The following is a 57,671-nucleotide window of genomic DNA, read 5'->3' on the forward strand; positions in this document are numbered from 1 at the left end:
ACTCGATTCCAAGCACCGCGATTCCAACAGGCCGGCGCATTTGTCGCCGACTACAGCCGAATCGGACCGGACATCAAGCAGAACTTGGTTGTCGATAACAGTATCAACGGTCTATTCATTCGTACGATCGCGGAAAACGGCCAGACAGCTCGACCGGTAACCGTGGCGGCACACATCGATGACGTCGACATCGTGCACTTCATCGCCGAGAACGTCGTCTTGGCTGGCCAGCCCGGCGGACCGATCGAAGATGGGTTCAAGCCCGAGGTTTCGTCAGCGACATTGAACACGACCGGTGGTGGTCGTTTGGCTGATGGCACCTACGACTATCGAATGACCTTTGTTGATCGATCTGGCTTTGAATCATTGCCAAGCGATCCGACGGCTTCGATTACCGCATCGACCGGTGCACGAACCGTTCAGATTCTGAACCTGCCGTTGATCGGTGACGGTTCTGAATACCTAACGCGACGTTTGTATCGTTTGGATCCAGGATCCGGTGAGTATCGCCTGATTGCCGAGCTAAACCGTTCGGAGGCAAACTTCATTGATGACGGATCCAACGCGGGCGGCGCCGTGCTTGATCTGACCCGTCAAGGCGTTCGCGGGCGTTTGAATGCGTCACTGGTGATTGATCCGAACACCGTGATCAAAGTTCGTGGTGCTCGACTCGAGTTGGGACAAGGCACGAACTTGATCGCCGAAGGTGACCAAGGCCAACGCGTCGTCTTTACCAGTGCACTGGATGACCGATTCGGCGCAGGCGGATCGTTTGACACCAACGAAGACGCCGGAACACCTGGTGGTGGTGCCGAACCGAGTCGCGGCGATTGGTCAGGTATCTACGCATCTCCGACTGCAAACGTCAGCATCGATTACGGTATCGTTGCCTATGGTGGTGGCGTCAGCCTGATCGAAGGTGGTCAGACCCGCGGATTCGCGGCACTGGAGCTACAACAAGCGAGTGCTCGCGTGACCAACTCGCGATTTGAGTATAACGATCACGGACAAGATGGCTCGGGCCCGATCGGACGAAACGGTCGTTTGGCAATCACCCCGGCAACAATCTTCGGTCGCTTTACACAACCGATCATTGCTGACAACCAGTTCATCGATAACTACGGCGCGATCATTGATCTCGATTTGGCGTCGATGACCGATGAAATGATCGCTGATACCGGACGGCAGACTGGTTCGATCGACAAAATCGTCGGATATGACGACAACGTCGGTCCCCTGTTGCGTGGTAACACGACCGATAGCGAGCCCGGTAATTCGTTCGGACGTCGACAGCTAAATGGTTTGCGTATCCGCGGTGGCGAGTTGTCCGGCGGAAGTATCTGGGACGACACCGATATCGCACACGTTCTGTTCGAATCCGTTGTTGTCGGAAATTCAATCTCCGGAAGCGGCTTGACTTTGAAAAGCCGTCCCGATGAAAGCTTGGTCGTGAAGATGACCGGCGAGGGAACTCCCAATAGTGCGACTGCGGGAACCGGGATCACAGCAACGGGATCGACCGGTGACATCGCTGACCGAATCGGCGGAACGGTTCATATCTTGGGTCTGCCCGGCGTTCCGGTTGTCTTGACGAGTTTGAAAGACGATTCCGTGGGAGCAGGTCGCAAGACCGACGGCACGGCGCAGCAAGACACCAATGGCGACGGTGTTGGCAGCCGGCCTTCGGCAAACGATTGGCGAAGCCTGTACCTCGATGGACTGAGCAACGATCGCAACCTTGGCGTTGTGCTGGAACAGGAGTTGGCAACCGCGGCACCTCCCGGACGCAACGCGTCGGCAAACAACGCCCAGGTTCTTGGCGAATTGGCTGAGCGTCTGACCGCCAGTGACGATGTTGCCCGTTTGGGTTACGAAGTCCGTGGCTACATCAGTGCTGCTGGCGACATCGATACATACACCTTCAGTGCGGTCTCGGGAACTCAGGTTTGGATCGACATCGACCGAACCTCGTTGGGTCTGGACAGTGTGATCGAGATCTTAGACGACGCGGGTAACGTGTTGGCGCGTTCTGACGACAGCTTCTCGGAGCTGAATAACCTTGGCGAAATCGACGTGCTGCAGCCAGGTGTTTTGGTGCAGTCGTTGGGCGATGCCGAAGATCCCGGAACGGAACGCTGGGTCAATGGCGAGTACTACGACTTCGGCTCAACCAACCTGCGTGACTCGGGAATGCGAGTGACGTTGCCTGGTGGTGTAGGCACACAGAACGATTACTACGTCCGAGTCCGAGCGGCATCCGTCGATCCAGACGATATTGCCGGTGGTGCGACAACTGGTGCGTACACGTTCCAAGTTCGACTCCGCGAGGAACAAGAGTTCCCAGGTAGCGTTGTCCGCTACGCCGACATTCGGTACTCCAACCACGGTGTGCACGTCCAGGGTCTGCCCGGCAGTTCACCACTGATCGGTGAAGCTCAGGAAAACGAATCGGCCGACGTGATTTCCGCGACAGGTCAAGAAATCGTTGATCAATTGCCCTACCTACCGACCGGCGGATTGGGAATCGAAGGCGAGCCGAACTACCCGACCGATTTGTACGCTGACAACGGCGAACTGACCGGTGGCTACTTCGGTGGATTCGACGTCTTCGATCCTTCGGTATTGAACTCGCGTCCTCAGAACCTTGGTGACCTGGTCGATTCCAAGACTGGTACCATCAGCGTTGGTGGCCAGCTATCGAGCATCAACGATGTCGACTTCTATCAAATCGACATCGATCGCGAAGGAATGATGGGAGCGTCACGACGTTCAACCGTCTTTGACATCGACTTCGCAGCCGGTTTCGACCGCCCTGACACCAATATCAGCGTCTTCTACTCGCCGACCGGAAATCCGAACCAAGCCCGTTTGGTTCTGTTTGGCGAAAACAGCAACGTATTGGACGACCAATCCAGCCCATTGGCGACTGAGCTGCTGGGTGAACTGCTGGAACGCGGTTCGATCTCGCCACAGGATCCGTTGATCGGACCTGTGTCGCTGCCTGCCGGTAGCTACTTCGTCGCGATTACCGAAAGCACTCGAATTCCGACCGAGTTGAATAACAACTTGGTTCGTCGAGTTCCAATCGATTCGACCGTGCGTATCTTCGATGACCAAGTCGAGGTGAGCGGCGGAAACACTGCTGAGACTCCGATCTACCAAGACTTCGTTGATGTTGCCTCGTCAGGTTGGTCGGTAACGACGAATCGCGATATTGACTTGGGACACAGTCCAGTATCGACGTTCTCGAGCATTGATGCTGTTTCGCCAGCCTCGCAAGTGTCGACTTTCAATAGCGACCTCAGCTTGGCTCAGGCCCGCGCGTCTTTGATTCAGGACGCTGCACAGGGAGGAATCGGCGGCTACAACGGCGACCCGAACTACATGCCAGAGGCCGGAACTGATTTCCGGCCTGACACAATCATTTTGGCATTCAATGAAAACGTGTCTGCCGGATCGAAGGCCACAATCTTGTCAGCCAATGGCTTGCAAGTTAAACGCGAGTTCCAGACCTTCAACGGGATGGTCGTCACGACCCAGTCTGGTGCAGATGTCTTGGACATCGTTTCCGGTCTACTGCAAGAAGACGACATTCTGTACGCAGAACCCGATTACGTCCGCGAATTCGCACTGACTCCGAACGACACTCGCTACGGTGAGCAGTGGCACTACAACAACACCGGGCAAACGTTCGGTACGCCGGATGCGGATATCGATCTTCCCGAAGCTTGGGATGTCACGACCGGTTCGGACCAAGTTGTGATCGCGGTCATCGATTCGGGACTCCAGTTGGATCACCCGGATATCGTCGACAACCTGTGGGTCAACCCAGGTGAAATTCCTGGCGACGGAATCGATAACGACAACAACGGTTACGTTGACGATATCAACGGGATCGATGCCTTTGGTGGCGATGTTGATCCTTCCGATACAGTCGGCCACGGTACGCACGTTGCAGGTACGATTTCCGCTACCGGAAACAATAACCTGGGTGTCACCGGGGTTAACTGGAACGCGAAGATTATGCCGCTGCAAGTCGGCGACACAACTGGCCTTTCGTCTGCTGCGATCATCGAAGCGATCGACTACGCGACGATGATGCGTCGTGACCATGGCATCAACATCAAGGTCAGTAACAACAGCTATGGCGGATACTTCCCAAGTTTCGCTGAACAGCTGGCAGTCCAGGCTCACACCAATGCGGGCATCTTGTTTGTCGCTGCGGCGGGTAATGATGGCTTGAACATCGACCAACTGCCGTCATACCCAGCTTCCTATCCGGCAGCTGGTGTGGTCTCGGTGGCCGCGACCGATGATGACGACCAGTTGGCGTTCTTCAGTAACTACGGCGTGGGCAATGTCGACTTGGCTGCACCAGGCGTCAACATTTTGAGCTTGGGGCTTAATAGCACCTACGTCTACAACAGCGGTACCTCGATGGCATCGCCGCACGTCGCCGGTGTTGCCGCATTGTTGGCGGGATACAGCCCAACGGCGTCTGTTCAAGACCTGAAAGACGCATTGATGTTGGGTGCCGATCCGCTGCAGAATTTGCAAGGTTCATCGATCACCGGCGCTCGTTTGAATGCCGCTGGTGCCCTCGCAGCTCTACCTTCGGGATTGGTCGGAAACGAGTCTTACTACTTCGACCGTAGCGAAGATGTCGGAAGGTTGAGTGCGACAGCATTTAACTTGACCGGCTACTCGGCCGAAGACATGCCGCGGTTCTACTTCGATTACTTCGTTGCTAAGGCTGGGACGGACACGATCACCGTTCAAGCAACCAGCAATGAGCAATCAACTCCGGTTGAATTGGATATCGATCTTAACGACCAAACATTGGGCGGAGTCTGGCGTCAGGCGATCATCGATCTCGGAGACTTTGCCGGAAACACCGGCATTGTTATCGAGTTCGTTTATGAAACTGACATCAACGCCACCGCAGAGGGTCTGTACCTCGATAACTTTATCGTCGGCTTTGCCGAGCGAGGTGAATTGGTTGATGGGGCGACCTTCGGTGAAGGCAACTTTACCGCTGCCACGGGCGGACTGACCGGCCAATACCAGTTGGAAGTTCGACCCGGTACGGACTACACGGAATTGCTTGACGGTGGGTTCTTCATCGACCTGGCTCGTGAATCGGCACCACGCACAGTAGAAACCATCTACCTGCAACTGAAAGCCGGTCGCAGCATCATGCCGTATGACACGCTAGACGTCACCGTGATGAACACAATGACCGGTTTGGACGAAGTCGTACGATTCCAATTCCAGCCATCGAATCCGTCGATTCAGAATCCTGCGAAAGTTGATCCGACAGCAGTCGCAATCTCGTTCGACCGTTTGGATACCGAATCGGACATCGCAAACCGATTGGACTTGGCGATCTCGACCTTGACGGACTACGCGTTCTTTGATTCCGGACGTACCGAAGTCCAACTGACCGATTCCTTCGATACGAACGATCGCCACTCTGAGTCTGTCACGATTGTTGCACCATCGTCGTCGCAAATCAGTGAAGGCAGTACATTCCGATTGGGAGACGGTCGCCGTACGCGAACGTTCGAATTTACTACGGACGCGGCAGTCACCTTCGGCAATATCCCAGTTCCATACACACCGGGTGCGAGCAACGTTGAAATCGCGCGAAGTATCATCGATGTGATCAACTCGGGCGTCGTCCAAGCAACATTGCGTCTGCGTGCTTCTACCGTTTCGGGCAACTGGGACTTTAGCAACGCAGCCGCCCCAGACATGCTTCCGACGGACGCGCGAATCGCGATTCACGGTACGGCCGTTGGAAACTTCCAGTCGGTTGAACGTGTTGCGGATGCGAACACCGGAATGTTGCCAATCGCTGACGACGGAAGCTTGGTTCTTTCGGCGATCTACCACAACGGAATCGGCGATCCGAATACCGTGCGAACGCAAGGTCAGGTGATCATCGAAAACAATACGATCACCGAAGTCCGCGCGATTGGTATTTGGAGCGATCCAGGGTTCCGCGGAACTGATCCTGAAGACGCCCGCAGCGAACTGACGGATCCAGCGGGAACCAACTACATCCGAATGGCACCCGTCGGCAATTCACCTCTTGGCGGTGCGATCAACTTCCCAGAACTGAACGACAGTGTTACCGGTGGGCTAATGCCCGGGTTGGTCGCTCAGAACAATATCATCGACCGCGCCGGTTACACCGGAATTAAAGCGGACGGCGATACTCGGCCATTCGTTCTGGAATGGAACGATTTGTTGGGCATCTATGCCAGCGGAACGACACAGGTGAACTCGCCTGCCGACATCATGATTCCTGACGGGTTCACGTTCGCTCTTGATGCCAGCGGAACACGAGTCGTATTCGAGTTTGAAGAGGTCGGTGGTGTTCCAACCAACCTCGGTGGTAGTGGCGTCGTCGGCGGTGACGGATTTGTCGACGGACACGTACCTGTTTACTACCGATTGGGTGCGGGTGCTTCGACATACAACCCAAGTGCACCAGACCCGGTTCGGAACATCGGTTCGACCGTTCACGAGATCATGTTGTCGATCTACGAATCGGTCCAAGGCAGCATTCTGGTTTCCAATGGCTTGGTCGAACTCGTTCGCCCGACGCTTGGTCCATCATTGACCTACACCGGGATTCCGCAGCAACAGGCCATTGATGCCGCTCCGATCACTCCGCGTCCCGCAGTGCTCGATCCGAACTACCTGGATTACGCGACACCAGCGTTGTATCTGGAAGGTGTGACCGCCATCTATGCGTCACAAGCATTCCAAAAACAAACCGGGTCCGGGCGTACGTCACAGCTGAACTTGAACCGTTTGTTCTACTTCACTCCCGAAACGGAAATTGAAACGGTTTACGACATCAACACGGGGATTGTTACCAACGCCCCAGCACCGATGATGCCGATTGCGGAATCACCGCAACCGTTGGTCAAGTTGGTCAACAATACTGTTCGCGGTAGCGACGGAACCGAAGGTGCTGTCCTTGCGGATGGTTCGTTGTCACGAGCGATCGAGTTAGCTTCGGATGAACCTAACGATACGATCTTCGACGCGGTTGATACCAAACTGGAAGTCAGCCACCGAGGTGCGTACACCTCGACCGGAACGATTGGTGACAATCAAAACTTCTTGACTGCGGACCAAGACGTTGACTTCTTCAAAGTCGAACTTGATGTCGGTGACCGTTTGATCGTTGACATCGACACCGCGGCCGCGACCGATCCGTCGACTCACGTTCGTGTCTTTGATTCCTCCGGTATCGAAGTCTTCGTCGGAAGCACCGGTCAATTGGCCGACTACCTGAATCCGGGTTACTCCAGCTACAATGCGACGACTCCAGATGTGGCCAATGGGCGTGATCAATTCGTCGACTACACCGCGCTGAAGAAGGATACCTACTACGTCGGCGTCAGCAGTGTTGGGAACGAATCCTACGAAGCGAAAAGCCTGACCGAACGCAATGCCGGTACTGGCGGGTTGGGTGACTATCAGATCAATATTGAAGTCCTCGCACCCCGGTCATTTGTCTTCTCGCTTGATAGCCATCCGCTGGATCCATTCGGTGCTGAACAACTAAGCGGCAACATCAACGGTACGTACACCTCCGGTGGTCCTGCCGGTGCCGGATCATTGATCGGAACGACGTTCACGATTTCGCAGATTCCGGACTACCTGATTCCAACCCGTCCAGGCGATGCCTACGCCGGCGTCAACGCTGACGGCAACCGAGTGACCTTTGAGTTCACCGGTGGGCAAAACGTTGTCGTTCTTGGCAACGGCAACATCAACGTTCCGATTCTGAACGGACTGTTGGATGGCAATGGATATCGTGTTCCGGACATCATGCGTGCGATTTCAAACGCGATCAACGGATTCTTGAACAACGCGGCGTTGCCAAACCACAGTGTGGGCAATGGACCGAACGGTGAGGATGGTCCGATCGGCCGTGTTGTCGCTCATGCCCTTGGTGGTAGCGACGGCGACAATGTCGGAATTCGCAACATGACACGCGAAAACGGTGCTTACACCGATCCGACTCAGTTGCCGTTCGGAATCTTCGGCTCAGTGGATTTTCCAATCGGATTCGGCCACGACCGTCGCGAGAGCGGTGGAACGGCGAACGTGGTTCCAAACGGCACGCTCACCGATTCACGTGGAACGACCGAGTTGTATGTGTTGGTCGAGAACGCCGCACATATCGAACTGAGCCCTGAAGCTCGCGCGGCTGGACTGAAACTCGGCCCAGACAACACCGGTTTGGTGACTGATCGACTGGGCAACACCTCGTTTGCTTCGGAATCGGATCAACTGTTGGCCGAGCAAGGCATCTATGTTGGCAGTGGTGTCAGTGCGACAATCCTGAACAACGTGGTCGTCAATGCACATCAAAGCATCGTGCAAGAAGAGTCAAGCGTGTTCGGATTCGGCGGTCGTATCGACGCGAAGAATCCTGACTTGGCCGTCAAGAAAGGCAGCGTCGTCTCCACCGGCAATACCTTCCAATACGACGACTATCGAAACACCCAGATCCGATCGGACATCTCATGGTGGGTCGGGTTCGGTGGATTTGTGAACAACAACTTCGCATTGGATACTGGTCTGTCGACGGATCTTCGTACCGGCCCAAGCAATGTTGCTGGTGGTAATTCCGATTTCAACTTTGTTGTTCGGCAGCCCGGTACGCCTGGCCAATCGCCTGGTAACTTTGTGACCTTCTTCGGTGATGACTTGCTCGAAGACGGGGCGGCTGGACGTTTCCGTCCTGCTGCGAACTCCGGAATCATTGACAGTGCTGTTGATGCGATCGAGCCGCTGGTTGATCTGGTGATCTTGAACGACCAGCTGGACATCCCGACGCGAGTGATCGCGGCACCAGAACGAGATAACTCGGGACAATTGCGTGCTGATGAGCCAACGATGGCTCCACCACCAGGCATCGGGGCGGACGTCTTTAAAGATCGCGGTGCGTTGGATCGTGCTGACTTCGTCGGTCCCGTTGCGAGCTTGCAGACTCCACTCGATAACGACTTTGCCAAGTCAGATAAAGATCCTGCGTTGACCTTTGTCGCTCGCGAAGACGGAACGTTCACCGAGTTCCGAGTCTTGGTTCAGGATTTGGGTGATGAGTCCAACCCGTTTGTCGGAAACGGTATCGACCCGACCACCATCCTCGTTCCACCGATCGCCGGTTTGCGTTCACGTGGTGCAAACATCACGTTGTTTGAGAACGAGCGATTGCTAACCGAAGGTGTCGACTACTCGTTCAGCTATGACGAAACCAGCGGTGTGATTTCACTGCGAGCATTGGCCGGTGTATGGCGAGACGACCGAGCTTACCGCATCGAACTGAACAATCGTGATCGTTCGGTCTTGGTTGCACCAGAGTCGCGCAACCTTGCCGATGGTGACCAAATTTCGGTCATCGATTCTAACGGCGGAACGGTCATCTTCGAATTCGAGACCGGCTACCTGTTGAATCTTCCTGAAATCTTGACTTTGGAAGTCCCACGTCAGGGAACCAATCAAGGTGGACTGATCGACGGCGGTGTATTCACGCTCGATGGCTTGGTATTCGAACTTGATTCCAACGGCACGACAGTACCGGGAAGCATTCCTGTCAGTCTGCCAACAACTCCGACCCCGATCGACAATGCAGATCGTGAAGTTTACTTGAATGCGATTGCCGAAAACATTCGCGCCGCGATTCAAGGTGCGGTGGACAATCCGAACTTGACGCTGGACGTCGATGTTCGAGTTGTCGGACGTGAGGTCTTGATCGGCTCCGAGCCTGGAACGACTGTCGACTCCGGAACGAGCGGTCTGCTGATCGACACGCGAACCTTGTCACTAGAAGTTCCTCCGGCGGGTGCCGATATCGGCGGTGTTATCGTTGGCGAAACGTTTACGATCAACGATGGAAACACGACCGAGACGTTCGAGTTCATCGACGCCAACACCCAGCCAGCGGGCGGGAACATCGGTGTCGACATCTCGGCAGTCGGCGGAACAGCACTGGATGCTCAAGCGACTGCGGCAGCCATCATCAATGCGATTGCCGGCACCGGCTTGCGTCTGTCTCCGGAATTGATCGGTCGTCAGATCTTCTTAGGACTGCCCGAAAGCGGATCTGCAAGTGTTTCGAGCGGTCGCCTACGAGCGGTCGGACTGAGCCGAACTCCGGATGACGGCGACTTGATCACCGTCACTCCGAACGATGGTGGTACGCCTGTCGAGTTCGAAATCAATCGTACCGACGAGCCTGATGGTAATGGCGGCACGATGGACGATGGTGTAGCCGCTGGCCGCATCGCCATCAACATCACCCGCGAAACCACCGCGGATCAGATGAGTGAGCTTGTCGGAGCCGCGATTCGTAGTCAAGCGATTGCCGGATTGTCAGCAGACCAAATCGTGTCTGTAGGCGGCGGTGTCCTTCAACTTGGTGGTGAAGAGAACTTGCTGATCGATGTCAGCGGCACCACATTCCGCGTTGACGGTTCGCCAGGAGTGACCGGGGTTTCGACCTTGGAAATCTTCGGGCCACTGTTGATGGAAGTTCTTTCGACCGCACCTGCCGAAGCAGAGTCGTTCGTAATCTTTGATCCGAACGGCAACCCCATCAACTTTGAATTCGATTCCGATGGATTGCTGGGCGATCCTTCAGCACGAGTCATCGTCTTCAATCGATTCGATGACCAGGCCACGATCGCAAGTGCAATTGTTGGTGCGATCAATGGATCCGCAGCTGGCGTCACCGCTACGGTCGTCGGAACGGGATTGATCTCCTTGGGCCGTATTCAATCGAATCGAGTGATCGACACGAATACCTCGCTAACGACTCGTCGAGGTATCGTCAGCGATGGCGAATCGATCACGATCAGCCAAGGTGGCATTTCTGTTACCTACGAATTCGAATCCGTAGTTAACGGCGGCGGTGTTGGACAAGGCCACATTCCAGTGCCATTCCAACCAGGTTCGACCCCAATCGATGTTGCCAACAGCTTGGCCGCTGCGATCAGCAGTAACTCTGGCGGACTGGTCGTCGATCCACAGGTCACACCTGAGGGACTGGTCGAACTGAACGATGTTGCCGGTACTACCGTCGATGTTACCAGCGCCGCATCTGTCATCCTGACTGGGGTTCCTGGTGGAGCCAACGCGGTGAACCTATCACCTGCTGATTCACCCGAAGTCATCAATCGGGCGATCTTGAACGCGATCAACAGCTTGGCCGGAACCTCACCATTGACTGCGGTCAATCGCGGTGGTGCGACACTGTTCATCGAAAATGCTCGCCGTATCGATGGCCCGATCGCCAGCTTCTACTTGCCAGCGATCAAAGACTTGGCAGGCAACAACTTGGCTGCGAACCGCGACGACACCACAACGCAGTTCACACTGTTGATGGCTGACATTCCGTTGGACTTCGGTGATGCACCTGATCCACGCGGATTGATCGCCGGTCGCTACCCAAGCTTGCTCGGCAACGACGGTGCACGGCATGTCATCACCGGCGACCTTTCGCTCGGTTCACGGGTGGATGCGGAACCTGACGCACAGGTAACGACAGCCGCAGATGGTGACGACCTGATCGCAACGATCTCCTCAAACGGTCAATTGTTCGCGACCGCATTGGGCGATGGCTTCGCATCCATCGAAGTCCTGCAAACGGTCGACGGTGCGACTCGAGATGGTGACACCGTTACGCTCGGTATCGCTGACCGCGAAGTCACACTCGAGTTTGACTTGGATGGAATCTTTGCCGAAGAGAACTTCGCGATCGCAGTTGATCCGGTCGACGCAAACTCTGTCGCAGCAATTACCGAAGCGATTCGGGCTGCAGTAATGGAGTCAGGGCTGGCAGCCGCAGAAGTTGTTGTCAGCGGAGATCGTGTCCTGGTTTACTCCGATGACGAAGACGGTGTCTCGTTTGCCAGCGATATCAATCCGAACGGCAACTTGAGCAAGTCAATTGTCACTCCGATTACGGTCACCGTTTCGGGCACCGGTATCCTGCAAGCTTGGATTGACTTCAATGCCGACGGAGACTGGGATGATACTGGCGAGCAGATCATCACCGGAATGGAATCCAACGCGGTCTTCACTGACACCGGAGCACCGGTTCAGCGAACATTCAACGTGACGGTTCCTTCGTTCGCGACGCCACCACTGGCGCCAACGGCAACCTACGCTCGCTTCCGAGTTTCGCGTGAAGGCGGACTGGGGCCAGACGGTTTGGCACAAAGTGGTGAAGTCGAAGATTACCGAGTCTTGCTGGTATCCGATGCACCACCAACGCTGTTGGATGCACAGTCAACTCGTACCTTCAATGTTCAAGAAGATGGAGCATTGCTCGCTCTTGACCGCGATGGAGGCTCGACATCGAGCACCGCAGATGACGGCCTTCTCAAAGGCATTGTTGATCCCAATGGCGATCAGGTTGCGATCTACTCTGAGGATACTGGCGTTCGTACGCTGATGTCTGGTGATGAAGTCGCTGGTCAGCTGAACATCTCCGAAGACGGCACGTTTACCTTCGTTCCTGAGGCAGAGTTCAACGGACAGGCGGTCTTCACCGTGCGACTGACGGATGTCAAACCGACGATTCCTGAATCGAACTTGGTAAGCCAGACTCCGCTGACCGTGACGATCAACGTGACGCCGGTTAACGATCAGCCATTCGCCACGACAACTGACGTCACCGAATCTGTGCAGATCGACGAAGACCAGTCGGTGATCTTCACCGCAGAGGATCTAATCGATCCTTACTACGTCGCAGGACCTGCGAACGAAATCAATCAGACGTTGATCTTCCAGTCAGTGTCGAGCGTTGCGGGCGGTGAAGCGGTCTCTTCACTTGGCGGTATTCTCGAAATTCTGCCTGGTGGACGCTCCGTTCGGTATACGCCTCCGGTTGACTACAACGGAAGCACGCCGGACACGTTCAACTTCTCGGTCGCTGACGTTCCCGGAACCTTGCAAACTGCTCGTACTGCAGACAAGCAAGGTACCGTGTCGATCTCGATCCTACCGGTCAACGATGCACCGATCGCTCGAACGGACTTCTACAACGCGGTGGAAGACACCAGTCTGACGATCGCAGTCATTGGCGACGGACAATCGATCGTCGGTATTCTGGATAACGACCGTCCAGGACCACAGAACGAAATCGATCCACCGGTCAGCCAGACTCTGAACCTGCCAACCGATCAGTTCGACACTCCAATTTCAACGGAACGTGGTGGTACGGTTCGCTTCGTCAACGGAGCTCTGCTTTACACCCCACCGGGTCTGTACAGTGGACCGGATTCGTTTACCTATCGCGTTGCCGATAACGAAGGTGCCGAATCGATCGGAACCGTGACGATCGACGTCGGTGGTGAGAACGATGCACCGCGATTCGAAGGTATCGCTGGCGAGAAAGATTCGTCGAATCAACCGATCAGTGAGATCACGCTCCCTGAAGCGAAGCCGAACAATGTCTCCACACCGTACTCGCTGGATACATGGTTCTCCGATCCAGAGAACGATCCATTGACCTACAGCGTTGTCAGCAGCGACGAATCTGTCGTGTCGGTCAGCCTGGACGGCAGTGCATTGACATTGACGCAGCAAAAGTATGCGTTCGGCGAAGTCACATTGACGGTTGTCGCAACCGACACCAGTGATGTCAGTACGACCCAAGAAATCACGATCAACATCGTCAACGAGAATGATTCGCCAGAAGTTGATCCAAACGGTTTCGGTACCATCACCATCAATGAAGACGAAATGGTGATCCGCCAGCTGAGCGATGTGTTCACTGACCCGGACAACGACGTCTTGCAGTACACGATCACCAAGCTCGGGTCGATCGTTCAACCAACCGTCAACGACATTGCGAACCATCCGTTGATCGAATCGATCAGCACCAGTGGTGGTGAGCTTAAGATCACTCCAAAGCCCGATCAGTTTGGAACGGTTGACATTGAAATTGAGGCGACCGACGGGAACTTCCGTGTCAACGACCGGTTCACGCTAGAAGTATTGGGTGTGGCGGACGCACCGCGGGCCGCTGATGACAACTACAACCTGCCAATTGGCTCGACCTTGCGTCGACTCAATCCTTCGCAGGGTGTGTTGGCGAACGACTTCGATCCCGATGGGGATTCGATCCAAGTTCAGTTGCCGATTATCAGCCAACCGACCAAGGGAACGCTGGAAATCAACGCGGACGGAACGTTCATCTACAACAACGAAACCGGAATTGTTGGCGACGTCGATTCGTTCACGTACCGGGTTGTCGACTCCACCGGTAAGGTCAGTGCGGTTCGGACCGTGACGCTGACATTGAACCGATCGGAATATCAGAACCCAATCGGCGGAATGGAAGCGGATGTGACGGCGGACGGATTCGTCTCGCCGATCGACGCACTACGGATCGTGAACCTGATCGGACGCCTGGGAGCAGAAACCGGGGCAGTGCCAGTTTCCGAGATTGGCACTCCTCCGCCAGACTTCTACGACGTCAACGGTGACGGTGTGGTCAGTGCCAGTGACGCGTTGATCGTCATCAACACGCTGGCCCTACGTCAAGCAAACGGTGAAGGCGAGTTGGTGACCTCAGGCGAATCGGCCCTGTCGACTTCGACAAGCTTCGCCGCCGCGTCGAGTGACTTCCTGCCGCCGGCGTCTGCGACTTTCGTTCAGTCGACGGACGATTCCGAGTCGGAAGTCCTTACCTCGACAGATGTTGCGGACAGCCTGTTGGCCGCCGGCTTGGAGATCGATTCGAGAGTTTCGGTTGATGTCGACCGTCTGACCGGTGATTCGGATGGTGTCAACGAAAGTTCAATTGATGAACTTCTCGGCGACCTTTCCGAAGATTGGGATGAACTCCTGGGACTGTAGTTCCGGCAGCTTTGATTGAGCCAAGACGTGCGACGGACCGCACAGTCATCACGACCGATGGAGCCGCCAAGGGCAGTCAGATAAACGCTGGCCTTCCTGTTTGTTGCGGATGTCAACCTTACTATATTTAGTGTTCATACCTTTCCCGCGGATCGTCCCAACGGCTCGTGGGGTCAGCTCCCCAAAGGATGGGGCGAGGATTTTATCGATGAATGATTTCAGAACAAACCAACAACACGCCCGTTGTGCCAAAACACGGATTTGCTGTTTAGGAACGGTTTTCGTGCAATCAGAAAGCCGGTCGCTGCAGACGTTCTGAAATTCATTTATTCGTTGCTGTCTATTCCGCCGGTCTACCAAGCCGGCAATCCTCGTCCTGAATGCGGCGAGCCACCTTCTTTTATCAATTTGATTTTTGGGATTCCCCGATGAGCTTTCGACGTCTTGGTTCTCGTGTCAAGAAATCATCCAGTCGTCAACGTGACAACAAACGTCAACAGTCACGTCAGAACCTGCTTCAACAGCTGGAAGATCGCCGGATGTTGGCCGGCCCCGAACTGATTGCGATTCGTCCCGATTCGGGTGCTCTGCTGTTCGACGGAAACACGCTGAACGTCGCACCTCGTGAGTTCAATCTGCTATTCAAAGGTGGGTCGGATATCAATGAAGCCACAATCACTAGCGACAGTGTCAAATTGGTTCGCAGTGGTGGTGACGGGACGTTCAACGACGGCAACGAAGTCGATGTCGCTTTAGGCTATTTGGGATTGGTAAACCCAGGCAGCACTGACGCGTCGGACCTGCAGCAGATTGTGTTCCGTACTGCCAGCCAGGCGACACACAACCCTAAAGATCCTTCATTCGCATTCCCCGATGACACCTATCAAATCCAAGTCTTCGGAACCGGTGCGGCTCCCCTTTCTAATCGTGGTGGCGAGGCATTTGCCGACGGAACCGATTTCACTCGGACATTCCGACTGAACTTGGGCGCCCAAGTTGTTTCGGTAATCCCACAACCGATCAGCGACCGCCCTTACACACAGGCCTCCGACCAGATCGATGTCTACTTTGACAACCAAGAGCTGAACCCTGCTCAGGTTAACGACCCAAGCTACTACCGCTTGGTCAACACCGCAAACTCAGCGGCTGACACCGACGACACAACGATGCTGCCCGAATCGGTCACCTACGACCAGGCTAGCAATCGTGTGACGCTGAAGTTTGCCACCAATATCCCTGAGGGCACTTATCGGCTTGATATTGGGAACAACGGTGGCGATGACTCCACATTGGCAACGGCTGTTCAGCTGGGCTCGATCACCGATGGCAACCCATACGTCGGCAACGGCTTTATGGGCGATGCCAACGGAATTTCTGATGATGCGACCGACGTCGATTTGTATTCGATGCAGCTAAATGCTGGGTCGATGCTGGACGTATCGACCAGTTCAAGCTCCATCGTTACGCAAGTTCGCGCTCGGCTGCTAGACGGTGCTGGTGTTGAACTGGCTGACGTAACGGTGCCAGCCGGTGCGGCAATCTTCTCAGGATTCGGCATTGCTAACAGCGGCGAGTACTTCTTGGAGCTTAGCAGCCCCGACGGTTCGACCGGTGCATATGGACTGAATGTCAGCGTTAGCGCTTCGCCGCTAGTGATCAACGATGACAACTCGACATTTGGTGACGCAACCACGATCGGCTTCATCGGCGCATCAACCGTTCGGATCACTTCGGATATCAGCCCGCAGAATGTGTTGATTCCGCCAAGAGCCGGTAGCGAAGATGAGCCTGGACACCGCACGATTCAGCGTGAAGTCCACACCGGTCTGACCGGAACGACTCCTCAGGCACCAGCGCCGATTCGAAGGGTCGCGTACTATTTCCCAGAAGTACTTGGCTTCAACAGTTCGGGCAGTCCCTATGACAACCTGATCACTGAAAAAGAGAAGCAGATCGTCCGCGAAATTTTTGAAATCTATGCGGAGCAATCCGGTTACGAATTTATCGAGGCAACCGGTGTTGGCGATTTGATGATCGGTAAAGGGGACATGCGAGCGGTTGATCCGACGCTTGGCCCAGGCAACGTTGCCGGTTTGGCGAGCGGTGCCTTTGCCGTTCTCGATGGATCCGTCTTTAATGATTCGAATCGTTTCTTCGGGGACGGATTCACCGGAGTCATGTTCCACGAAATCGCCCACTCCTTAGGAATCGTTCACTCCTACGATATTCCTTCGAACCAAGGAAACGGCGTTCCTAACGATGTACTTCCCGGCGACCACGATATCGTTCACTTGCAGCGCATCGCGCCGCCGAATTCGACCGACATCGATATGTATGAGTTCACGCTCGACGAAGCGGGAACATTCAAAGCAGAAACAATTGCGGAACGGCTTGCCACACCAAGTTTGCTTGATACGGCTCTGCGTCTCTACCGTGAAGTCAACGGCGAGTACGAGCTGATTTCACAAAACGATCAGTACTTCGGTGCCGACTCGTACATGGAAGTCCACCTGGAGCCGGGAACTTACTTTGTCGGTGTAAGCAGCACCGGAAATACGAATTACGATCCCAATGTTCCCGATTCAGGGTTCGACGGAACGACCGACGGCGTTTACGAATTGCAGCTGGATTTCAAGGCCGATCGTGCCGGTGAGCTTGCCGATTCGACAGGCGTCCCGATCGACGGCGATGGCGATGGAACCCCGGGCGGCGTCTATTCGTTCTGGTTCCAGGCATCTGATGTCGATACGAACATCTACGTTAGCAAGACAACCGACAGCACTGTCGGTCCCGAAGGATCTGGAACTCTTTCGAATCCTTATGACGAGATCGACTATGCGTTCGAAAAGGCTGGTCAACGGATCGTCATCCCCGTTGATGGCATGAATTCGATCGCCGATGGCGAGTCCTTCACGATTGATGACGGAACTGGCAAAACCACATTCCAGTTCGGAACGGTCGGCCCGAACGCCATCGACATCGGACCGGCAACGTCGGCGGTCGAAGTCGCTGAAATTATCGAAGACGCGATCAACCTCGCCAAAATCGGGCCCAGCCCTGCTCTTGAGCCGACCGTATCGGTTTCGGTCGTCGGTCGGACTGTTCAATTCTCTGGAATCAATGGCCTGGATATTGGTGGTTCGGCAACGCTTCTTGCCACACCAAACATCGTTCATGTCTTGGCACACTCCGGATTGGATCAGGACGTCGATACACTTGGCGACAATCGTCCGTACCTTGTCGGATTTGACACGTCAGGAAATCCGCTCGCCGATGGTGGCGAGTTCCTAGTACCACAAGGCGTGACCGCGATGGTTCAAGCTGGTGCTTTGTTCAAAATGCGCAAAGCCAACTTGGATGCCGGTACAGCCGATACGCAGAGCGTGAACCGAAGCCACGGTGCAATCCAGATCCTGGGTATGCCCGATCGTTCTGTTTATATGCGGTCGTTGCACAATGATTCTGTTGGCGGTGATTCTGATGGAGTCGGTCCTGGTGCCAACTCGGGTGACTTTGGCGGTATCGTCTTCCGCGACGATTCCGATCTAGAGGACATCGGAGTCTTTTTGAACTATGTCAACCACGTCGACATCAACAACGGTGGTGGCAAAGTCTTTGTCGAAGCAAACGAGCTGCTGTTTACACCAATTTATATTGACGACGCTCGACCGACGCTGACGTTCAACTTTGTCTCCAACAGTTTGGGAGCTGCGATTTCGGCGAGTCCCGACTCGTTTGATGATTCGCTTGATCGCATTGGCCCTGATGTTTCGGGGAACTTCCTGCAAGAGAATACGATCGATGGGATGTTCATCCGGGTGATCACGCCATTGGGCGGAACCATCGACAAGCTGGATGTGAACGGACGATTTGATGATACCGACATCCCACACGTGTTTACGGAAAACTTGATCATCAACGGAGCCGCGGGCGGCCCAGTTCTCGATGGCGGAACACTTAAAGCTCGTGCTGCCGGTCGACTGATGGTTGATCCGGGCGTCGTAATCAAGCTCGATGATGCACGTATCGAAGTCGAACGCGGAGCCGGCACGCTGATTGCCGAAGGCACACGCAATCGTCCGGTTATCTTCACCTCGATCGCTGACGATCGATTCGGCGGAAGCGGATCCTTTGACACACAAAGTGCAGGATTTGCGACACCTTCAGCGGGTGATTGGAGCGGAATCTATTTCGGACAGGCAACGTCCGGAAGCATTGATAATGCTTACATCGCCTACGCCGGTGGGTCTTCGCCAATCGAAGGTGGTTCGGCCAGCTTTAACACTGTCGAAATCCATCAGGCGGATGTCCGGATCGCCAATAGCTTCTTCCAAAATAACGCTGATGGCGCTGGCGGCGGCCGAAACGCGAATGGTCGTGGGGCGAATGGCCCAGCCGTGATCTATGTGCGTGGCGCTCAGCCGATTCTGCTGGCCAATGACATCATGGATACCGTTGATGCAAATAACACTGCAGCAGCGATCTCGATTAACGCGAACTCACTGAACTTTGAAACGGTTCTCGATCGCGGCCGCTCGACCGGCATGGCGAACGCATTTGACCAAATCGTTGTTAACCAAGGTCCACTGGTTCGAATGAACCGCTTGGAAAACAACGGAACCAACGGGATGGTTGTCCGTGGTGAATTGCTCACCACCGAATCCGTGTGGGATGACACCGACATGGTGCACGTCCTCAGTGGCGAAGTCATTGTCGATAACTTCCACACCTATGGTGGACTCAAGCTGCTTAGCAGCCAATCTGAAAGCTTGGTGATCAAGTTCGCCAATGCCAACAGTGGCTTTACGGCGACGGGCCATGGCACCGAAACGGAAGATCGGATCGGTGGCACCGTGCGTGTCCTTGGGATGCCTGGCAAGCCGGTGGTCATGACCAGTATCGCCGATGATACGATCGGTGTTGGTTACACACCGAGCGGCAAAATCAATTCGAATACCAACAACTCGGCCACTCCGACGACTGGTTCTGCAGGCGATTGGCGCGGATTGTTGTTTGAGGAATTTAGCAACGATCGGAATGTCGCGAGCGTCCGCGAAGCGGAACCGCCAGCGACCAACGGTATCGATATTAACCGCCGGCCGTTGGCTGCCCAAGATTTAGGGACCCTAGCTCCCGACGAACAGAGTGGTGACGAAAACCGCCGTTTAGGCTTCGAAATCGAAGGCTATATCAGCCCCAATGCTCCTGATGATGTCGATGTCTATCAGTTTGAAGGGACCGCCGGCACCGAAGTCTGGATCGATATCGATCGTACCGATTCGACCTTGGATGCAATCGTTGAAATCGTCAACACGGCTGGAACTGTGCTCGCTCGATCGATCCAGTCACAGACGGAAGTTCCAAACGAAATCAATGAATTCGATTTGGACAAAAGTCTATTCGATGGTGGCGATCACTACACACAAAACTTCCGCGACCCCGGGCTGCGATACATCCTGCCCGGTGCGGTTGGACAGACTGGCGTGTACTTCGTACGTGTGCGCAGTAATCCGCGCACCTCGCCAGACATTCGGTCACTTGCTGGTGAAAGCTCCGGCAAATACCAATTGCAAATTCGCCTGCGGCAGATCCAGGAGTTTCCAGGATCAACCGTTCGCTATTCCGATATCCGTTTCGCATCCACAGCGATCGATGTCCGTGGGCTTCCAAGCCATAGCCCATTGGTGATGGAGTCCGGTGAAGTCGAAGCGATCGGAACTTCCGGGTCAAACGACAATGCGGGATCGGCCGAACAGTTAGTCAATCTGTTGGCGACTGATATGGCAGCGATCGGTCTGTCTGGTTCAATCGCTAACTCGACCGATGCCGATTGGTATCAGTTCGAATTGACGCAAACCGGAATTCAGTTGATCCCTGGAGTCAATGATGGTGCCGGAACAATCGCCGTAGCCTTTGATATCGACTATGCAGACGGTGCGGTCCGAGCCGATACGACGCTGGCGGTCTACGACGAAAACCTGAACTTGGTCTACGTCGGCCGTGAAGGAAACATCGAAGACGATCAGCAAGATAGTACGCAGCAAGATGACCTGAGTCGTGGGTCGCTTGGTGATCGTGATCCGTTCATCGGACCGGTTCACCTTACACCTGGTACAGAATCCTCACCACGTCGATTCTATGTCGCAGTGATGAGTGACTATCAACAGCCTTCAGCGCTCAATGGCGTGTTCCAAGCTGCTGCTGGTGCGAATCAGTTGGTCCGGTTGGAGCCGATTAACTCGGTTGAACGCATCATCGAAGACCACATCGGTTTCCAAGGGTACTCCTCGCGTGGATTTGAAATCGGTCCAAAGCAGGCTGAGGGACTGTTCGATATCACGACCGATACGACGGTATCAAACTATGTGAAGCCCTTCACGCTTCAGGACGTTCCGTTGTATGTCATGACGGATCAACCTGAAGACAACAACAACTTCGGCGATGATGACTACCTCTTCACTGTCGATCCGTTCGAGTCCTCACGTTGGTTGACCCGCGTAACCGAAGACGGTACAGCCACCAGCAATTTGTTTGATGGTGTCAACGACTTGCAAGACGTCGTGGTCCGGTCGGACGGACGTATGTATGGATACCAGCGTCTAAACGGCGATGCAGCCAACGTCGGTGCTTTGGTCGAAATCGATCCTGGTACCGGCGCAACAACCGTCGTCGGAACCGACAATATCAATGGGCAAACGCCAACACCGAACACTTCGGTCTACAGCAACCAAACGCTCAATGATTTTGACCGAACGATTGGGGCTGACCAATTCACAACCTCGGACGAAGTTGATGCGTTGACGTTCCGCCGTATCGGTCAAACCGGACCGGCCAGTGCACCTGTTCCCGAATACGATATTTTCTATTCGGTCCGTGAATCCGATGCCGCTTCGAAACTGTATCGAGCGACTTCAGATGGTGACGCGACTCTACGACGTGCGACAACGCCAACTCCGGGCGGAGCAACGTCTGAAAACTATGGTATTGTCGGCGATATCCAGCCTGCAGGTGTGACTTACAACACCAAATTCCTGCAAGCGGTGAACCCGACCAATAACGGGCCGCAGATCACCAACATTCGCGTCAAGTCGAAGATCGCTGGTGTTGCCGGCCAGTTTACGATCTCGATCAATCGCCCAGGCAACAATACCAATGCCACCGTTCAAGGTGTCAATTTCGGCAGCAACACGATCTTTATTGATATCGGGGCGAACAACAACTCTGGCCCGACTGCACAAGCAATTGTTGACGCGATCAACAATCACGCCGATGCTAGTCAACTTGTGACTGCTGTTATCTTCAACGGCAACGCGAACAACCGTCCGGCCGGAGGTGATGGCAATGGTGGAACTCCGGCCGCGCGGATTTCACAGTTTAATTCCGTGATTGGCTCCGATGGTGTCGATGGACCATTGCAAGGCCGGGTCACCGGTTTGTCGTACGCCGATTGGTACGGAACCGGTAATCTTTTCGGTGTCACTGACGCAGGTGAATTCCTGGAGATTGATGCATCGAATGCAACCGTTATCAATCGAGTCTTTGCTTCGGACACGATCGGCATCGATGGTTTGAGTTTCCAAGGCTTGGCATTGGGGCCGCAAAACGTTGAGGGCGGAGCGTACAAAAACACGCTGTTTGCCGTCACCGATGACGGAACGATGGTCGCCTTTGATACCGATGGCAATGGCGTCTTGGCATTCAGTGCCGGTGCCGTAACACAGCAAGTGGTGCAAACGGCCAGTGGCGGAACCGGTGGTTTCTTTACCTTGACCACGGATGCTGGTGGCACCGGACGGCATACGACTGTGCCGATCTCGGTCGATTCGCCTGGACGTGTCAGCGTTAACGAAGCACAGCAGTTAAACGTTCAGGGTGCGGGCGCCACAGGAACATTTACGTTGTCATTCGTCGATGACGTCGCGGCAACGACGAGTCCAGCGTTTGACATCAATAGCGGTGACAATTTCATCTTCGCCGAAGATCTATCGGACTTCCCCGCCGCACCGTTTGTCATTCGGGTCAACAATGAAGAAATGTTGATCAATGGGACAGCGGGCAACGCTTTGTTCGTTCAACAGCGTGGCTACAACGGAACGGTCGTATCGGATCATCCGGACACCGCGACCATCTTCGAAGTTGTCGATGCCGCAACGACGGCACCGATTTCGACTCCATTCGCAACGACGATCTCAGCGGCGATTACTCCGGGGGCACTCACTGTTGATGTGGATGATGCCAGTGGGCTTCCCTCGACTCCGTTCTTCGCACGGATTCAATCCGAAGAAGTCGAAGTGACCGATGTGACGGGCAACACACTGACAATCGTGCGTGGATCGGTCCCGACCACCGATCAGTACCACGATTCTGGACGATCATTGATGGTTGTCACCGATACGATCACCGTCGATGATCCTGTCCCATTCGGCACTGTTCCCGGGTTCAATATCCGCGTCAACGGTGAAGAAATGCAGGTCACTTCAGTGTTGGGTAGTGACTACATCGTACGACGAGCGATCAATGGAACTGTCGCAGCCAATCACAACATTGGTGCAACGGTTTCACGCATTCAAACCACCGCGCCGATCGCTTACAACGCGACGACAGTCCAAGTTGAAAATGCTCTGGAGCAACTCGAAGCGATCGGAAACGGGAACGTAACCGTCACCGGTACTCGTCTATACAACGGTACGACGCCTGGATTGCAGAACATCGAGTTCACTGGGAACTTGGCCGCTCGGAACGTTCAACCGCTACGCGCCAGTGCTGAAGGGTTGATCGGCGACGAGATTCAGCAAATCGCGATGAACACCGCAGTGACCGGTGGAACATTCAAGCTTGAATTCGAAGGCGAAACCACTGCTGATATTGCGTTCGATGCGACGACTGCCGATGTTCAGGCCGCGTTGGAGTTGCTAACGACCATTGATGCAGGTGAGATTGTTCTTAGCGGCAGTCTTGGCATTGGATCGATTCTGGTGCAATTCACTGGTGACCGCCAAGACACGAACGTCCAAGCGATCACGATCGTCGACGACATGTTGTTGGTCAATGAAGAGCAAGAAGTCCGTATCACAGGAAATCCGGACGGTGGCACGTTCACTCTTGATATTGATGACCCAACCAATGGTATCACCGGTTCGTCATTGCCCATCAATTACAACGATACCGCAGCCGACGTTCTGATCGCTCTTCAGAATATTCCAGGCTTGACCGGCAACATCGACGTGACCGGTGGACCTCTGGCAGGCAATGCGATCGTGATCGAGTTCATTGGCACACTGGCAGCGACCGATGTCGCACAATTCACGGTCACCAACGCGTTGACAGATTCGACCGGATTGACCGGGCCGGCAGCTCAAGTCAACACGATCCAAACGATCAATGACACGATTGCGATTAACGAAGCACGTCGTGGAACCGCTGTATCTGGAACAGTTACGACGATTGACGACGGCATCATCAGCGTCTTAGATGCCTTGAACCAGCTGTCAGATTTTGCTCCTGGCGACATCACAGCTGCCGGTATTCTTCCATCACCAGCTGCCGGAGTCACCTTGACATTCGGTGGGGCTTACACAGGTGTGACGGTTCCGCAATTGGAAGTTGACAATTCTCTGAATGTCAGTCCATTCTCCGACGCATCTGTCCTGGTCACCGGGACACCAGCCGACGGTGCTTCGGCTAGCTTCTCGATTCAAGCAGGCGGGCTGAACATTAGCGGTTCGGCTCCGGTCGGTATCGCGTTCTCGCCCCTCGACTTTAACCTCTGGCACCCCACAACTCGACGGAGTGGTGATGCCGGTCACGGGATCAACCCATCGGCCGACGACACTCGAACTCCAGCCGATGCCGGCCGAACCTATGACACCAGTGGCAACAGCGTACGCAACTTTGACGAGATCGACGGCGGCGCGAGCTGGCAGTTCGGGTTCGAGTATTGGCAGCAGAACGACGGCGGCGATGCAGAGCAGTACCTGCGATACAGTCCCGGTGTGAATGCACAATACGGAATTCTGACAACGGAATACCACTCGGACCTCAGCAGCAACCCTGCAATTGTTAATGGTGGCACGGAAGTCGGCTCATACAACCTTCCCGGCGGCGGCATGGGAAGCTTGATGACGAACTCGTTCGATCTTGACGGCCTGACCGAAACTGATCGGCCGACCTTGTACTTCAACTACTTCCTGGAAACTGAGAACTACGACGGTTCGGATCTGGACGACGACGATGACGATCCGTTCCGCGATAGTGCTCGCGTCTTTGTCTCCGCTGACGGTGGTCTGACTTGGGATCTTGTCGCGACCAACAATTCCCAGCTAAGCGGCAACGAGCCATCGGACACGCCAAATACAGCGGAATTGCCTGGGTACTTGTCACGGTTGGCAGATGACGGCCTAAACAGCGCAGATCCTAGAGCAGTTAGTCAACAGATCGTACAGGAGTTGTTCGATAACTCTGGCACCTGGCGTCAAGCTCGCGTCGACTTGTCTCCCTACGCGGGCATGACAGGTTTGATGATGCGATTCGATTTCAGTGCTGCCGGTTCGATGAACGACGATTCGCTAAACCGGATCGATGGGACCGTCAATCCAGCGGCTGTTGGTGATGCGGCGCCTTACGGCGAATACGCCAGTCCAGGCAACTCGCCGCGATCCATCCGTAGTACCAATAACCAGTTCGAAGGTTTCTACATCGATGACATCATCATCGGTGCCTCAGAACGCGGTGAAATGGCAACCGGAACCAACAGCGATGGTGGAATTACCAATCTGTTCGCTGGTTCTCGAACGACCGACAATGATGACGATCGCTTCCCAGACATCGTTGCAGGACGCTACCAACTGGAGATCCGTCGTACTGAAGAATACGTGCTGTTAGCCCCAGATCCGACTGTCGGTCTGACGTTCGACAGCAACGACCGTCATATCCGCGACGGGGTCGAAACTGCGACTGTTTCCTTCGAGCCGGCGACGTTCGTGCCGGACCTAACACCAAATCCAGGAACCGAGGGTTGGGTAGTTACCGCGATCGATCCGATCTCCGGAACACAAAGTCTAGAAACACCCAACACGGTCTTCGACACTGCGACGTTCGAAGCAACTTTGCAAGAATTGGGGTCAATCAATGACGAGTCGGGAATCATCGAATTTGATTACCTTGTCGACAGCACCTTCCAATCAACCGGATTGCGATTCCTCATCGACGGGGTTCCTCAAGTCTTGGATCTGGGCGGCGGTGAAATTCCTATCCCTGATCCACAACTCGCGTCAGGTGATACTGGCGTTCGAACCGCAAGATTCAGCTTTGCTCAAGGCAACCCAACATTCACTTGGGTCTTTGATCGGTCTGCGGCTATCGGCAATGAACCGAACAAGGCAATCCTAGATAACATTCGTGTTCTTCAGGGCACGTCTGGTCTGGCGGCAGATCGTAACCGCGAACGACCGCAAGGTATCTTCATCCTGGACGCCAACCGAATCACTGATTCACAGAATGTTGGAGTGAACATCCAGCCTGGTGTCAGCGAAACCAATGGCGTGCCACACCCAGGTGCGTTGGTTAACTTCCCGCAACTAAATGCCGATCGCTACGTTCCGGGCATCGTTGTGCAAAACAACGTGATCGCTGGTTCGACGGGGATTCGCTACCAGGGTGAGCCAAACGCTGTTGCGAACCGCACGGTTTCGTTCGGTCGACTGTTGAACAACACCCTCGTCGGTGATGCTCAGTCGGGTACCGGTATCGAGATCGTCGGCATGGCCAGCCCAACGGTGATGAATAACTTGATCACCAACTACGCCGACGGAATCATCAACAACGGTGTGGGAACGATCATTCGCTCGAACTACTTCCAAGACAATTTGCGAGGTGGCGCGATCGGTAGTGCAGCAATCATTGGTGCTAACGGTGATCCGTTGTTCCGTGATGCCGCCAACCGTAACTTCTATCTCGTCAACGGAACGCAAGCTCTCGACAGTGCTCAGATCACCGAGCAAGACCGATTTGATTTCCTGAACTTCAAGACCGAAATCGGCATCCCTGCATCACCAATCTTGGCACCCGATCGCGACCAGTTCGGACAGTTGCGTGTCGAGCAAGATTCTTCGCCCGTTGCTGACCGTGGAGCGATCGAAAACAAGGACTTGGATGCTCCGTTCGCACAGCTGTTGAATCCGATCGACAACGATGCGAATGACCGTGACCCAAGCCAAACGGTGGTCTTGGTCAACGATCCATTGCTGGATAATTTCACGATTCTGTTGGATGACGGTCGCGGACCGAATTCGCCTTCCGAAGGTACTGGTGTTAACGGCTTGACCGTTGATGATCCAAATGATCCGGCGATCGCGATGCAAGCCGTCCGCGTTGAACAAAACGCCCAGCCATTGGTCCAAGGCGTTGACTACACGTTGGCCTACAACCGAACGAGTGGTGTACTGCGTCTGACCCCGCTCTCGACTTTGTGGGAGCCATCGAGCATCTACGTTATCACGCTGGATAACTCGCTGATTTCAGACCGAGCTGGCAACAAACTGCGTTCGAATCAAGCCAACGGTGAGACACGATTCACGATCATCATTCCACCAGTTGATATCGACTACGGTGACGCACCCGATAGCTACGGTACTTTGCTCGGTAGCGACGGTGCACGCCACACCATCAATGACTCTCGCCTGCCACGATTGGGCGTCGAGATTGATGGCGACAGCAATGGTCAGCCAAGCGTCGATGCGACTGGCGATGACTTTAGTGGTGTCGACGATGAAGACGGCTTCAACGTTGGAACGTTCTTCGGAATCGGTGCGACAGATGGTCTGTTCCTCGCCAGTGCTGCGGCGAATCCGACCAGCAACCCAGCTGATGTGGTCGGCTTCCTTAACCCCAACGATGCGGCCGGTACTCTGCTGTCATTCGATGTCGTCGGTGACGGAGTCCTGGATGCTTGGATCGACTTCAACGGCGATGGTGACTTCAACGATTTCAACGAAAAGGTCATCGACGGTTTAGCCGTGACTGATGGTGCGAATCAAGCTCGCATCGTGACACCAAGCACTGCGGTTCGCGGACTCACCTACGCTCGATTCCGAATTTCGGAAAATGGAGTTTCAGATCCGACCGGTATCGGAATCGGTGGTGAAGTCGAAGATTACCGCGTACGTGTCCTCGACGTTTCGGCAACGGATGCGGTCGACGACGACTTCTACTCGGTCCTCGAAGACCACGTGCTGACTGTCGACGGAACGAACTTCCCCGCATTGCTGGACAACGATGTCTTGCCATCGGAAGAATTCATCCAGCCGCGTGTTGTGGTCAACGGTGCGATCGTTCCTCACCCAACCGATACGATCTATCGAACACAGAACGGTCAGGTTCGAATCGACGATGCGGCACTCGGACTGTTTACGTACACTCCAGATCCTGACTTTGAAGGCGTCGATACCTTCGAATACGCGGTCAGTACCCAACGCAACGAAGGTCCGGAATTCATTCAGACCGCTGACTTCGCAACCGTTTCGATCTTGGTTGAGCATTTCAACGCTCCGCCAATCTTCGACATGCCAGCGAGCGTTGAACTGAACGAAGACGAGCCAAGTTCTTGGGTAATCGATCCATTCTTCATGAACGTTGCCGGTGGTGATCCCATCTACGGCAACGACGAAGGAATGGAGAACGTCACGTTCAGCATCGTCGAAGTCAGTTCAGACCCTGCAGGCTTGATGACTCAGTTGCCTGTCATCACGGGCAACTCGTCGATCGAATTCTTCCCAGCGGCTGATCAGCATGGTTCAGTGGTTTATGAAATCACTGCCACAGATGACGGTACTCCGATCGAGTCGACGACAAAGACACTGACGGTGTCAATTCGTCCGATCAACGACGCACCACGAATTGATCCATCTGTGATCAATACCGGTGAAGTCAACACGGTTGACGACGCATGGAGCGTCGCTGCTGACGGTTCGATTACCTACACGTTACGCGAAGACAATTCTCCCGCGGTCGGTCAGCCAGTTGAGGAGTACTTTATTCCACTGAACCGTGACGGTTCGGTTTCAGGCTATAACCCGATCGGTGTTTTGGATGTCTTCGTCGTTGGTCCACCAAACGAAGCGGATCCGAACGCCGTTGGCGGAAACCAAACGCTGTCACTCGAGAGCATTCCGGTCCAAACGAACCTTGGCGGAGCACTCCGTCTGGGAACCGACGGAAATGGAATCCAAGGTATCTTCTACACGCCACCGAAGGACTACAACAACGCGATCGGTTCGCCTGACCAGTTCACTTACACGGTGATCGACGATGGTACGAGCTGGCAAAACGGTGCCTTGGTTCCAGACCCGAAGACGTCGACTAACGTCGTGCGTTTCGATTTGAATCCTGTCAACGACCGACCAGAATTCGACATCAACTTGCCGCCAGCAGACATCAATGATCCTGCCGGACCACGCAAGACCATCGAAACCTTGGAAGACGCTTCTGCAACTCTGATCAATAACTTCGTGTTCAACGTCGCTGCAGGTGACAACACAAGTGCGTTCGATGAGATCAACAGCATCACCGGCCAGTCGGTGACCTTCGCGATCAACCCATTGGACTTCGCGATCAGCCAAGCGAACGATTACTTCAGTCTCTATCCAACGATCAGTGCCGAAGGAATCTTCGAATTCCGAGCTGCTCCGGATGTGTTCGGAAAGTTCGACTTTGAGATCGTGCTGACGGACAATGGGCCAAGTGACGCTTCACGCGGTGACCTGACAACTTCGATTCCTCAAACGATTTCGATCGAAGTTCTGCCTATCAACGATCCGCCAGTGGTTCGCGATGACATTGACCCATTGGAATTCACCATCAACGAAGATGGGTCTGTCGACATCATGGCAGTGGGCACGCCGGGCAATCCTGGGTTGCTAGACGTGTTCGCACCTGGTCCAGACAACGAAAGTGAAAACATCGTTCCTGGCGGTAACCAAACGGTTTCACTGCGGACTCCCGTTCCGACAAGTTCAACCTTCGAAGGAACGATCGAAGAGATTCGTGACAACGGTGCATTGGTCGGACTGCGGTACTATCCGAAAGAAGACTTTGTTGGCACCGACACGTTTACCTACACCGTGACTGACGATGGAGTCACCGTCGATTTTGGAACCGGTGGTGTCGAAAAAGCGGATCCGAAGATCGCCACCAACACGGTGAAAATCTTTGTAAATCCGACCAATGACACGCCACAATTCAGTGGACCGGCGAATGTCGTCGTTGATGAAGACGCCGGTGTTGTCAGCGTTTCTAGCTGGGCGAACAACGTTTTGGCGGGGCCACCATCGGCTCTCGATGAACTTGAGACTCAGGATGTGTTCTTCACCATCACTCAAGTTGGCGGTGACCAAGGCCTGTTCGCCACACCACCAACCGCTGTGATCGATCCGGTTACCCGTTCGGCTAGCTTGGATTTCGAAACGGCTCCAGATGCCAACGGCACGGCAATCCTGCAGGTGCGTCTGACGGATATTCCGACTGACGGCACTGCGGCGATGAGCACCGCATATCGGACCTTTACCGTGACCGTCAATCCGGTCAATGACATCCCAACGTTCGATCGGGTGATGGGACCAATCACTGTCTTGGAGGACCGCGGCCCCTATTCAGAGCCGTGGGCAACCAACATCAGTCCAGGTCCTGCAGACGAATCAAGCCAATCGGTTCGGTTCGAAGTTACTACACCGACTGACGCACAAGCGTTGTTCCAACAGTTGCCAACCATTGGCGACGATGGGGTTCTGCGATTCCTGCCAGCCGCGAACGCCAACGGCACAATCGATTTGACGGTCAAAGCAATCGATTCAGCCGGTGGTGAATCGTCACCTGTTGTCTTGCGATTAGTGATCACTCCAGTGAATGACATTCCTGTCGCGGTCGGAGATAGCTTGAATACCGACGAAGATGCGATTCTGACCATCTTGGAATCGGATCTGTTGGCGAACGATATCGATCCAGACATCAACAATCCGTTTGATGAGCTGTCGATTGTGTTCAACACAACCGAGTTCCTGTCGCTAAGCGGTGCACAAGTCAGCTATGACGCTGCTTCGGGGCAGATCACTTACGACCCATCGACTTCACTGACCCTGCAAGCACTTTCGGGAACAGAAGAAGCGACCGATTCATTCACTTACACCGTTGTTGACTCCGAAGGCGAAGTCAGCAATCGAGTGACCGTGACGCTGACGGTTGCGGGAATCAACGATGCTCCTGTCGCACTCAATGATGCCCCAACGTTGAATCCGAACGGGCCGACGTTGATCGACATCTTGGCGAATGACTCTGATGTCGACGGCACCTTGGATCCTCTGACGATTGAGATCACATTGCAGCCAGCATTCGGGTCTCTGTCGATCGATGACGACGGATTGGTGACCTTCAACGCGTTTGGTAGCTTCGCCCAAGAGGATGTATTCCGTTACCGTATCAAGGACAATGACGGGTTGTTCAGTGATGAAGCGACGGTCACGATTCAAGCGAACGCGGCTCCAATCGCTCGCGAAGATCAAGCCGGCACGTTCTTGAACGAATTTGTCGATATCAACGTCGTCGCCAACGACAATGATCCAGATCCTGTCGCCGGTGCACCGAATGGAGGCTTGGATCTAGATTCGATTCAGATCGTCGGTGGCCCGCTCAACGGCGAAGCCATTCCACGCGGTGATGGTACTGTCCGCTACATTCCTAACGATGGATTCCTGGGAATCGATTCGTTCCAATACACCATTGCCGATTCGCAAGGCCGAGTCAGCAGTCCTGGAACCGTTCGAGTCCAAGTCTCAGGAAGTCGACTGCAGAATCCTGACCTCAGGACCGATGTCAACGACGACGGAAACGTTTCGCCAATTGACGCATTGCTGGTAATCAACCGACTCGCTCGCGAGGGAACGATCAGCATCCCAGTGACCAATAGCGATGCCGGACCGCCATACTACGACGTCAATGGCGACCAAGTGATTTCACCGGCGGATGCGTTGGCGGTTATCAACGACTTGGCATTGCGTCAAGCCGGCGGCCAGGGCGAAGGCGAGTCAGTGCTTGACGGTATCGTTGACGAAACGTTGCCTTCCGCTGGAGCGATGGACTTCATCGATCTGATGGTTGACGACGACGATGAAGATGAGGACCGCTTGAACGCTCTCGATGTCGCGTTTGGTGACTTGCTCTAGGGCTAGCTGATATGGAAAGCTCCGGTGGGATTCGTTCCCCGGAGCGTTCACGTCCTTTGGATCGTTTTCAGAAGCACCGTGGCCGTCGATTGATATTGCATATCAACTTTGCCAGAGTGGCTTTGGGTTTTCCGAAAGCAGGCTTGCTTCGTAGCCTGCTGTTTTGGAAAGTCAGCTAGTTGACGTTCAGCAAGACCTCACGCAATCGATCATAGCAGCGATCGCGTGAGTATTCTGTTCGGACCTTCTCAAGGCCAGCAGTAGCGATGCGTTCCCTGGACTGACGGTCGGCGATTAAAAGCCGCAGTGAATCGATCCAGTCTTGATCTGATGCGGCCAGACGACCGTTGCAGTCGTGCTCAATCAAGAGTTCATTGTCGCCGAGCTTTTGACCGACGACAGCACAGCCAGCCGCCATGTAAATCCTGGATTTCAACGCGCCGCGATAAAGCGATTCGTCGACCTTGAACATTGGGAAGATTCCGATGTCCATCGCTAGAGCGTTCTGGACCATGCTGGTCTGGTTGTACGATGGAATCACACTCGGCTGAAAGTGTTCGAATCGTGGAAGTCGATCTGGATCTGCACCTAGAAGCAGCAGTCTCAGATTCGACGATTCGGCAAACACTTTCTCTAGGGGTTCAAAGATTCGGTAAAGTGCATCAGCCGTGTATTTGCCGCCGATCCAGCCGATGGTGGTTTGGTTGCGATCACGTTTGATGGAATCTCGGTAGCGATCGAAGACTTCAATCTGTGGCGAATCGGGAACGATTGCTACGTTGGAGTTATGCGAACGGGTGTACCGAGCTGTGAATTCATTCTCGCAAATCACCGCATCGGATGTTTGCAACATTTGATGAATATGTTGCCATCCGGCGGATTGAAACGCTGGCAACCAGACGGCATCGATCAAGTCCGTAACGACTTTGGTATTTGGAAGATCGCAAAGTCGTTGGTGCAGTCGCCATGAAGGCACCGTGACCAGCATGACCGTATCGTGCGATTTGGCCAGTTCAACAATCTGGTCTTCGCGTTTTTGTATGACCTTGGTTTCGGCCCAAATTGCTGGCCTTCGCAGCGAAGGCCGCCAAGGCCATCGCTGCATGATCGCGTTCATTCGCTCACTGGTTCGGCCGATAAATGTGGCATGCAGTGAGCTGTCTTTCTCGAAGCAATTCTCGAACTGCAATGCGCGAACAGTTGTCGTTGGGGTCGCCAGCGATTCGTAAACGATCAAGACTCTATTCATGACGTTTCATGCTACCAGCCGCTCTTGATCACATCGCAAACACGCTGTGCATCACCGACGTTCATATGAGTGTGAAGGGGTAAAACCAAGTATCGGTTTTCCATGGCATTCATATTGGGAAGTTCCCCTTCGCGGTATTCTGCAAACACCGAATAACGGTCATTGCGAAAGTGCACCTGTCCCGATTCGATTCTTGCGTCGCGAAGCTTCTTTTCCAGGTCGGTACGTCGATCAACCAAAACGGTGCAGAGCCACGCGGCATGAACGCGATCTTCAAGCCCCGCACCGACCACTTGCAGGCCATCGATTCCAGCCAGTTCATCGATGTAGGTTGAAAGAATCGCCTTTCGCAGGGCCAGTGATTCGTCAATGGTTTTCAGCGCGGCAAGCCCCATTGCGGCGCCGATATCGGTCATTTGGTACTTGTAGCCCACTTCGTAGATATCATTCGCCCATGTGCCGCCTTGTTTGGCTTTGCGATCGATTCCGAACCAACGTATTCGCTGTGCTTTGTCGACCAGTTCCTCGTCACGCAACATCAGCATCCCGCCGTCGCCGGTAGTGATGTGTTTGATCGCTTGAAAGGAGAACGCTGTGAAATCACTCATCCCACCCACCGGTCGACCTTTGTAAGTCGCACCGACGGCTTGTGCCGCGTCTTCAATCAAAGGCACGCCGCATTCGGTCGCAATCGCCTGAAGTTCGTCCATGTCACAGGGCAATCCGCCATAGTGAACGCACACGATCGCTTTGGTCTTTTCGGTAACGAGCGAACGGACATGGTCTGGGTCGATGTTCATAGTCCCGGCTTGGGCATCTGCAAAACGGATTTTGATGCCGTGATAGAGCAGCGGGATGCTGGTGGCGGTGCAGGTAAATACGGGCACAATAACTTCGTCGCCTGGCTGCAAGCCAGCCAGCACGTAGGCTAAGTGCATGGCGTCGGTACACGACCCGACGGCGATCGGATGGTGATTTGATCCAAGCCAATCTCTGAATTTAGATTCGAACAGGTCGACTTTTGGGCCCTGTCCGATCCAACGAGTCCGCAGTGTGTCAGCCACTTCATCGATGGCAGCTTCCGGGACATGGGGATGAAACAGAACGATGTTCTCGCCTTCGACGGGAAGGATCGACTTATCCCGAGTGTCAACAAATTTGGCCATGCGATCGAATCAGAATGGAATAAAAGTTGGGACGCAAATACTGGCGGGCGTCGTGGTGTTGGCAACTAAGCATCGGATTATTTGACCGCTTCGATGCGTATATCACGCCACGGCTGTTCATGAAATTTGGGTTCGGATTCACTGAATTCTGTAAAACCGACCGCCGCCAATTCGGATCGGAGATGCCAAGCCGACCAACCAAATGAATACGGGGTGAATTTGACTTTGTTCGTAATCTCGGACAGGTCGAAAGCGTAGATACCGCGTACGGCTTCCAAATACCCCGCTTGGTCGTTCGCACAATCAAGCAAGTGCTGGGCGCATTTTTCAATCGACGGAAGCTCGATGATTAGCCGGCCCCCATGTTGGAGGAGGCTGTATGCGGCGGCAAAGAATTCGCGGGCTTGCCAGAGATTTAGATAGCTCAGCGAGTGAACCATTAGGATTTCAGAGACGCTCCCTTTGGCAAATGAATGTTTCAATTCACCAAAGTCGAGATACAGATCGGCACAGGCTCGAGCGTTCGCGTCGATATTGATGTAGCCATCCAGGTGCATGGGACCACATCCAAGATTCAGTCGGATGTCGGTCCGTTCAACCAGCGGTCCCGTTAGCTGCGGAACCGTTTTGGGACCCAGGACGGCAGTGCTGGGCATGATGCGTTTAGCGATTTCGTAACGTGTTCGACGAACCATACGAGCCGCCAATGTCAACGCCTTTCCAATCGTTCCGCTCATTCGCACATCACCTGCAAGCCTTTCTTGATCGCCATCACTCGCCATTTGAATGATGTCCAAGCGCGTGTGCCCAAGCGGTCGGTACGCATCGTCTTGGAGTAAACGCCGGCATGTTCCTCAGTGAAATCCAGTCCAAGATACTCATGAATTCGCTCGCCAACTTGGACAGGTTCGCGGCAAAGCTCTTCATACCCGACTTCATGGAACCACGGATGGGCTTTTCCGTAAGTCTCGACACGTTCGAAATGCGCCAAGGTTAACTTCAACCAGTGGTCCGGATCGTTGAAGACACCGACGCCTGGTTTTTCACGGTGCGATAGTGAGGCGGCAATGTCGTGAGGATCGCGTCGGATGAAAAGAATCTTGCTGTTGGGGAAGACATCAAGATACAGCGGAAGCAGCACACAAGTTCGAGCGTCTTTGATTCCCCAGGGAGATACACCGTCGTAGCCCCACTGCATCAAGTCGATTCGCCACTGCTGTAGCATGAACTCGCCAACCGACGCTCGGAAGCTCATCACTTCATCGACCGACATGATTGGATAGTTTGCCCAGTTGGCGCCTCCACCCATCAATAGTTCGTCGTTCACATAGTTCGAAAAGAAATGCGATTCGCATTGAGTTGCGTTGTTGACCATGAACAACCCACATGCATGCAGGCATCGAGACAGCGCGGTGCTGCCGCTGTTGTGCATTCCCATCACTAGAACGGGGTCTGGTGAATGGCCTTGGAAGTGCGTCGGAATCGGTTTTCTTTGATCGGTCACGATTATTTCGAAGCTTTGATCTCGGCCGCTTCGGCTTCCAGCTTCGCGATCGTGTCTTCGAGTTCCTTCAGCTCATTTAAGTCGTCGGCTTGCTGTCTTGAACCGGCGAGCTGCTGCCGCAGGCTGGTCAGTTTTTTGTTGATGACGTCCAAGCGTTTTTTCTGTTTTTTATCCACGCGTCGTTTGTCGCTTTGTGTTTGAATTCGGGTCAACCGCGTGGTCAATCATAGATTGTGGGGACTGAGCTGACTGCCGGTCAGCGATCCAGACTCGTCCCAATCCAACAAAAAAGCTCGACCGAACGGTCGAGCTTACTAGTTTGCCGATTGATTCACTTCAGGCTGGCTGTGAGGATTGCGGCGGCAAAATCGCTACGCCTTGCCCCCCAGGCTTGCCTAGCATCGGGAGATCAAAATCCGATTCCGATCGAAACGCCACGTCCCCGGTAGGGGCCAAATGAGCTGTAGCCGATCCCAACGCCAGGACCGATGTACGAACCGGAATAAGGATATCGATAGGAGCCGTAGTAAGGCGATCGATATACCGGGCTCGAATAGTACGGGCGACCGACGGAATAGATCGGAGCTCGGTACTGAATCGAGGGGGTATACGCCCGACTATAGCGAGCAGAGCTGTAGCCGCTGGAGTATCGAGCTCGACCGCAGTAGCGGTTGCCTGCGTCGGCATCTGATTGAAACAGGAATAGTGAGCTCGCGCAAACCGCGACCGCCAGAATCACTTTCTTAAACATGTACACATCCTAGTTCATGGGAGGGGAGAACCATCCGTCGCATTTCAGCACATTGCAATCAATAGGGCGACGCGCTTCAGCGATGGAAAGAGCACGTGATTCATTAATGCATCGCGTGTGCCAACGTCCGCCGAAAAGCTGTGAAACTTGAGTCCGATTCACAAGCTATCAGGAATTAGTCTAAGCCTTCGGTCCGAATCTGTCTTTCCGCAGTTCGAGCTGGGGAACATGACAAACTTTTAGTTGTGTTCGAAATGGTGGCGCAGGGATCCAAATCTGCGACCGATCCTGGTGCCTGCGTTAAGAGTTTCGCCGTGGAAAGGCTGAGAATGTCGTCCAGCGAAACGCGACCGAAGAAGCGAATATCTCTCTGCTCCGGACGAAAGTTGTCATGTACGGGAGCTTCGAATTTTTTCGCTGCCACCGCGAGTCAGACGTCGCCAATGCGAAAGTGTGATAGTGGTCGCGTTTTTCCTGGCATCTGTCTGCAACTACCAGTCCTTGGCTTGGCCTTCGATGACGATCTGCATCACGTCTTCTTCAGTGATGTTGTGCATGAGTGCAAAATGCGTCGCTTCGCGGTCGGCAGTTTTTTGCATCAAGCTGTTGAACGCCTTTCCGGCGGCGCCACTTTTGGGAATCTTTTTCGAGTTCCGGTTCATCGAATTGGTCATCGCGCTGTAGTCGCGATAAATCTGCTGCCTCGTTGATTCCGGAAGGTCGACGACGCGGTATTCAAGGTTTTTCTTGGCTTCAATTTCCGCTTGGGCCTGCTGCTCGGCAGCGATTTGGTCAGCTTTGGCGGCTTCTTCCTGAGCGTCGGTGACACGCAGGAATGTCATGCCGATCAGGATGGCCATTGCGATGAAAGAGACGCCCAAGACTGCAACCCATTGCATCATCTTGCTTTCCGAACCCGGTTTTCGGCCGGTGGGCTGCTTTTCCGATGGGCCGCGTGCGGGAGTCGGTGCATTCGCGGAACTTGGCTGGTTGGTCAAGAATACTTGACCACAAGACGGGCACTGGGCTTTGGCCATCGAAGCGGGCACGTTCATTGTCGTGCCACAACCGGGGCAGGAAAGTCTTTTGATCGACATGGGCTCAGTGCCTTATTGACTCGGTGCCTTTGGGGGCGGTTGGTGTGCTGCGATTAAATCGGCGCACTTTAGTCGGTACGATACATCATCCACCGCCGCTGCAGTTCCATGACGATTCGTCGGACTTCGGGAGGAGGATCAACTTGTTCAAATCGTACGCAGGCTGGAAAGAAGAATCCATAACCGTTCCTACCCATCCGCCGAACAATGCCTTCCAGTTCGGTGCTTTCGCCGTTGCAAGTCAGCGTCAATGTCGCTTCGTCGCCGATCTGGAACTTTACCGGGTCTCGATCGTGCGATCGGATGAAAAGCCCGGTCATGCTGATGTTATCGGGGCGTGCCTCGAAATCCATTCCGCGGAAATTAATCTCAACGTGAAGATCATCGCGGCGCACAATCGGGACACGAAAAGACTGCCGTTGGTTGTCCTGTTCGGCAATGGCGACTTTGGTTTTCTGGATCGTCTCGACAAAGTCCACCAGTTCATCGACAGCATCGGGGTCCAACGTCAAACGCGTTTCCGGTCGGCTGACGCTGCAAATCGTCAGCTCGTCGCCGTCATAAATTAATTCGATATCGCGTAGAGTCAGCTTCGCCATCAGCTCAACCTTTGCCTTTCGCCTCTTTGTTCAATGCCAGTGCTGCTTGTCGGCTAGTTTGCTTATCGAAATCGATCGTCAACGGAAATCGCGACGACCGCTGATTCGCGGCCAAGCTTTTAATCGGTTCAATGTCGATGAATAAATCATACTGTTTTTCCACTGCTCCATTAGGGGAGGTGGTCCCAAATTCGGCTATCCGATGTAGTACGTACCGATCAGCCCGGGGAAACAGTCAATCACAGCCTGCCAAACGCGATCAACACGGAAGCAAAAATTCGCCTCGATCCCTGAAGGTTTGCATTCATTCAGTCCTAGTCATGTCCGCCTAGCGACTCATTTATTTTTGATGTTGGTTTCTCACGAAGTCGCCTTCTGCTCCGGAAAACGAGTGTGCGAGAAATCGAATTTCAAAGAGTGGAAGCTGACAATAGGAAGTTAATCGTCTGCAGAATCCACTCAGGCTATATGTCGGGGCAGATCTGTTTCACGCTGGTAATGGTTCAAGATGTTCCAGCAGCGATCTGTTGCGCGTTGGATTTGTTAGTCGATTCACGAAACAACTCGGCGATGACGTCTTCCAAAGGTGGGTCTTCCACAGCGACGTCTTCGATCGGATGTTCAGCGAGCAATCGAGATAGGGTCCGGGGAACCTCTGCCCGTTCGACCCGGAGTTTGACTTTGGGCCAGGTTTCCGAAAGGACTTCGCCAAGGCTCTCAGGCTCAACGCGATGGTGTTCTGGAAACTGCACCGTGATAATTTTGTAACCAGAAAACTTGTCGATGATTCCGGACAGCGATCCGTCGTATTGAATCTGACCGCGTGCGATCACAACGACGCGTTTGCAGAGTGCCGCGACGTCTTTCATATAGTGACTGGTCAGCAAGATGGTGATCTTGCGTTTTTCTTGATAGTAGCGCAAGAACTGCTGGATGTTATGTTGGGCAATCACATCCAAGCCGATCGTCGGTTCGTCCAGAAACAAGACCTCGGGGCTATGGAGCAATGCCGCGATCAACTCCATCTTCATCCGTTCGCCCAACGAAAGCTCACGGACGGGCTGTTTCATCAGTGGGCCGACTTCTAGCAAGTCGGTCAACTCGTCGAGCGTGGATTTGAATTGGTCCGCGGGGACGCCATAAATCTGTTGCTGCAACCGGAATGATTCCTGAGCCGGCAGGTCCCACCAAAGCTGATTCTTCTGACCCATCACCAATGCAAACCGGCGGCGGTAAGCATTTTTGCGCTGCCAGGGGGTGAATCCCATCACGGTGGCTGTTCCACCGGTCGGATCAATCACACCGCTGAGCAGTTTCAGTGTGGTGGTCTTGCCAGCACCGTTCGGTCCAAGGAACGCGACGAACTCGCCGGTTTCGACTTTCAGGTCGATTCCGCGCACAGCATGGACTTCTTCGTATTCGCGTTTGAACAGTCCACGAATACTTTCGCGAAGGCCTTCGCCTTTACGATAGACGCGGTAGGACTTTGCCAGGTTTTGAGCTTCAATAATCGACATGTGGGGACCGTGCCATTGGGATCGGCGACTTGAGACGGTATTGTAATGGGCAATCTTGAATATTGACGACCACGCATAAACCGGATTTATGCAAGTCTCTCTTTCCAAATTGACCGTGGCGATCTAAACAGCCGATGAACAGCCAGGAAGTTAGCTTACCCAACATTAGGGTTGGACTCGGTTACGACTCACACCGACTAGCCAGCGGCGGACCGCTACGAATTGGTGGAGTCGATATTCCGGCGGATGTTCACGCGGTCGGTCACAGCGATGCAGATGTTTTGCTGCATGCGATTACAGACGCACTGCTGGGCGCGATCTGTGATGCCGACATCGGTCGTTTGTTTCCAGACACTGCCGATGAAAACAAGGACCGTGATAGCCGCGACTTTGTGGTCGAAGCCCTTACGCGGGTCAACCAACAAGGGTACGCGATCGTCAACTTTGATTGTGTGATACTCGCCGAACGCCCCAAAATGGCTCCCCACATCGATTCGATGCGCACCGCCGTCAGCGAGATGTTGGCAATCCAACCGAACCAAGTGAGTATCAAAGCTAAGACTGGTGAGGGGGTGGGGGAAATTGGGACCGGGCAGTCAATTGCCACTCGAGTTGTCGTGCTTCTGGCGGGAAAAAATTAGCACTTCGGATTATGGCAGTGCCTCGTTCGCCGATGCTACTTCCTGGTTCCGCCTAGCGTCCAGCTTTCGTCGGAACCTTGACCCAGGCCCGCATTTCATTTGGGCCTATAAACATCACAAGGATTTCGCCGATCGCAGCGTATCGGTCGAAGACGTCTTCGTGGAATTCGTCTTCGCCAGGCCAAGGATACGAATAGACGATTCCAAAGTCTTCGATATCCAGTCCCCAATCATCGTAGGGCGACGCCCCTTCATGCCCGATCGACGGCAAGGTTGGGTCGAACGCCAAGTCTTCCGCCCCTTCGGGCAAAAAGTTGCCGAGGAACAGTTCGACGTCCGCAGGCCATTGTGACACCGTTTGCCGCGCCTGCTGAATAAGGTCCGGATGAGCCTCGATTGCAAAGGAAGCGAGGTTCAGTTTGGACGCCATGCTAGCGACCGCTGCAAAACCACATCCCCATTCCAAAAATCGTCGGCTCACCAGAGACTGGTTTTGTAAAACCCAAGTCAAAGTTTGGAAAACTAATTCATAGTCCGCCGCAACAAATTGGGCGGCGTGGTGTTGGTTCCAACAGTCTTGAAATCGTTCGATCCGAGTTCGCATCCATGCCAAGCGATCGGCGACTTCGCTTGGCACCGGAATCGAATCGAAGTGAGTCGGTAGTGGAATCGGGGCAAGCATGCGTAACGCGAATGATGGTTTAAGAACGGGCGACGTTGCTATTGGGACTGATTCAGCAACCGGTAGTACATCGGCGGATAAACGCCGCACATTGCACCATATCTTCCGGTATCATTGAAGCATCCAAATGAAGAAGTGTAAGAGTCTATGTGCAGAGTCCTAGTTGTCGACGATAGCCCGACGCAAATGACATTGATCGCGTCGGTTTTGCGCGGTCGTCAAATCGAAGTCGATACGGCCAGTAACGGTGTCGAAGCGATGGACCAAATCGCGAAGCATCAGCCTGATCTTGTCGTCACGGATATGCAGATGCCAGAAATGAATGGCGTCGAACTTATCCGAAAAATGCGCGCGGAAGTCCCAATGATTCCCTCGGTATTGGTCACCGCATACGGGACCGAAGGGTTAGCCGCGGATGCACTAGGCGTTGGCGCCTGCAACTACATTTCGAAAGACCACGTCCCGGTCTTGCTCCCCGATACGGTCTATCGGATTTGTAAGCTTGCCGAGGCGAACGAAGAATCGTTGTTCTTAAAAGCGGCCTTGGTCCCTCAGTCGTTCCAGTTCGTTCTAGACAGCTCAATCGATCGGCTAACACCGTGCGTTTGTCTGCTCGTTCGAATGATGGCCGCAATGAACGTGCTCCATACTGTCGATCGACTTCGTATCGCTGAATCGCTCCACTACACCTTGTTGCATTGCATCATTCACGGCAACCTCGGTACTCCGCTTCGCGAAACACCATATTCGATCGCCGATGCGATGCAGCTGGTGTCAAAAGGCGACGCGGCTTGCGATTCGAATCAGACCGAACCTTGTGTCGCAATTCGCATTGATGTGTCGTCGTCAGAACTTTCGATGTCGGTGGTTTACGAAGGTCGTGGGCCATCGATTCGGCAATCACCAATGCCAGGGACTCCGCAAAGTTTTTCTGATGAACGCGGTCGTGGCATGCTGCTTTTGACCAGCGTGATGGACAAAGTCATTGTCGATCCCATGGCAGGCAAGATTCATCTGACGAAGTACCTCGATTAGCAATGCCAGGTGCATTTAGCCCCGAACTTTGATTTTTAGTTGCTCAGGGGGGCAAGGCGATCTGATCTGGCGATAGCAGTGTCAGTTGATAGATAAATGATCCGGGAAGCACTTCGGTCCTTCGTGGCTTGTCGTCTGCTTCAAACATGGAAAGAATAAGGTCGTTCTTTCAGTGCAAAAGCGATCAACGTAATGGATAACAACGCGAAATGATGACAACCTCGTTGCCCGAATGTGTTCGACAACGCGCAAGTCGACATGGCGATCGAACGGCAGTCACGTTCCTGTCGGAAGACTACTTTTCCAAGCCACAATCGGACACTCAGGCAAATTCGCGATCGCAATCGTTGACCTATGCGGAACTCTATGCCAAGTCATTGGCGTTGGCGTCTGCTTTGCGAAAACGGCATCTCGACGGACCGATCGGTGACGGAACTGAGCAGCCGCGTGTGGCTTTATTGTTCCCACCGAGTATCGAAAGCATTATTGCCTTGTTGGGAACTCAACTCGCCGGATGTATCCCTGTTCCAAGTTCCTTCCCTCGCCCACACCGCGAAATTCCGCGGCTGAACGCTTCAGCAGACGATTGTCATCCCGCAGCATTGTTGACTGACCAAGCGACGTTTGATTCTCTTGCACATGACAAACTTGCCGAGTCCCTGCGTTGCAAACCGATCATCGCCATCGATTCAGTCCTGCAAGACAGTGCGGTAATCGACCTCGATGCAGAGGATGCAATCGTTCATCCGAATGCGACTTCACCCGAAGCGATCGCCTTGCTGCAATACACCAGCGGCAGTACCAGTGCTGCGCGCGGCGTCGTACTACGACATCGTCACCTGATGTCAAACTTGGAATCGATCCGCCAGGGGTTCGGTTTAGAACTGCCTTCGGACCAGTGTTCTGTTGATGACCCATCGATCGATGTGGGTGTCTTTTGGTTGCCTTTCTACCATGATATGGGACTCATTGGCGGTGTCTTGGCACCGCTCTATATCGGCGGTCATACGGTGCTGATGAGCCCACGGGCGTTTTTGGCACGGCCGATTCGTTGGTTGCAGGCGATCAGTGAATTTGGTGCCTCGATTTCAGGTGCACCAAACTTTGCTTACCAATTATGTGTGGATCGCATTCCTTCCGGTCATACGTCAGCGATCGACCTCAGCAAATTGCGACTCGCATTCTGTGGCGCTGAACCGATTCAAGCACGAACCTTGGACGAGTTTTCACAGAGGTTTTCAGCCAACGGTTTTAAGCACGCTGCGTTCTACCCTTGCTATGGACTGGCCGAGGCGACATTGCTGGTTGCCGGTGGGAAAACTGAACTCGAACCAACGACGCTAACACTCAAGAGAGATGACTTCCAGAAAGGCCTGATCAATCCGCTTGACAAAACGACTGCGGCAAAACTCAGTCGAAAGGAAAAAATGCAACTGGTCGGATGTGGGAGTCAGGTTTGGAATACCGAAATCAGGATTGTCGACCCGGCCACCTTGACGGCTGTTTCGGAGGGAATGATCGGCGAGATTTGGGTCAAGGGGGGAAGTGTTTCGCAAGGGTACTGGGAAACTCAATCCGATGTGGTACCCGACGGTAAAAACGACGACCTGCAAGCAAGATTCAACGTGTCACTTGCGTCTGGCGAGAACGGCTTTTGTCGATCCGGTGATCTAGGGTTTATCTACAACGGCGACTTGTATGTGACCGGACGTCTGAAGGAGATGATTATTCTACGGGGGCGTAATCTCTATCCTCAGGACATTGAAGCGACCGTTCGGTTGGCAGTCGAGCAAACGCTTGATGGGCAAACCGATTTAACCTTCAACGATTTGGCTATGTGCCGATCGGCTGCATTCGCTGTCGCAGGCAATCGAGGCGAGTCATTGGCCATTGTTGTCGAGATGCCCCGGCAGCTTGATCAGCAAGATGAACTCTCCGAAATGGCTCGCGCGATTCGACATCGCATCATTGATGTTCATGACGTTGATCCACAGCACATTTGGCTAGTTCGTCCGGCCACGATCGCGGTAACGACAAGCGGCAAAATTCGACGTGTTGATTGTCGCGCTTCGTTCGAAGATAACTCGATCAAGACACGGTTTCGCTATGACCGCTCGGCTTATAGCGAACAAGCTCCCATACAATTCCCAACGCTGCCTTCGGAACCACTCGCCAAAGATCAACCCAAAGTCCAGCAGGACATTGAAGATTGGATGGCACAGTGGCTCATCGCTCGCGCCGGCGTCAACCCGGACGACTATTGTCGCGATCGACCACTGAGCGACTTTGGCCTCGATAGCATGTCCGCGGTGGAGCTCAGTGGTGAAACCGAAGATTGGACGGGGGTAGCGTTAACACCGGAGGTCGCCACCGATAACCCGTCGGTCGAATCATTGAGCCGATTTATCGCCAACGGCTATATTGCATCGCGAGCGATTTAGTTGTCGCGATCACAAGGTGATTTGAAATGATTGCCGCAGGCATATCGGCAAAAGAAAACGCTCGCATGCTTTCGTTGCACGCGAGCGTCAATGTGGCTAAACGCCGTTCTCTTTGATGCGAGATCTTATTTGTGCTTGCTGTGGCAAGCTTTGCAATTGCTCGCCTTCTTTAGCATCGCTGCGGCATCTTCTTTGCCTTCTTTGGCAGCTTCGGCGGCCTTGACCAAGCTTTCGGTGAGCTTCTTCCAGCTCTCTTCATCACCCTTTTCGGGTTTGCTTTTGGCCATCGCGACCATCATTTCATGAAGCTTGGCGACTTCTTCTTCCGAAGCATCGCCGGAAGCGACTTTCTTCACCAGAGGGCCCTTGAAGGCCTCCTTCATGACTTGCTTGATGGTGTATTTTGGCTTTTCGCTATCTTCGGCGGCAAAGGCTGGTAGGCAAACCATAGTGGCGGCGATCGCAGCAACGAACGCCAACGAGAAACTCTTTCGCACCATTTCGTGTCTCAAAATTGTGTTTTCAGAAACTACTGCAGCGCAATCGCCGCAGGGGACCAATTCTAGATATAGATGATGCCGATCAGGCCTGCCACATAATTGGCTTTCCAGCGAACAAAAACCACCAAAAACTTCGGCACTTTTTCGATGGCCCGTTTTGTATGTTGGCGCCGCCGATAACAATGTGGAACGCGATGGGGAATGATCGCCGACCTCCACAAACTGATTCGTCACCAAATCGAACCGAATGAACCCGTTGCAAAGTAGGCCCACACGAGGGCACTTGATTCGTGATCGACGTCTCGGCCTCGGTTTAACTCGACAAGACGTCGCAAATGCTGCAGGAGTCTCCGTGTCATTTGTTGACGCGGTGGAATCAGGACAGGTAACCAGTGAGTTTGCTTCGCTGGAAAATCTTGGGGGGATCCTCGGTTTACAGATCAACGAGATGGTTGCCGCTGGCGAAGGAATTCGGCCAACTGACAGTGCGTTTGCAAACTGGCCATGGAGTCTAAGTGGTTATATCCAAAGCCACTTGTTGCCGATTCAAGACGCCTATTGTGTCAGCGAAAACGATGCTCGCAATTCGATCGCCAAGATGAGGGATAGCTGGGAAGTCCATTTGCAAAACGCCAGCGAGGATGTCGCCGAATTCCGTATTGCCGATCGTCTCTTGGACAAAGAACGGGAACGCTATATCGATCGTTATTTGGGCGTTTGGCGTAAGAATGATGAAGCGGTCCTGCACGCGACGGTCGATGAACGCCGCGTCGGTTTGTCAGTCGTTCTTCCCGTTACCGACCGTGCGTACGAGGCACTGCGATCGGGGAAAATCTCATTCATGGATATCGGGCACGAAGATATCCTTCCCGAAAGCCAAAACATCGTTCTTGATTCCGCCGTCGAGTTTCCGCTCGACGACCAGATTCCCGCAAAGCGAGTGGCCAATGCGATTAGCTTTGCCGTGTTCTATCAAATCGCCGTGTTGTCGGTGGATCCGTCGGCCGATGATTTTCGGTTGATTTCGTTCGCAGCCAGTTCAACCAATATTCAACGATTGGCCGCGATCGGATTTGTTGACCAAGAAATTCAGATGCCCGACTACGGCTACCAGATTTGTGAGTTCTTGGCCAACAATGCAGACCTGTCCCACAACGTTCGCGAACGCAGCGAATCGTTGTCCTTCTTTGCCGGAATGTTTCGTCGTTGGGTTGCGGGAGATCGCGCGGTACGACGCAAGCGGCGAATGATCCTTGGAGCGATCTCCATCTTTCAAAAAATCGTCAAGTCCCGGCGTCGCGATCGAACGCTGGACGCAAAAGTGGGGTGATTTGTCTTTATTGCTTTTTGGTGTTTTCGAATTTCGACCAAGTGATCCCGGTCGCGTTCAGAAAACCTAGATCTGGCGTTCGGCTCGATGCCAAGCGAGCGGCTTTGCCAGATTTGAAAATGATCCCATCAGGTACAGGGACAATTCCGAGCGATTGGCCACTTGCGATGTTGGACTGCCATACCGTATTCACCGCGCGGTCATGCTCGAAGACCACCGCCGACTTTGGATTCGCAATCCAAATGTTGTTTCTGAACGTGCAGTCCTGCGGTGCAACTGACGACGAGGGCGAGTCTTTGTCCGCGTATCCAATCACAACGCTTTGTCGGCATTCGATTGCCACGTTGTCTTGGATGATTGCCCGGCGAACGGGCGAGTAGCCGTTGTCTGGCGAATTCGCGATCCCATTCTGTAATACCAAGGCCCCTCGTGCATCCGTTCCGTCCAATCGATCAAAGTGATTCGCGGTGACAATGTGGTCATCGCCGATGACCCGCACGCCACCGGTATGCTTCACCCCGTTTCCGAGAAAGACGTTTTCGGTGACCTGGCATCGATGGCCATGACGGAGTGATAGTGTGCCCCTTACTTCTTCGAAAACATTTTTACGGTAGAGGTTTTCGCAAGACTTGTTCGAGATGCATTCTGCTTCGCCGTCGCAGTGGACAAAGTGATTGAATTCGATCCGGCACTTGGCGTTGACGTGATGGGTCTTGCTGTCACCGATGCGAATGGTCTCTCCTCCATTGCGTCCCAGAGGCGGCCGGTGTCCGAAATCGTTGTGATGGATGTGATGGCCGGCCAAAGTGTTTTCTTCCAGCCACACAACTAACGAGGTGCCGCGACTCTTTTTGCCTTCGATATGGCAATGGTCAAATTCGTTTCCCGAACCATAGATCCCAATCCAACGTGAATCCATCTTGCCCGGGTCGAAGTCATCGTCTTCGATGAATAAACAGTCCGTCACGCGGCAATGGTGCGCATGATTCTTAGAATCTTCACGGAACTGAAGCCAGTCGCTGATTTGTTCGATGTTACGAAATTCCATTCCTGAGACCACCAGATAAGAACCTCCGATTCGCACACGAGATTTCCCGGTGACGGTCAAACCGCCTGGCGTTTCGGGATGGATGTGAATCGGTGCGGCAGCGCTCCCTGCACCGACAATTGACAGAAGCTCATCACGCCATATCCCATCTTCAATAACGATCTCATCTCCTGGCTGAGCGTTCGCAACGGCGCTGGCCAAAGCTTTTGCGTCTGAAACGATGGTGGTGTTGGCCAGCGCTTGTGTCGCGAAGGTGATTGAAAGAATGAACGCACAATAAAACGATCGAAATGAATGTTGGCGTTTCAACCTGGTTGCTCTTCTCACGAGGGCCTTCTGTTGTCCAATTCCAGGGACCAATGATAGCGAAAACACCGTGCGGATTTGAAGGGTTTCAGCTTTGCCATGGCCTGTTCATCCAATTGGTATTATCGGAGCAGACTTTTCCAATGGACGTAAATTGATGCAGTCAGTTTGCGAGCGAAAAATGCACAGACCTATCGCCAACACCGGTTCCGCGAATTGAGAGGCCCACCCAGCAAAGGTGTTGGTGTAAAATCTCACCGCTACCGGAGACGGAAGTCGCTTTTGCAATGGCTGATTGGATCGTCTCTTTTGAAGGCAGCGACTTGAAACATCTCGCAAGTCATACGACTTGCTTTCAGCCGTTGTGATAACCGGGCACGGAAAGTGATCGATGCGGGATGAGTGCCATTCGGTTCTGCGAACTTTTAAAAGGAACGACTCATGCGTTTGGCTATGTTGTTTGGTTCTCTTATCGCGATGATGTTGGTGCCTAGCCAGGCATTTGCGCAGCGGGTTCCACCGAGCGAATGGAAGTGGGTTGATAAGAATATCGCCGAGTCTTGTCAGCATGCGACATTGTTCAGTAAGTCGATGCAGCGAGAGATTGGGTACAGCATCTTTCTGCCGCCAAGCTATAAAGAATCGGGCGATCGGCGATATCCAGTCGTCTACTATCTTCACGGAGCAAGCGGCAGTGAATCATCGTCTCGCGAATTTGCATGGGCCGTTCAGAAGGCAATTGCCGAAGGTGCCATTGAAGAAACAATCTATGTCTTTCCAAATGGTGGGCACTATAGCGGCTATCGCGATTGGGATGACGAAAGCGTCCTGGCGGAAACTTGGATCATCCGAGAACTGATTCCGCATATCGATGCGACCTATCGTACCTTGGATGATCGTAGCAAAAGGGCTTTGTGTGGATGGTCAATGGGCGGCGGAGGCTCGCTGCGTTTTCTGACGAAGTATCCAGAAATGTTTTGTGCGGCGGCGACAATGAGTGCGGCAGTGCAAATGCGTGGAGGTGATCCGGCGGACTCAGCAAGTGCTCACGCAAAAAAGAATGCGGAGTTGCTTCGCGGGCGAGTCGGAATCTGGATGGCTGTCGGCGAAGACGATCGCCTCAAAGATGGCAACGAGGCTTTCTCTAAAACATTGGACGATCTGGACATCGTTCACACGCTGACCATTCTTCCTGACACCGGTCACAATCTCGGCCAAATGTCCGCGAAGTTTCACCGCGACATCGTTCTGATGTTGGACCAGAATCTAAACGGCTCCAAGGCACCCGGCAACAGCAGCAACGCCAATGTCGATTCAGTAAAGTTAATTTATGATGAGCCTTACAAGTCGGGCGAAGGACTTAGCGATTACGAACAGGAGCGTTGCAAACTGGATTGGTATTTGCCAACCGACAGGAAAGGTTTTCCAACGCTCGTTTGGTTTCATGGCGGCGGTTTGCGCAATGGACACAAGGGCGACGATATCGCAGTTTCCGTTGCAAATCGGTTTGCCTCCGAAGGTATCGCAGTCGCTTCGATCAACTATCGCCTGTCACCCAAGGTGAGCTATCCGGCCTACACCGAAGACGCGGCAGCAGCGGTTGCCTATGTTCGTCGTTCCGTTGAAAAGCATGGCGGTGAACCGGACCTGATCTTTGTTTCTGGTCATTCTGCCGGTGGCTATCTCGCCGCGATGGTTGGATTGCATCCACAGCTGCTGGCCGACAGAGGTTTAAAACGATCGGATATTGCCGGCTTCATACCGGTCGCCGGCCAAATGGTAACCCATTCCACTGTTCGCGCTGAACGTGGTGTCGCACGCACGCAGCCGATCATTGATGACGCGGCACCGGCATACCATGTCACGCCCCTCGCGTCACCGTTTCTCTGCTTTGCCGGCGACCAAGATTTGCCTGCTCGCAGTGAAGAAAACCGGTACTTCGCAGCGGTGATGAAGAACGCAGGACACGATTCTACTCGCTTTATCGAAGTCGCAGACCGGGATCACGGGACGGTCGCTAGCGAAATGGGGCAGCCTGACGATTTGGTTGCCAGTGAGATCCTAAACTTCATCGGCGAAATTTCTGCTGCAAAGTAGTCTTCATAACGCGGCAAGGAAGCCACAAGACTATGTCACCGCAGTGTCTGCCGACCAACGATTGATCAAAGCTTGTTTGTGTCCGACGCATCCGCAACAGATTTGGAGTTTGGAGAGGAATCGTTATGAACTCGAACTTGATCAACCGTCGACGTTTACTCGCTGCCGGAGTCGGCGCCGCTATCGCTGCACCTGCTGTTTCGGCACAGCAGATTCCCAGCGAAGGTTATGTGCGAACAGCCATCGCAACCATCTGTTGCGATGGGTTTGGAGACGAAGATTTTCGATACGCCTTTGAATCAATTCCAAAATTGGGTGTGGGATATGTTGAGTTCAACTGTTGGTATCCCCGTAACTTGACTCCTCGCGGTTTGCAAAGCATTCGTCATCGATCTGATCAAGCAAATCTGACTCCGATCAGCATCCAAGCGAGTTCATTTGGTGGCGGTTCAAATCACGAGGTTTCGAAAGAAGTTTCGAGACTTCTTTGGTTGATCGAAGCGTGTGATCGTCTCGGCTGTGACATGATCAAATGCACTGGCGGCAGGCGAGGGCAAGCTGGGGGGCTGGACTCTTTGGTTCAAGTGCTCAAGGCGATCGCACCCGAAGCAGAGCGCCGAGGCAAACGAATTGTCTTGGAAAACCACCATCGAAACGTGATCGAGTTTCCTGATGACTACGACTACATCTTTGGGAAAATCGACTCGCCGAGCATCGGAATGTGTTTTGACATGGGGCATTTCGCCCGATCAGGTGTCTCCATGGAACCGCTGATCGATCGCTGGCACAAGAAGATTTATGAGATCGATGTGAAAGATGCAGATGCGGTAGACGGGAAGAAGTTTGTCCGTTTCGGAACGGGCATTGTTGACTGCGAAGGCATCATTGCCCAATGCATCGAACGAGGTTACCAAGGCTACTTGGTATTAGAGCTTTCGTTGATTGATCGGGCTACCATGCTGGATGACCTGCATGCCGGATTAGAAATTACAAGACGCTTTGAAAGGAATGGCTGATGCGATTCACGACCAGTGCCTTGGCCTTTGTCCTTAGCCTTTTGGGTGTAGATCTTCCGGCGGACGATACAATCGTTCCGAAGCTGGCTGACGAGCGTTTGAACATCGAGCTATTTGCCGAGGCCCCAGATATCCAAACGCCCATCGGGATGGCAATCGATTCACAAGACCGAATCTTCGTCATCGAGTCACACACGCATCATCCACCCGCTGATTATCAAGGACCGAGCGGTGACCGTATCAAGGTTTTCGTCGATCAGGATGACGATGGCCAGCCCGATCGGATCACTGTATTTGCAGATGGCATCCAACAGGCGATGAACTTGGCGTTCTCTCCCGCTGGGGATTTGTACGTGGTCTGTGCACGGGAAGTGATTTGCCTGAAAGACGCGAACAACGACGGTCGATGCGATCAGAAAACCACTGTTCTAAAGCTTGAGACGTTGGAACGATACGCGCACAACAGTTTGCTGGGGATCACGTTTGACCGCGACGGTTGGATGTATGTGGCTCGCGGGAATACGGGAAGTCATGCGTACAAGATTGAGGGACCAGATGGGACGGTTGTCAAAGGATATGGCGATGGCGGTAGTGTCATTCGCTGCCGGCCTGATGGAACGCAGCTTTCACAATATGCCACAGGATTTTGGAATCCGTTCGACTTGAAGTTTGATCAATTGGGGCGACTGTTGTTGGTCGACAACGATCCCGACGCTCGTGGTCCCAACCGGTTGGTGCATGTGGTCGAAGGCGGCGACTATGGCTACAAGTCCGTTTATGGTGGTGGCGGTAATCATCCGTTTCAGGGCTGGGATGGCAGCCTTCCCGGTACTTTGCCGTCTATCGCTGGTACCGGTGAAGCCCCAAGTGGTGTGATCGACTGCAAAAGATCTTCACTCCCTTTGGATTACGGGGAAAGCGTTCTCGTAACCATTTGGAATGAGAATTCGATCGAACGGTTTGATCTAGCAAGCCAAGGCAGCAGCATCGGCTCGACCGAGAGAGTACCGTTTCTGACCGGAGGCAAAGAGTTTCGGCCGGTTGCGATCGACTGTGATAGCCGTGGCATTATGTTTGTCACCGATTGGGTTTTAGTGAACTATCCCAACCACGGCCGTGGGAGAATCTGGAGAATCACCAACCAAAGTCAAACGAAGCTTATGCCAAAGCGGTACTTTGACCCGATCGAAAGCGGACGCATTTCTGATGCAAACGAATCGAACCCAACGGTTTTAGACATCGCCAATTCGCTTCAGAGTTCTGATGCGTTCGAGCGCCATGATGCGATCGTAGCCTTAAGCCAGGATGTGTTTGCAAAGCAACGTTTCTCGCTGTTGAAAGATGACACTGCTACCGTTCGGCTAGGGGCGTTATTGGCAATCCGCAGATCCGCGGTCGATGTCAAGCGAGCGATCCAAATTGCCTTGCAAGACGACGATCAGCACGTGCGGATCGCGGCGTTGATGGCGGCAGGGGAGTCCTTGGATAAGTCACTTCGAATGGATATCGACAAGGCCTTGGTCGCTGGTGCTGTCAGTCCAGTGATTCTGGAAACCTACTTGGCCGCAGTTGAAAACCTGACGGGGAGTTTTTCAGATAACTTTCGAGAGCAGAAAGCTCCGCGGTCGAACACCTTGGAACGTTCGTTGCCCGAAGGATTGTTGTTTAGTCTTGTACGCGACCAATCTTTGCCCTCCGACGTGCGTGCTCTGATCATCGCCAAGCTATCCGATACGAACTTGATTTCAGGTCGCGAGTGGTTTGACGATCGATTGCAAACCGATGATGATTTCGCCCTAGCAATCCTTCGCCGAATTTCACTTGCTGAGGCAAGCACGATTGCACTGTGGACCGATCGACTCGTCGAGATCGCATTCCAGCAAGATCGAAGTGTGAAGCAGCGATCTACAGCAGTGTTTGCACTGCGAAGCCAAGCGATTTCGAACCCGGAGCGATTCTTTCCACTCCTACACGCCGACGATGAAAACCTCGCAATCGAAACGGCACGTACCGTTCGATTTTGGGCGGACCAGAATCCACAGTTTGACCTCAATCAATTGAAGCGGCAGGCACTATCGGATGCCGTGATCGATCGATTGCATTTGTCCGAACCACTGTCAAGCGATGTGGCTCAGTCGAGCCCCAAGACCGTCGTTCAATGGCAGACGGAATTGGCCGAAGGAGGCGACGCCGAGCGAGGACGACGTGTCTTTTTTTCGGAATCGGTGAGCTGTCGAAAATGCCACACACTTGGAGGACGCGGAGGTACGCTTGGCCCAGATCTTGGTGGCCTAGCGAGATCGAGAAAACGCAATCAGATCGTCGAATCCATTCTCGATCCTTCCGCCGAATTCGCACCGCAATATCAAGCGTGGATGGTTTTGACTGTCGATGGAACGGTCCATCGAGGTTTGCAACTTGATCATAAAGCCGGTGGCAAGATCAATATGACGCTCGAGGATGGATCGACAAAACGATTCAGCGCCGATGAGATCGAAGACTACATCGCGTCACCGACATCTCTGATGCCCCAAGGCTTGGAGGCAAACATGACCGTCGAAGAACTTCGTGATCTCGTCGCCTTTCTATTGTCGCCCTTCACTCCGTGAAGGTAGCGTTATCTAGTGTGAAGCTACCTTTGCAAGACGTTCAACTGGAAAAAGAACGCCCAGTCATATGTGCGGTCGGTCTCAAAAGAAGTTTGCGTATGGAGACTTTTCCGTAGTGGGACTGCAAAACCAGTCGACGTCAACAAGCGATTTCCAAGTCCGACGGAAATTGCTGCTGTGAGGTTCAAGTAGTCCGTTCGACCAAATACAGTCCCACTAGCACTATTGTTGACCGCGTTTGACGGTTCGGTGGAATCTAAGGCCGTCGCATAGTGCAGTTCGAAACTGGAGGCGATGTTGGTCGTTCCCAAACATGTATCGGTGGTGACTAGATTTTTTCCGACTGCAGAATCAAGAAAGAGATATTCAGGTTGGTCGATGAGACTGTATTGTCCACCCGCAGTAGATCGATATTGGTCGAGGTGTTCGGAATTAAGGCGGGCCGATAGAAAGCTAGTCACATACCAATCAGAACTTGAATTCCACTGTCCACCAATCCAGGGTGTGAAATACCAAGCTTCTTTTTCGATCAATGTTTGAGGCGAGTTCGCTGCAGTCCCAATTCGAATGTCACGTGTTGTGGGGGCCTCAATACGAAGTCCCGCTGACCAAGCGGTATTGTGCGAATACCAAAGCAACGACTTCAATCCAACGGTGAATTCGCCGAGTTCGACCGACCTGTCGGGACCGCGAAGGATTTCATCGATGCCGATAATGTGATTGTCGCTAGTGCGGTAGATCGGTGCAATGATTTCCCAAGAGCACTGGTTCGCATGAAAGCTTCGCTCGATGGTCAATCGGTATTCTTGAAGGTTTTTGTAGCGTTGGACGCTGAACTGTCCTGGGCCGACGCCATGAAGGACGTTGCCCATGTGAACATCTGCAAGTCTGTTGAACTGCATTCCAATTCGGTCCTGTGGAATTACCGAATTGTTTTCACTGATTCGACTGGCATGCTGTTGGATCGCGTAGGTTCGAATTGCTGTTTGTACAAGGATCGGTTGTAGCAATCCGCCATCGCCGACCATGAAGATGGGAGAAGGCGGAGAATTCGCAACGCTTCTGCTAGCAGAGCACAGAATGAGCAAAGAGAACAATACAAGAAATAGTCCGCTCGTTCTGAACATCGCATCGAATCCATTCAAGCTTAGAAATGAAAACCCTTTCATCGAAGCGGATCGGAATTCTGCAAGCAATGTCTCAGCGTTTGCATCATCCGAGAAGGCAATCATTCAGCCAGATGTCAAGGTGTTCCGATTTTGATTCTCATACTCATCGAATAGCGTTGTCAGTAGATACCGGTTTGAGAGTGAACCGACACAGAGATACATCTGGTCTCTGGTGAGTCATGAGTATGACCTTGTTGCCTGAACGTATTTCGTTATGGCAGTCGAGCTACCGTGTGCGATTCAGCGGCGACCAGCTTCTTTACAAATTGATCGTAGAGGTTCCATCGAGGCTGACTTTCCTGAGCGTTCTTGCCTTCGATCCAGTGTTCGTATAGTTCTTGAATCGTTCCGTCATTGGACTTCAATTGAATCCAACGGCTCAGAACGTTTTCTAGCCTGATCGCATCCGATGCCATTGGGTAGCCAACGCTGACGGTCAGCTGCGCGTCTGTGGGAATGACGACGCTATAGGAAGGGTGTAGGAGCGTCCATGCGCTTCCCGCTTCGGCACTCATGACAAGTGCGTCGAATTGATCAGGTGATTCAAAGTAGACTGCCGGAGAGTTGATTTGCACGACATCGGCACGCGGGCAAGCTTGCTGCACACGAACACCGAAATACGGTCGCTCGAGAACCGCAATTCGAATTGGCTGAGCACCATTCAAATTGCGAAGCGATGCAAACTCTTCACGTCGATGATCTTTGACAATAAACGCGAGATTCAGATCTAAGTAGGGTTCGGAAAATCGCATCTGCTCGATTCGCTTGGTCGTTGCGAACAGTCCGCCGACCAACAGATCGCAGCAGCGATGTTGATTGAGACATTCAGCCATCTTGGTTTTATCGTATGGATAGTACTCAACCTCGACACCCATTTCGCTCGCGAGGGCTTGGACCATTTCGATGTCGAAGCCCACCAATTCGTCATCCGAATTGAAGAAACTAAATGGCATCCCATTGGGGTCGTATCCAACGGTCAAAACGCCTCGGCGCCGAATCGCGTCTAGAGTGCTGGAGTAGTCTCCGTCAACTGAACCATCGAATTCGGATCGGTGGACGGTTCCAGTTGTCGGATATCGAACCGGTTGCATCGCCGTTAGAACTTCGTTTTTGGAATACGCTTGGTCTACAGTTTGTTGCAGTAGCAGCCGAGTCGCACCGACAGTGACGATCAAAACTGCAAGCGAACCGGCGGCAAAGGTAGAGATTTGTTTCGGTTTAAAACGCAGCCAGCGTGCATTTCCTGCCGCACTAAGTAACGCAACACCAGCTAAGTGCATCACGGCAAGCATCGTTGCCAATCGCCCGATGTAGACCAGTGTGACGACATGTAGCTGAAACATGTCCGTTGGAATTCGTAGCTGTTGCAGAACGAACGGAAGGCCGATTTCGACGCTACCAAAGAAACTGAAAAAGCCTAACGTGAATAGCTTGGGATAGTCCGCTACGGTGACGGCATTGCCGGTAAACCAACCGGCAAATGGAACGAACAGCAGCAACAGAACGACCCCAAGATTGGGAAACGTAAACGCGATCGGAAGGGAAACATCAATGACTGATTCTGCATGACGGAAGTTGGCCTCGTCACGTTCCCGGAAAAGTTGTTTGCAGTTGTCCGCCAGCATCGCCAGCACTACAAGCAAGTTTCCTGTCGTAAATCCGGTCACCAATGGGTCACGCGTGATTCGGACAATGTCACGATAGCTGAATGGCGTTAGCGACGAGACGAGCATCGGCACCAACCAGAACGTCAACAGCATGGCTCCGACTGTGTACGCAATGAAATAGACTTGCAGTCGGCTGAGGTCTTCCAATGTCATCGTTCCGGCAGCGCTGGCCGCAAGGGCAAATACACCAATTGGTGTTAGGCGGACAACGAATCCGGTGATTCGGCCCAATGCATCTGCCAAACTATCGAGAACAATTAGCAGTTGTTTCTTCTCGGGGACTCCGATCAAAGCGACTCCCATCGCGATCCCAAAAACGACAACCCCAGGGATGATCGCCTGCGACAAACTGCTGAATGGATTCGCTGGAATATAAAGTTCAACGAAATTCACCGGTTCAGGAGATTGAACCATATTGGTGCTGAAGAAGCTGGCCGATTCTAACGTCGGAAATGTCAGCGGCAAAATCGCGACAAGCAAGAAAGCGAGTGACCAGATGACGACGGAGAACAGACCCAAACGCATCGCCAGCATCTTGGCTTCTTGATAGTTCAGGCGGCCGAACCCCAGTGGCAAAGCGACGATGAAGTACGGCAGCACCGCCATCTGAAGGAGCCGTATAAAACCATCACCGATCGGTGTTAGCGCCACGGTTCTTTCGCCGAAAAACAGACCTGTCGCGATTCCAAGAATCAAGCCTACCAGGATCAATGTTGTTAAGCTGAATTTGCGCATGGCACCCCCGCTGAGTTTGAGTCATATCTAATCTGCGTGTCCGCCAAGCACTTCCGAACCATGGTTACATCAGACCGCATTCCGACTCAAGCGAAGTTCAGCTAACGATAGATCCATCCCCCAAACATCCACCTAGCGGAAAACCCCACGAGCGATTGATCGAAAAACGATCAAGTTGTTGGTCGACGGACTCTTTTTCGGTGTCGTGAAATGCTTCCAGCGAAGCGACGCACCGAGGAGAAATATCAGCCGCACCAAATGCAACAAAGAAGTGTGGCGGACGGCGGCTTGACCGCTGAAATTCGGGAGATTCCCGATTCAAGAAAGGCAGCAAAGTCTCGCTGCCAACAGACTTAATCGCCACCTCAGTGAGGTGGCGATTGTCTGAAAGAGTATTTTTGACG

At 53.5% G+C, this 57,671-nt stretch carries 23 protein-coding genes (1 of these 23 only partly in view); 9 read left to right on the plus strand and 14 right to left on the minus strand.

Translation table 11 applies throughout. The features are described 5' to 3' along the window. Both LOC67_RS11490 and LOC67_RS11495 read left to right on the plus strand, forming a co-directional pair. Positions 1–14,898 carry the 3' portion of a S8 family serine peptidase gene (locus LOC67_RS11490; RefSeq protein ID WP_230262746.1) on the plus strand. It extends 4,017 nt beyond the left edge of the window, so only the last 14,898 of its 18,915 coding nucleotides appear in the window; its start codon lies off the left edge, out of view; it ends in the stop codon at positions 14,896–14,898. A 428-nt stretch (positions 14,899–15,326) separates the two neighbouring features. Continuing rightward, positions 15,327–32,108 (plus strand): tandem-95 repeat protein, encoded by a 16,782-nt coding sequence (locus tag LOC67_RS11495; RefSeq protein WP_230262747.1) that lies wholly within the window; start codon positions 15,327–15,329, stop codon positions 32,106–32,108. A gap of 175 nt (positions 32,109–32,283) precedes the next feature. On the opposite strand, the gene LOC67_RS11500 is transcribed toward LOC67_RS11495, so the two are convergent. The 9 genes from LOC67_RS11500 to LOC67_RS11540 all read right to left on the minus strand — a co-directional run bounded on the left by LOC67_RS11500 (position 32,284) and on the right by LOC67_RS11540 (position 39,991). Continuing rightward, positions 32,284–33,357 (minus strand): glycosyltransferase, encoded by a 1,074-nt coding sequence (locus LOC67_RS11500; protein WP_230262748.1) that lies wholly within the window; start codon positions 33,355–33,357, stop codon positions 32,284–32,286. Between the two features lie 11 nt (positions 33,358–33,368). After that, positions 33,369–34,523, minus strand: a complete 1,155-nt coding sequence (locus tag LOC67_RS11505; RefSeq protein ID WP_230262749.1) for a DegT/DnrJ/EryC1/StrS family aminotransferase — start codon at positions 34,521–34,523, stop codon at positions 33,369–33,371. A 77-nt stretch (positions 34,524–34,600) separates the two neighbouring features. Then, positions 34,601–35,260, minus strand: a complete 660-nt coding sequence (locus LOC67_RS11510) for a hypothetical protein (RefSeq protein ID WP_230262750.1) — start codon at positions 35,258–35,260, stop codon at positions 34,601–34,603. Then, a complete protein-coding gene (locus LOC67_RS11515) occupies positions 35,257–36,027 on the minus strand; it encodes a sulfotransferase (protein WP_230262751.1) in 771 nt (256 codons plus the stop codon). The genes LOC67_RS11510 and LOC67_RS11515 overlap by 4 nt, the downstream gene beginning before the upstream one ends. Positions 36,028–36,029: 2 nt before the next feature. Further along, positions 36,030–36,239 carry a hypothetical protein gene (locus LOC67_RS11520; protein WP_230262752.1) on the minus strand — a complete coding sequence of 70 codons (210 nt, stop codon included), beginning with the start codon at positions 36,237–36,239 and terminating at the stop codon, positions 36,030–36,032. Positions 36,240–36,436: 197 nt separating this feature from the next. After that, positions 36,437–36,778: a hypothetical protein gene (locus LOC67_RS11525; RefSeq protein ID WP_230262753.1), complete on the minus strand. Its 342-nt coding sequence runs from the start codon at positions 36,776–36,778 to the stop codon at positions 36,437–36,439. A gap of 491 nt (positions 36,779–37,269) precedes the next feature. Continuing rightward, entirely contained in the window at positions 37,270–37,875 is a 606-nt protein-coding gene (locus LOC67_RS11530) for a zinc-ribbon domain-containing protein (RefSeq protein ID WP_230262754.1), read from the minus strand. 68 nt (positions 37,876–37,943) lie between these two features. After that, a complete protein-coding gene (locus tag LOC67_RS11535) occupies positions 37,944–38,474 on the minus strand; it encodes a PilZ domain-containing protein (RefSeq protein WP_230262755.1) in 531 nt (176 codons plus the stop codon). Positions 38,475–38,977: 503 nt separating this feature from the next. After that, complete coding sequence (locus tag LOC67_RS11540; RefSeq protein WP_230262756.1) at positions 38,978–39,991, minus strand: ATP-binding cassette domain-containing protein; 1,014 nt, start codon at positions 39,989–39,991, stop codon at positions 38,978–38,980. 134 nt (positions 39,992–40,125) lie between these two features. Between LOC67_RS11540 and ispF the strand changes: the two genes are divergently transcribed. Further along, a complete protein-coding gene (ispF, locus tag LOC67_RS11545; protein WP_230262757.1) occupies positions 40,126–40,632 on the plus strand; it encodes a 2-C-methyl-D-erythritol 2,4-cyclodiphosphate synthase in 507 nt (168 codons plus the stop codon). A 52-nt stretch (positions 40,633–40,684) separates the two neighbouring features. Here the strand turns inward: ispF and LOC67_RS11550 are convergent, their stop codons facing one another. Then, positions 40,685–41,314, minus strand: coding sequence for a class I SAM-dependent methyltransferase (locus tag LOC67_RS11550; protein WP_230262758.1), 630 nt, complete (start codon positions 41,312–41,314; stop codon positions 40,685–40,687). A gap of 147 nt (positions 41,315–41,461) precedes the next feature. Between LOC67_RS11550 and LOC67_RS11555 the strand changes: the two genes are divergently transcribed. Both LOC67_RS11555 and LOC67_RS11560 read left to right on the plus strand, forming a co-directional pair. Further along, positions 41,462–42,349 carry a response regulator gene (locus LOC67_RS11555; protein ID WP_230262759.1) on the plus strand — a complete coding sequence of 296 codons (888 nt, stop codon included), beginning with the start codon at positions 41,462–41,464 and terminating at the stop codon, positions 42,347–42,349. 209 nt (positions 42,350–42,558) lie between these two features. Beyond that, positions 42,559–44,790 carry an AMP-binding protein gene (locus LOC67_RS11560; protein ID WP_230262760.1) on the plus strand — a complete coding sequence of 744 codons (2,232 nt, stop codon included), beginning with the start codon at positions 42,559–42,561 and terminating at the stop codon, positions 44,788–44,790. Positions 44,791–44,915: 125 nt separating this feature from the next. Here LOC67_RS11560 and LOC67_RS11565 read toward each other — a convergent pair whose 3' ends face one another. After that, positions 44,916–45,290: a hypothetical protein gene (locus tag LOC67_RS11565; protein WP_230262761.1), complete on the minus strand. Its 375-nt coding sequence runs from the start codon at positions 45,288–45,290 to the stop codon at positions 44,916–44,918. Positions 45,291–45,537: 247 nt separating this feature from the next. On the opposite strand from LOC67_RS11565, the gene LOC67_RS11570 reads away from it, so the two are divergent. Next, positions 45,538–46,620, plus strand: a complete 1,083-nt coding sequence (locus LOC67_RS11570) for a helix-turn-helix domain-containing protein (protein ID WP_230262762.1) — start codon at positions 45,538–45,540, stop codon at positions 46,618–46,620. Positions 46,621–46,627: 7 nt separating this feature from the next. On the opposite strand, the gene LOC67_RS11575 is transcribed toward LOC67_RS11570, so the two are convergent. Next, complete coding sequence (locus LOC67_RS11575; RefSeq protein ID WP_230262763.1) at positions 46,628–47,977, minus strand: polysaccharide lyase 6 family protein; 1,350 nt, start codon at positions 47,975–47,977, stop codon at positions 46,628–46,630. A 438-nt stretch (positions 47,978–48,415) separates the two neighbouring features. On the opposite strand from LOC67_RS11575, the gene LOC67_RS11580 reads away from it, so the two are divergent. From LOC67_RS11580 to LOC67_RS11590, 3 genes are all read left to right on the plus strand, one after another. Beyond that, complete coding sequence (locus tag LOC67_RS11580) at positions 48,416–50,071, plus strand: alpha/beta hydrolase (RefSeq protein WP_230262764.1); 1,656 nt, start codon at positions 48,416–48,418, stop codon at positions 50,069–50,071. A gap of 125 nt (positions 50,072–50,196) precedes the next feature. Then, the gene (locus LOC67_RS11585) at positions 50,197–51,087 is read left to right on the plus strand and encodes a sugar phosphate isomerase/epimerase family protein (protein ID WP_230262765.1); all 891 of its coding nucleotides are present in this window, start codon (positions 50,197–50,199) and stop codon (positions 51,085–51,087) included. Continuing rightward, complete coding sequence (locus LOC67_RS11590) at positions 51,087–53,696, plus strand: PVC-type heme-binding CxxCH protein (RefSeq protein WP_230262766.1); 2,610 nt, start codon at positions 51,087–51,089, stop codon at positions 53,694–53,696. Before LOC67_RS11585 ends, LOC67_RS11590 begins: the two co-directional genes overlap by 1 nt. 23 nt (positions 53,697–53,719) lie before the next feature. Here the strand turns inward: LOC67_RS11590 and LOC67_RS11595 are convergent, their stop codons facing one another. Together LOC67_RS11595 and LOC67_RS11600 are read right to left on the minus strand one after the other, a co-directional pair. Next, positions 53,720–54,865, minus strand: coding sequence for a hypothetical protein (locus LOC67_RS11595; protein WP_230262767.1), 1,146 nt, complete (start codon positions 54,863–54,865; stop codon positions 53,720–53,722). A gap of 212 nt (positions 54,866–55,077) precedes the next feature. Further along, positions 55,078–57,267, minus strand: coding sequence for a cation:dicarboxylate symporter family transporter (locus LOC67_RS11600; protein ID WP_230262768.1), 2,190 nt, complete (start codon positions 57,265–57,267; stop codon positions 55,078–55,080). Between the last annotated feature and the right edge of the window lie 404 nt (positions 57,268–57,671).

It is taken from the genome of Stieleria sp. JC731 (assembly GCF_020966635.1).
Classification (GTDB): domain Bacteria; phylum Planctomycetota; class Planctomycetia; order Pirellulales; family Pirellulaceae; genus Stieleria.

Excerpts from the sequence above, each read along its gene's own strand:
- LOC67_RS11560 (WP_230262760.1), top strand. The coding sequence starts at position 42,559 with ATGATGACAACCTCGTTGCCCGAATGTGTTCGACAACGCGCAAGTCGA.
- LOC67_RS11535 (WP_230262755.1), bottom strand. The coding sequence starts at position 38,474 with ATGGCGAAGCTGACTCTACGCGATATCGAATTAATTTATGACGGCGAC.
- LOC67_RS11600 (WP_230262768.1), bottom strand. The coding sequence starts at position 57,267 with ATGCGCAAATTCAGCTTAACAACATTGATCCTGGTAGGCTTGATTCTT.
- LOC67_RS11495 (WP_230262747.1), top strand. The coding sequence starts at position 15,327 with ATGAGCTTTCGACGTCTTGGTTCTCGTGTCAAGAAATCATCCAGTCGT.
- LOC67_RS11565 (WP_230262761.1), bottom strand. The coding sequence starts at position 45,290 with ATGGTGCGAAAGAGTTTCTCGTTGGCGTTCGTTGCTGCGATCGCCGCC.
- LOC67_RS11595 (WP_230262767.1), bottom strand. The coding sequence starts at position 54,865 with ATGAAAGGGTTTTCATTTCTAAGCTTGAATGGATTCGATGCGATGTTC.
- LOC67_RS11550 (WP_230262758.1), bottom strand. The coding sequence starts at position 41,314 with ATGCTTGCCCCGATTCCACTACCGACTCACTTCGATTCGATTCCGGTG.
- LOC67_RS11570 (WP_230262762.1), top strand. The coding sequence starts at position 45,538 with ATGAACCCGTTGCAAAGTAGGCCCACACGAGGGCACTTGATTCGTGAT.
- LOC67_RS11510 (WP_230262750.1), bottom strand. The coding sequence starts at position 35,260 with ATGAGCGGAACGATTGGAAAGGCGTTGACATTGGCGGCTCGTATGGTT.
- LOC67_RS11590 (WP_230262766.1), top strand. The coding sequence starts at position 51,087 with ATGCGATTCACGACCAGTGCCTTGGCCTTTGTCCTTAGCCTTTTGGGT.
- LOC67_RS11525 (WP_230262753.1), bottom strand. The coding sequence starts at position 36,778 with ATGTTTAAGAAAGTGATTCTGGCGGTCGCGGTTTGCGCGAGCTCACTA.
- LOC67_RS11585 (WP_230262765.1), top strand. The coding sequence starts at position 50,197 with ATGAACTCGAACTTGATCAACCGTCGACGTTTACTCGCTGCCGGAGTC.
- LOC67_RS11580 (WP_230262764.1), top strand. The coding sequence starts at position 48,416 with ATGCGTTTGGCTATGTTGTTTGGTTCTCTTATCGCGATGATGTTGGTG.
- LOC67_RS11555 (WP_230262759.1), top strand. The coding sequence starts at position 41,462 with ATGTGCAGAGTCCTAGTTGTCGACGATAGCCCGACGCAAATGACATTG.
- ispF (WP_230262757.1), top strand. The coding sequence starts at position 40,126 with ATGAACAGCCAGGAAGTTAGCTTACCCAACATTAGGGTTGGACTCGGT.
- LOC67_RS11540 (WP_230262756.1), bottom strand. The coding sequence starts at position 39,991 with ATGTCGATTATTGAAGCTCAAAACCTGGCAAAGTCCTACCGCGTCTAT.
- LOC67_RS11500 (WP_230262748.1), bottom strand. The coding sequence starts at position 33,357 with ATGAATAGAGTCTTGATCGTTTACGAATCGCTGGCGACCCCAACGACA.
- LOC67_RS11505 (WP_230262749.1), bottom strand. The coding sequence starts at position 34,523 with ATGGCCAAATTTGTTGACACTCGGGATAAGTCGATCCTTCCCGTCGAA.
- LOC67_RS11530 (WP_230262754.1), bottom strand. The coding sequence starts at position 37,875 with ATGTCGATCAAAAGACTTTCCTGCCCCGGTTGTGGCACGACAATGAAC.